47 protein-coding genes, 1 tRNA gene and 1 pseudogene are annotated in these 57,671 nt (G+C 41.5%); 4 read left to right on the top strand and 45 right to left on the bottom strand.

Annotated elements, in window-relative coordinates:
• Positions 1–214: 214 nt before the first annotated feature.
• Positions 215–1,408 carry a methionine adenosyltransferase gene (gene metK / locus ABPH35_RS01000; RefSeq protein WP_349988449.1) on the bottom strand — a complete coding sequence of 398 codons (1,194 nt, stop codon included), beginning with the start codon at positions 1,406–1,408 and terminating at the stop codon, positions 215–217.
• Positions 1,409–2,290: 882 nt separating this feature from the next.
• Positions 2,291–2,485 (bottom strand): LuxR C-terminal-related transcriptional regulator, encoded by a 195-nt coding sequence (locus ABPH35_RS00995; RefSeq protein WP_368849476.1) that lies wholly within the window; start codon positions 2,483–2,485, stop codon positions 2,291–2,293.
• 295 nt (positions 2,486–2,780) lie between these two features.
• Between ABPH35_RS00995 and ABPH35_RS10965 the strand changes: the two are divergent.
• Positions 2,781–2,870: pseudogene (locus ABPH35_RS10965) on the top strand (hypothetical protein); the annotation flags it as partial.
• A gap of 219 nt (positions 2,871–3,089) precedes the next feature.
• Here ABPH35_RS10965 and ABPH35_RS00990 read toward each other — a convergent pair.
• The 36 genes from ABPH35_RS00990 to ABPH35_RS00815 form a co-directional block, all read right to left on the bottom strand.
• Positions 3,090–4,307: an ABC transporter permease gene (locus ABPH35_RS00990; RefSeq protein WP_349988448.1), complete on the bottom strand. Its 1,218-nt coding sequence runs from the start codon at positions 4,305–4,307 to the stop codon at positions 3,090–3,092.
• The gene (locus tag ABPH35_RS00985) at positions 4,304–5,197 is read right to left on the bottom strand and encodes an ABC transporter ATP-binding protein (protein WP_349988447.1); all 894 of its coding nucleotides are present in this window, start codon (positions 5,195–5,197) and stop codon (positions 4,304–4,306) included. The genes ABPH35_RS00990 and ABPH35_RS00985 overlap by 4 nt, the downstream gene beginning before the upstream one ends.
• Before the next feature lie 134 nt (positions 5,198–5,331).
• Positions 5,332–5,799, bottom strand: a complete 468-nt coding sequence (locus tag ABPH35_RS00980; RefSeq protein ID WP_349988446.1) for a deoxycytidylate deaminase — start codon at positions 5,797–5,799, stop codon at positions 5,332–5,334.
• Between the two features lie 175 nt (positions 5,800–5,974).
• Positions 5,975–8,614, bottom strand: coding sequence for a DNA polymerase I (gene polA / locus ABPH35_RS00975; RefSeq protein WP_349988445.1), 2,640 nt, complete (start codon positions 8,612–8,614; stop codon positions 5,975–5,977).
• A 137-nt stretch (positions 8,615–8,751) separates the two neighbouring features.
• Positions 8,752–12,114 (bottom strand): FtsX-like permease family protein, encoded by a 3,363-nt coding sequence (locus tag ABPH35_RS00970; RefSeq protein ID WP_349988444.1) that lies wholly within the window; start codon positions 12,112–12,114, stop codon positions 8,752–8,754.
• Between the two features lie 18 nt (positions 12,115–12,132).
• Positions 12,133–12,834, bottom strand: coding sequence for an ABC transporter ATP-binding protein (locus ABPH35_RS00965; RefSeq protein ID WP_349988443.1), 702 nt, complete (start codon positions 12,832–12,834; stop codon positions 12,133–12,135).
• Between the two features lie 159 nt (positions 12,835–12,993).
• Complete coding sequence (gene tpx, locus ABPH35_RS00960) at positions 12,994–13,485, bottom strand: thiol peroxidase (protein ID WP_349988442.1); 492 nt, start codon at positions 13,483–13,485, stop codon at positions 12,994–12,996.
• 270 nt (positions 13,486–13,755) lie between these two features.
• Positions 13,756–16,206 carry a heavy metal translocating P-type ATPase gene (locus tag ABPH35_RS00955; protein WP_349988441.1) on the bottom strand — a complete coding sequence of 817 codons (2,451 nt, stop codon included), beginning with the start codon at positions 16,204–16,206 and terminating at the stop codon, positions 13,756–13,758.
• A gap of 152 nt (positions 16,207–16,358) precedes the next feature.
• Positions 16,359–17,219, bottom strand: coding sequence for an SAM-dependent methyltransferase TehB (gene tehB, locus ABPH35_RS00950; RefSeq protein ID WP_349988440.1), 861 nt, complete (start codon positions 17,217–17,219; stop codon positions 16,359–16,361).
• Between the two features lie 228 nt (positions 17,220–17,447).
• Positions 17,448–19,694 carry a glycoside hydrolase family 68 protein gene (locus ABPH35_RS00945; protein ID WP_349988439.1) on the bottom strand — a complete coding sequence of 749 codons (2,247 nt, stop codon included), beginning with the start codon at positions 19,692–19,694 and terminating at the stop codon, positions 17,448–17,450.
• Positions 19,695–19,887: 193 nt separating this feature from the next.
• Positions 19,888–20,355 (bottom strand): SsrA-binding protein SmpB, encoded by a 468-nt coding sequence (smpB, locus tag ABPH35_RS00940; protein WP_349988438.1) that lies wholly within the window; start codon positions 20,353–20,355, stop codon positions 19,888–19,890.
• Between the two features lie 2 nt (positions 20,356–20,357).
• Positions 20,358–22,691 carry a ribonuclease R gene (gene rnr / locus ABPH35_RS00935; protein ID WP_349988437.1) on the bottom strand — a complete coding sequence of 778 codons (2,334 nt, stop codon included), beginning with the start codon at positions 22,689–22,691 and terminating at the stop codon, positions 20,358–20,360.
• 122 nt (positions 22,692–22,813) lie between these two features.
• On the bottom strand, positions 22,814–23,047 hold the full coding sequence (secG, locus tag ABPH35_RS00930) for a preprotein translocase subunit SecG (RefSeq protein WP_067088520.1): 234 nt from the start codon (positions 23,045–23,047) through the stop codon (positions 22,814–22,816).
• A 45-nt stretch (positions 23,048–23,092) separates the two neighbouring features.
• Positions 23,093–23,242: a 50S ribosomal protein L33 gene (gene rpmG, locus ABPH35_RS00925; RefSeq protein ID WP_082815604.1), complete on the bottom strand. Its 150-nt coding sequence runs from the start codon at positions 23,240–23,242 to the stop codon at positions 23,093–23,095.
• The gene (locus ABPH35_RS00920) at positions 23,242–24,444 is read right to left on the bottom strand and encodes a multidrug efflux MFS transporter (RefSeq protein WP_349988455.1); all 1,203 of its coding nucleotides are present in this window, start codon (positions 24,442–24,444) and stop codon (positions 23,242–23,244) included. The genes rpmG and ABPH35_RS00920 overlap by 1 nt, the downstream gene beginning before the upstream one ends.
• A gap of 4 nt (positions 24,445–24,448) precedes the next feature.
• Complete coding sequence (gene coaE, locus ABPH35_RS00915; protein WP_349988436.1) at positions 24,449–25,045, bottom strand: dephospho-CoA kinase; 597 nt, start codon at positions 25,043–25,045, stop codon at positions 24,449–24,451.
• A complete protein-coding gene (mutM, locus tag ABPH35_RS00910; RefSeq protein WP_349988435.1) occupies positions 25,042–25,866 on the bottom strand; it encodes a DNA-formamidopyrimidine glycosylase in 825 nt (274 codons plus the stop codon). Before mutM ends, coaE begins: the two co-directional genes overlap by 4 nt.
• 21 nt (positions 25,867–25,887) lie before the next feature.
• Positions 25,888–26,394 (bottom strand): restriction endonuclease subunit S, encoded by a 507-nt coding sequence (locus ABPH35_RS00905; protein WP_368849475.1) that lies wholly within the window; start codon positions 26,392–26,394, stop codon positions 25,888–25,890.
• Positions 26,395–26,405: 11 nt separating this feature from the next.
• Positions 26,406–27,596 (bottom strand): restriction endonuclease subunit S, encoded by a 1,191-nt coding sequence (locus tag ABPH35_RS00900; protein WP_368849474.1) that lies wholly within the window; start codon positions 27,594–27,596, stop codon positions 26,406–26,408.
• Positions 27,584–29,665, bottom strand: a complete 2,082-nt coding sequence (locus ABPH35_RS00895) for an N-6 DNA methylase (protein WP_368849473.1) — start codon at positions 29,663–29,665, stop codon at positions 27,584–27,586. Before ABPH35_RS00895 ends, ABPH35_RS00900 begins: the two co-directional genes overlap by 13 nt.
• Before the next feature lie 208 nt (positions 29,666–29,873).
• Positions 29,874–30,773, bottom strand: coding sequence for a GTPase Era (gene era, locus ABPH35_RS00890; RefSeq protein ID WP_349989656.1), 900 nt, complete (start codon positions 30,771–30,773; stop codon positions 29,874–29,876).
• 8 nt (positions 30,774–30,781) lie between these two features.
• Positions 30,782–31,183: a diacylglycerol kinase family protein gene (locus ABPH35_RS00885; protein WP_349989657.1), complete on the bottom strand. Its 402-nt coding sequence runs from the start codon at positions 31,181–31,183 to the stop codon at positions 30,782–30,784.
• Positions 31,164–31,661, bottom strand: a complete 498-nt coding sequence (ybeY, locus tag ABPH35_RS00880) for an rRNA maturation RNase YbeY (RefSeq protein WP_368849472.1) — start codon at positions 31,659–31,661, stop codon at positions 31,164–31,166. Before ybeY ends, ABPH35_RS00885 begins: the two co-directional genes overlap by 20 nt.
• A gap of 60 nt (positions 31,662–31,721) precedes the next feature.
• Positions 31,722–32,312, bottom strand: coding sequence for a VanZ family protein (locus ABPH35_RS00875; protein WP_368849471.1), 591 nt, complete (start codon positions 32,310–32,312; stop codon positions 31,722–31,724).
• 37 nt (positions 32,313–32,349) lie between these two features.
• Positions 32,350–33,054, bottom strand: coding sequence for an HAD family hydrolase (locus tag ABPH35_RS00870; protein ID WP_349987987.1), 705 nt, complete (start codon positions 33,052–33,054; stop codon positions 32,350–32,352).
• 111 nt (positions 33,055–33,165) lie between these two features.
• Positions 33,166–34,509: a PTS transporter subunit EIIC gene (locus ABPH35_RS00865; RefSeq protein WP_368849470.1), complete on the bottom strand. Its 1,344-nt coding sequence runs from the start codon at positions 34,507–34,509 to the stop codon at positions 33,166–33,168.
• Positions 34,510–34,560: 51 nt separating this feature from the next.
• On the bottom strand, positions 34,561–36,591 hold the full coding sequence (locus ABPH35_RS00860; RefSeq protein ID WP_349987989.1) for a glycoside hydrolase family 16 protein: 2,031 nt from the start codon (positions 36,589–36,591) through the stop codon (positions 34,561–34,563).
• A 192-nt stretch (positions 36,592–36,783) separates the two neighbouring features.
• Entirely contained in the window at positions 36,784–37,122 is a 339-nt protein-coding gene (locus tag ABPH35_RS00855; protein ID WP_349987990.1) for a PTS lactose/cellobiose transporter subunit IIA, read from the bottom strand.
• Between the two features lie 6 nt (positions 37,123–37,128).
• On the bottom strand, positions 37,129–37,443 hold the full coding sequence (locus tag ABPH35_RS00850; RefSeq protein ID WP_349988022.1) for a PTS sugar transporter subunit IIB: 315 nt from the start codon (positions 37,441–37,443) through the stop codon (positions 37,129–37,131).
• A 10-nt stretch (positions 37,444–37,453) separates the two neighbouring features.
• Complete coding sequence (locus ABPH35_RS00845; protein WP_349987991.1) at positions 37,454–38,353, bottom strand: DUF7916 family protein; 900 nt, start codon at positions 38,351–38,353, stop codon at positions 37,454–37,456.
• A gap of 16 nt (positions 38,354–38,369) precedes the next feature.
• Positions 38,370–40,352 carry a PRD domain-containing protein gene (locus tag ABPH35_RS00840; protein WP_368849469.1) on the bottom strand — a complete coding sequence of 661 codons (1,983 nt, stop codon included), beginning with the start codon at positions 40,350–40,352 and terminating at the stop codon, positions 38,370–38,372.
• Between the two features lie 436 nt (positions 40,353–40,788).
• A complete protein-coding gene (locus ABPH35_RS00835; protein WP_368849468.1) occupies positions 40,789–41,883 on the bottom strand; it encodes a DUF871 domain-containing protein in 1,095 nt (364 codons plus the stop codon).
• A gap of 8 nt (positions 41,884–41,891) precedes the next feature.
• Positions 41,892–43,295, bottom strand: a complete 1,404-nt coding sequence (locus tag ABPH35_RS00830; protein ID WP_368849467.1) for a family 1 glycosylhydrolase — start codon at positions 43,293–43,295, stop codon at positions 41,892–41,894.
• A gap of 623 nt (positions 43,296–43,918) precedes the next feature.
• Entirely contained in the window at positions 43,919–45,646 is a 1,728-nt protein-coding gene (locus ABPH35_RS00825) for an ABC transporter ATP-binding protein (RefSeq protein WP_349987995.1), read from the bottom strand.
• Positions 45,643–47,373 carry an ABC transporter ATP-binding protein gene (locus ABPH35_RS00820; protein WP_349987996.1) on the bottom strand — a complete coding sequence of 577 codons (1,731 nt, stop codon included), beginning with the start codon at positions 47,371–47,373 and terminating at the stop codon, positions 45,643–45,645. Before ABPH35_RS00820 ends, ABPH35_RS00825 begins: the two co-directional genes overlap by 4 nt.
• Positions 47,374–47,921: 548 nt before the next feature.
• Positions 47,922–47,994: transfer RNA gene (locus tag ABPH35_RS00815), tRNA-Thr, on the bottom strand.
• Positions 47,995–48,183: 189 nt separating this feature from the next.
• Between ABPH35_RS00815 and ald the strand changes: the two genes are divergently transcribed.
• Positions 48,184–49,293, top strand: a complete 1,110-nt coding sequence (ald, locus tag ABPH35_RS00810) for an alanine dehydrogenase (RefSeq protein ID WP_349987997.1) — start codon at positions 48,184–48,186, stop codon at positions 49,291–49,293.
• 87 nt (positions 49,294–49,380) lie between these two features.
• Here ald and ABPH35_RS00805 read toward each other — a convergent pair whose 3' ends face one another.
• The 7 genes from ABPH35_RS00805 to ABPH35_RS00775 form a co-directional block, all read right to left on the bottom strand.
• A complete protein-coding gene (locus ABPH35_RS00805; RefSeq protein WP_349987998.1) occupies positions 49,381–50,346 on the bottom strand; it encodes a PhoH family protein in 966 nt (321 codons plus the stop codon).
• 129 nt (positions 50,347–50,475) lie between these two features.
• Entirely contained in the window at positions 50,476–50,691 is a 216-nt protein-coding gene (locus ABPH35_RS00800) for a YozE family protein (RefSeq protein WP_349987999.1), read from the bottom strand.
• 17 nt (positions 50,692–50,708) lie between these two features.
• A complete protein-coding gene (locus ABPH35_RS00795) occupies positions 50,709–52,064 on the bottom strand; it encodes a D-alanyl-D-alanine carboxypeptidase family protein (RefSeq protein WP_349988000.1) in 1,356 nt (451 codons plus the stop codon).
• 55 nt (positions 52,065–52,119) lie between these two features.
• Positions 52,120–52,974, bottom strand: a complete 855-nt coding sequence (locus ABPH35_RS00790; RefSeq protein ID WP_349988001.1) for a CvfB family protein — start codon at positions 52,972–52,974, stop codon at positions 52,120–52,122.
• Positions 52,975–53,273: 299 nt separating this feature from the next.
• Positions 53,274–53,831: a ribosome recycling factor gene (frr, locus tag ABPH35_RS00785; protein ID WP_349988002.1), complete on the bottom strand. Its 558-nt coding sequence runs from the start codon at positions 53,829–53,831 to the stop codon at positions 53,274–53,276.
• 10 nt (positions 53,832–53,841) lie between these two features.
• The gene (pyrH, locus tag ABPH35_RS00780; RefSeq protein WP_349988003.1) at positions 53,842–54,573 is read right to left on the bottom strand and encodes a UMP kinase; all 732 of its coding nucleotides are present in this window, start codon (positions 54,571–54,573) and stop codon (positions 53,842–53,844) included.
• Positions 54,574–54,676: 103 nt separating this feature from the next.
• The gene (locus ABPH35_RS00775) at positions 54,677–56,323 is read right to left on the bottom strand and encodes a putative polysaccharide biosynthesis protein (RefSeq protein ID WP_349988004.1); all 1,647 of its coding nucleotides are present in this window, start codon (positions 56,321–56,323) and stop codon (positions 54,677–54,679) included.
• A gap of 104 nt (positions 56,324–56,427) precedes the next feature.
• Between ABPH35_RS00775 and ABPH35_RS00770 the strand changes: the two genes are divergently transcribed.
• Together ABPH35_RS00770 and ABPH35_RS00765 are read left to right on the top strand one after the other, a co-directional pair.
• Positions 56,428–57,372: a beta-1,6-N-acetylglucosaminyltransferase gene (locus ABPH35_RS00770; RefSeq protein WP_349988005.1), complete on the top strand. Its 945-nt coding sequence runs from the start codon at positions 56,428–56,430 to the stop codon at positions 57,370–57,372.
• Positions 57,373–57,462: 90 nt separating this feature from the next.
• A partial coding sequence (locus ABPH35_RS00765) for a helix-turn-helix domain-containing protein (protein WP_368849466.1) occupies positions 57,463–57,671 on the top strand: 209 nt, incomplete at its 3' end.

Genomic DNA, 57,671 nt, shown 5'->3' with positions numbered 1-57,671 from the left:
AAATCACTTTCTCGTTTTCGCCAAAAAAGGGCATACAGTTTATTGTATCACATCTTCTGTAAAATAGCTAGTTTAACAATTAGACGTCTATCAACTAGTCAATCTGTTACGCTCCGATAGCTACTGCTATCTACTCTTTTCATCTATTTTTACCCGTTCACTGTGAATTAAGAAAGGAGTGAGCTTCGTCATAACCGTATCCCACTCCTCTTTGTTAATTTTCTACTAGTTGTTTCAGCGCTTCCACCTTGTCCAAACGTTCCCATGGCAAATCAATGTCTGTCCGTCCCATGTGACCATATGCCGCTGTTTGGCGATAAATTGGTCGTTTCAAATCCAACATTTGGATAATGCCTGCTGGACGAAGGTCAAACAATTCTCGCACAGCTGCTTCGATACGATTTTCAGCAACGGTACTGGTTCCAAAGGTATCAATCCGTACAGAGACAGGATGAGCGACTCCAATCGCATAAGCGAGCTGAACTTCAGCTTTCTTGGCCAAACCTGCTGCTACGATATTTTTAGCAATGTAGCGGGCTGCATAGGAAGCTGAACGATCGACTTTTGTCGCATCTTTTCCAGAAAACGCACCACCACCATGACGGGAATAGCCCCCATACGTATCTACGATAATCTTACGACCTGTTAATCCAGAATCCCCTTGCGGACCACCGATGACAAATCGACCTGTCGGATTGATGAAATATTTGGTCTCCTCATCCAAATAACGGGCTGGAATAACTGTTTGAATCACCTGCTCGATGATGTCTTTGCGAATCGTTGCCTGACTTACTTCTGGGTCATGCTGGGTTGAAATAACGACTGTATCCACACGAATTGGTTGATCTTCTTCGTCATATTCAACGGTCACCTGACTCTTGGCATCTGGACGCAGATAGGGAATCGTTCCTGCCTTACGTAAATCTGCTAATTTCTTTACCAATTGGTGACTAAGTGAAATGGGCAATGGCATCAATTCCGGCGTTTCATCTACTGCAAAACCAAACATCAGTCCTTGATCCCCAGCTCCAATCTGATCCAGCGGATCTTGCTCATCATTGCCACGAACTTCCAGGGCTTCATTGACCCCTTGAGCAATATCAGGTGATTGCTCAACCAAAGACGGATGCACACCTACTGTTTCAGCTGAAAAACCATATTCCGTATTGGTATAGCCAATCTCTGCAATGGTATCCCGTACAACACGGTTAATATCAACATAAGCAGTGGTTGAAATTTCTCCAAATACATGGACAGAACCTGTATAAACAGCTGTTTCAGCTGCTACATGGGCGTCCCTATCCTGCTCTAAAATCGCATCTAAAATCGCATCGGAAATCTGATCCGCAATCTTATCCGGATGCCCCTCAGATACCGATTCAGAAGTGAAAAGTTTACGTTCTGACATCTTCATGTCCCCCTTTAAATAAAATGATCCTAGAAAAACAACTACTCGATGACCAACTCCCTACAACTGCAAACAAACGATATTTTCGCTTATGAATAGCAAGTAAAGCACTTAGCTTCAAAAATCTACTAGACCTTTGAAGGTTGGAGATAGAACTAACACAGTTAGTATCCTTAGCATCATAGCAGCTGCCGTAGAAAAAGTGTAACATAGGAGCTATTTTTCTTAGTTCAGTTACGACGACTGGGAAAGGAATTCGTTACTAAAACCTTTCTCAGTCTAGTAAGTTGGCTAGCTTAAAAGGTCTAGTAGACCTTTTAAGTTCGGAAATAAGACTAACGAAGTTAGTTGACCTTACTGCCGTACAATGACGTATGACTTTACTACTGACACTATTATCAAGCTACGACGGTTTCCCCAAACGAACGATATTTTCGCTTGGGGAAAGCTAGTAAGTCGCTTAGCTTCAAAGGTATGGGAGACCTTTGAAGGTTGGAAATAAGACTAACCAGGTTAGTCTCCTCTATTCAAGTAGCGGCTACCGTAGAAAAAGGTACAACGAAGGAGCCGTTTTCTCTAGTTCAGTTACGAAGATTGGAAAAGGAATTCGTTACTAAGACCTTTCCCAGTCTAGTAAGTTGGCTAGGCAGACCGCCTAATAGCGACTGCCGTACAATGACGCGTAGCCTTGCTACCGACATTGTTGCCAAGTTAAAAGTTACAAAGCACCGATTGTTTTCTTTTTGAGTAAACAATCGCCTTTTCGGGACTCATAACCCTTTCATTATATCATGTTTTCATTGAAAATTCAGGTTTTTTTAAAATAGTTTTTCGACTTTTTCTGCGCCTCTATTTCCAATCCTTATCCTAAATCTGCAAGATTTATCCTGGAGAGAAATATCCTAAAAGCTCTGCTTTAGGGATTGCTTCCTGCCTATTAGTAACACTTAGCTTTGAAAATACATTTGCCAAATGATTGGAAACAGTCCGTTTACTAAAAAATAATGTTTCACAAATCTCATCAATCGTTAAGCCATTTCTGACAGACTCTAACACTTCTATCTCTCGTTCAGACAAGATGTCCACGATTTCTTCTACCGAAAAATACTTTTATCAATAAAGGCATAAGCTCCCATCTTCTGTGCTCGATATTCATATTTTTTCCTGTACCCTATTAAAATAACAATTCCCGCGTCGTAAAATGAAGTGCAACATAAAAGACATGTTTATCTGTTATACTAAACGTTGCAAAATCCAGTATAGAAAGATGATAAACATGTCCACTTCTGATTGTGCCACCAAACGTTCTTATAAGCACCTGACAGCTGGTCAGAGAGGAAAGATTGCTCTCTTCCTAAAATAAGGAACTTCTAAAGGCGAAATTGCTCGCCAGCCAGGTGTTCATCACTCAACCATAACTCGTGAAATCAAGCGTGGTAAGGTCCAACAGATGAAAAAGTGAATGGAAAAAAGGACAAGCCCCTAGGGGAGACAGTAGAGATCCTGTGCCCATTTATTAGCATTTTATCAAAAATAGAGAGAGACGCAATAAGTAATTCGCGCATTCCCATATCAGCTCTAAGAAATCCTTACATCTTGTTGAACAAAACCAAGCTTGTTCTAGCATTGTCATTTTTCTCCTTTCAAAATGAGTAAAGCTGGGACTTGAGCCCAGCTTCTCTTATTTATTTTTCAGCGCACGTTGAAAATTTTTCCACAAGCCTAAATCATCTGTTTGGAGGATGAGACTGGAGTAGATTTTTCCAATATACCAAATGCTAGCTGCTGTTGTCCCAAGTAAAATGAGTAAAGAAAGGAGACCTTCAAGATAGGAGGCTTCTTCATGAATGAGACGAATCGGCATAAAAAACGGGGAAAAGAAAGGAATGTAGGACCCAATGGTGAGTAAAATATGTTCACCTTTTACTCCCAAGCTGATACTCATCAGCATGGCAACAACAACCAGTAAAACAAGGGGTTGAACTGCCTTGTTGACATCTTCCACACGTGTCACCAAGGCACCGCAAGCTGCCGAAAGGACAATGTAGAAAATCAATCCTAGTAACATAAAGAAGATTGTATAAACAGTTGAAGGCCGGAACAATAGCACCACCATTTCTTGCGATTGCTCTAAGAACCTCTGGACAAGCGGGAACTGACCAGCGACAAAGTAGGCAAGAAGGAAACCAACTACATAGATGGAAATATGAGTCAACACAACTGCCATAATCCCTAACATGCGTCCATAGAAGTAATTAGAGGCACGGACACTAGAGAAGATGACCTCCATAATCTTGGTTCCTTTTTCATTCGCAATATCCTGAGCTGTTGTGCTTGCATACACAATAAGTAGCATATAAAGAGCAATGGAGAGAACAAAAACTAAACCTTGTTGAAGTGTCTGAGTCAATTCTGTATTTTTTTCAATCACTTCATCATAGCTAATCTCTTGGGATAAGATTTTTTCTTGCTCCCCAGTCAACTGAGCTGCTTTCTGGTTCAAATCTGCCTGAAGTTTTTTCAAATCATCCAAGATAGATTGCTTAGCAAACTGATTCATACTTTCCTTACCATGATAAGCAGCATGCACTCGATCTTCTGCGACACCTAGCACGAGGTAGCCATCAATTTCTCCATCGTCTACCGCTTTTTGGGCAGCCGTTTGATCCAAATAATCAAAATTGTACTTGTTCTTATCCTCTCCTAGCGCTTGCTGAATCTCAGGACTGGTCGAAACGATTGGGATTGGTTCGGAAGATAATTGGGACATGCCGGCAAGAACACCCATTCCGACAGAGAATCCTAAAAAGATAAAGGGACTCAAGACCATAAACAAGAAACTCCATGATTTCACATGACGGAAATAGGTTTCTTTCATCACAATAAACAGTTGTTTCATAGGGCTACTCCTGATTCTAACTTGAAGATTTCATCAATCGTTGGGGCTTGTTGGTCAAAGGTTGACACATACTGTCCCTGAGTGAGAATATCAAATAAGGCTGGGCCTGATGATTCATCATCCAAGACTAGCCGCCAAGTACCCTGTTTGGTCCGACTGACACTGATCACATGGGGCAGAGCTTCCAATTCTTCCTGTATACGTTCACTGGCAACGAATAGCCGGGTCTTCCCATAGCTATTTCGAACCTCTTCAATGGTCCCTGCAACAACTACTTTCCCATCACGAATCATCAAAATATCATCACAGATTTCTTGGACATTGGTCATAACGTGATCTGAAAAAATAATGGTCGCTCCACGCTTTTTCTCCTCTAGAATCACTTGTTTCAGCAATTCTGTATTGACCGGATCAAGACCACTAAAAGGCTCGTCCAGAATAATCAAATCTGGTTGGTGCATCAGGGTAATCATCAACTGGATTTTCTGTTGATTTCCCTTTGATAGGCTTTTAATTTTATCGGTTGGATTTCCCTTGACCTGTAATTTTGCCATCCAAAGCGGCAATTGTTCCTTGATATAAGAAGTCGACAAGCCTTTCAAACTGGCCAAATAATGAACTTGATTGTAAACTGTTAATTTTGGCATGAGACTCCGCTCTTCTGGCAGATAACCAATTTTCTCATACGTTGCTTGTGAAATAGCTTGCCCATCAAAGCGAATCTGTCCTTCATAGTCTAAAAATTGCAAAATACTGTGAAAAATGGTTGTTTTTCCTGCACCATTTTTTCCAACAAGACCGACAATCCGTCCTTTTTCTGCTTGAAAATCGATCCCATGTAAAACAGCCTTGTCACCAAAACTTTTTCTCAATCCTACTACTTCTAACATCGAAACCTCCTTTTTGTATCACGATGCTCTGTAAGCATTTCCAAAATAATAACAACCTCATTATACTCCTATTCGATGCAAAATTCAACCAAAATTTGCTTTTTTTTTTTAGTTTAATTGAAAAATTGAGCTTTTTAGATCCAATCTGTCTGTGAAATCGCCTCTTTCACTTTATCAATTGACAGATGAACGAGTTCACATTCTTTTTCTTGATAGAGATAGGTGGCATAATCGTCTATGCGGTATTCGTTGATATAAACCACTCGTTTGCAGCCGACTTGAAGAAGCTGTTTGGAACAATTTAGACAGGGGAAATGCGTGACATAGGCTGTAAAACCTCTGGGAATCCCTCGCTCTGCCCCTTGTAAAATCGCATTGACCTCGGCATGCAAGGTTCGCACGCAATGTCCATCCACCACCAGACACTCCTGCTCTAAACAGTGCTCAGTTCCAGAAACAGAGCCGTTGTAGCCTGTTGCCACAACCTTATTCTCCTTGACCAAGACCGCGCCCACCTTTGCCCGTTTACAGGTTGCTCGATTGGCAATCAAGAGAGCTTGCGCCGCAAAATATTCATCCCATGCTAAGCGTTTTTCTGACATCTTCTAGCCTCCTCAGATATATTTTCCTTATTATACCATGTTTTTCAAAAAGGAGAGAGCTCAAAAAGCGAATAACAACAATCGACTCCCGATAGTACATCAAGCATCAAATCTCAGCTTTGGGGAACAAAAAAAAAGAATGAGCCTCTTACAGCCCATCCTCTGCTTTGTTCTATTATTTGGCCTCATACCATGTTTTGCCTGCATTTTCATCAGCAAGCAATGGAACGGAGAGGGAAATCGCTGATTCCATGACATCTTTCACCATAGAACGAATGATAGCCAATTCATCATTTGGCACTTCAAGAACAATCTCATCATGCACTTGTAAGAGCATGCGAGTGCGTAAACCAGCTTCTGTCATGGCCCTATCTAGGTTAATCATAGCCACTTTTAGTACATCCGCAGCTGAACCTTGAATCGGTGAATTGATAGCAGTTCGTTCGGCAAAGTTTCGCACATTAAAATTGCGAGAATTGATTTCAGGAATTTCACGACGGCGGTGGTAAATCGTCTCAACATAGCCCTTATCACGCGCCTCACGAACAATACGTTCCATATAGTTCTTAATGCCCGGGAAACGTTCAAAATAGGTATCAATATAGTTTTTCGCTTCCTTGCGGCTAATACCCAGATTATTGGACAGACCAAAGTCTGAAATGCCATAGACTACGCCAAAGTTGACAGCCTTAGCGTTTCGGCGATCATTTGCTGTCACATCTTCAGGCTTTTCAATGCCAAATACCCGCATGGCAGTCGAAGTATGAATATCAGCTCCTTGGCGAAAGGCTTCAATCAAATGTTCATCCTGCGAAATATGCGCCAAAATCCGTAATTCAATCTGGGAGTAATCCGAGCTCAGTAGGACACTATCTTCCCATTCTGGCACAAAGGCCTTGCGAATCAAGCGACCTTGCTCAAGTCGAACAGGGATATTTTGCAAGTTGGGGTCTGTACTAGAAAGGCGACCTGTCTGGGTCAAATCTTGCACATAGCGGGTACGGATTTTCCCGTCTTCCATAATGGATTCTTGAAGACCAATCACGTAAGTTGATTGCAACTTGGTAATCTGACGGTACTCGAGAATTTTTGACACAATCGGAGCAATCGGAGCCAGTCGTTCTAGCACATCTACTGCTGTGGAATAACCTGTCTTGGTCTTTTTGGTAAATTCAAGTGGCAATCCCATTTTTTCAAAGAGAATGACACCTAGTTGCTTAGGAGAGTTGATATTGAACTCCTCACCAGCCAAGTCATAAATGTCTTTTGTCAACTCTTCAATCAAGAGATCATTTTCAGCCTGCATGACTTTCAGAGTCTCAGCTTCGACCTTAATCCCTGTCATTTCCATCTTAGCAAGGACATTTGCAAGGGGCAACTCCATATCAAAGAGGAGGTCTGACTGCTGGTTTTCAGCCAATTTAGCCCGCATAATGGCTTCGGTCTCAACGAGAACGGCTAGTTTGTTAGCCAAGTGTTGATAGAGTCTTTCTAACTCAGGCATGGATCGTTTGGCACCTCTGCCATAGACAACTTCATCTGCATCTAAACTGTTCTGACCGTATAACTTAGCAATAGTTGCAATCTCATTGTCTTCTACCGTCGTGAGCAGATATTTAGCTAAACGACTATCAAAAGCTGCTAGTCCTAGGTCAATCCCATAATGGGAAAGCAAGACCTTGCTCCGTTTGAAATCGTAAGTTTTAATGGCTGTTCTTGTCAGAAAATCACGCAAGATATCTTGTGACAGGAGCTCTGCTCCTCCGACATAAATAGCCTGTTTATCTCCCCAAGCAAGACCGATAATGGGGTCTTTATGGTAATTGTCCCCAAAAATTTCAAAGTGGAAAAACTGGTCTTCATGAAGCATGTCTGTAGCAACCTGTTCAACTACTACAAAGTCGTTCTTGATAGCTGTCGGTGCTGTTGCCTCACCTCCTAGTTGGGAACGGAGCAATTTGAATCCCATATCCTCATAGAAGCGCGCCAATTGCTCAACATCTGCACCTTGATAAACAATATCTTCAAGACCAATGGTAATGGGCGCTTTCGTATCAATGGTCGCAAGTGTCCGTGATAGAAAGGCCTGCTCCTTATCCTGAATCAGATTGTCCTTCATCTTAGACTGCTTCATGCTGTCAATATGCTCGTAAATACCGTCTAATGATCCATATTCGGCCAAGAGTTTGAGTCCTGTTTTTTCACCAATCTTGGTCACACCAGGGATATTATCTGATTTATCTCCCATGAGTGCTTTTAAGTCGATAAACTGAGTCGGGGTGATGCCCATTTTTTCCATGAGATAGGCTGGGGTAAATTCCTCGAATTCGGCAACTCCTTTTTTGGAGATTTCAACAATGGTGTTTTCATCCGTTAATTGGATCAAGTCCTTATCACCACTGACAATGGTCACATCAAACGGTTCGCTACTTCCTTCTGCTAACTTATCCAAAGTCCCAATGATGTCATCTGCTTCATAGCGTTCCAAATCATAATGGCGAATACCCATGACCTCAAGCATTTGGCGAATGAAGGGAAACTGCTCTCGAAATTCATCCGGTGTTTTAGCACGTCCCGCCTTATAGGCCTCATACATCTCTGTACGGAAGGTTGTTTTCCCCGCATCAAAAGCGACCAATACATGAGTTGGCTGGATCCGCTTCATCATATGGTCCAGCATGAGATGAAAGCCGTAAATGGCATTGGTATGAAGGCCAGTCGGACTCTTAAACCGATCAATTTGATTGTAGAGTGCAAAAAAGGCACGAAAGGCTACAGATGAGCCGTCTATTAGTAATAATCTATTTTTTTTCATGTTTTTATTATATCATGTTCTTCCAGCCAAGAATAGAAAAAGGGAGTAGAATAATCTGCCAGATTATCTCACTCCTTTTTAATTTTATAGTTTGACGTTATATATTAACAGTCTAGTGGACTGTTGGCACCCTCCGATTACTCTCCAGACTTGAGGGCTTCAAGCATATCTAATTGACTCAACTGGCGGTGAACTAACCAGCCTAACAGGGTGAGTATTCCTAGCACGGCGACAATTGGAACAATATAGACATCAATGGATACAGTTGGAGCAAATAGGATAGCTGGGGAAGCAATGACAACCAGAAGCAGGCGATGTAAGAAGAATCCTGCACATAGACCTAAGACAATCCCCAAGGTTGATAGAATCATGGTTTCACGATAGATATAAAAGGTCACTTCACGGTCATAAAATCCCAAGACTTTAATGGTTGATAATTCCCGAATCCGCTCTGCCATATTGATGGTCGTCAAATTATAGAGAATGACAATTCCCAGTAAAATAGATAAGACAATCAAAATCAGCATGACAGATTGTAGGGACTGAACAATCGTTTCTAGTAAGGTAATTAGGGAGAGATTCTGCACGACCGCAACAACCCCTTTCATAGCTAGAAAATCACGTGCTACCTTCTCAACCGTCTTCTTATCTGACTTGTCTAAAATAACCAAATCTGCATTTGCATGATAAGCTTTTCCGCTTGCCCGCTGATAGGCAGCGTCCGACAAATAAATAAAGTGACCAGCATACATCTCAGTAATTCCAGCTACCTTCAGTGTCAGCTGTTCTTGCTGAACCTTCACCGTCAACCTATCTCCTACATCAACCTGATACAACTGAGCCAACTTCTGAGAGATAATTGCCCCTTCATCTGATAAGACTAGTCCTTGACCATTCTTAGAATCTCGTAAGGTAACAAAGGAAGACAGATCTTTTTCTGGACTGATAAAAAGGCTAATGGCAAGGGCGTCATCCTGACCTTCTATTGTTTCTGTTAAACCGTAGTAAGCAATCGGTAGGGTCTTTTGAATGGAAGGTGACCGCAACGCCTTTTCAAGCTCGACGTTATCTTCTTGACTGGCTCGACTTTGCTTGACAAGCACCAATTGATAATGCAAAAGTTCTTGAAATTGACGATCGATGACCCGCGAAATAGAAGAACGAATCCCTAAGCCAGCAAATAAGAGAGCGACTGAGCCTGCTACACCAATAATAGTCATGAGCATCCGTTTTTTATAACGTAGAATATTGCGAGCTGTCACTTTTTGAGTGAAACTCAAACGCTGCCAAACCATTGGAACATATTCCAAGAAAATCTTGGCTCCTGAAACAGGAGGCTTGGCGTGTAAGAGCTGAGCTGGGTTGTCTTTTAACTCCCTGCGTGCAACCCAATAGGTTGGCAACACAGAAGCAAGAAGAGAAAATAGGATTGCTAGAAGGTACCATTTCGGATAGAGAGAAAGACTGCTCTTCCCAATCACCGTCGTATCGGTAATAATTCGACTAATCATTGGAGCGAGGAAGAAATTCCCTAAGACAATCCCAACAATGGCTCCTGATAAACCAGAGGATAGACCATACACAAGAAATTTGATGATAATCTGTCGATTAGTGTAACCAAGGGCCTTAAAAATCCCGAGATTAGAGCGCTCTTCATCAACAAAACGCGTCATGGTCATAAAGGTTACAAGAGAAGCGACTAGATAAAGCACGACCGGAAAAATTGTCCCGACCGCAGAAATGCTCTTGGTACTACTATCATAATTGGCATAACCATTTCCACCAGGTAGGCTAGCTCGAGTATAGGTGCGGTATTCTGGTGTATCAAACCGAGCTAAGTCAGCCTGTGCAGTCTGTAATTCTCTACGCGATTGTAGCAACTCTTGCTCAATTTCCAAACGCCTCCGCTCAAAGGCACTTCTTGCTTCTTGGAGCGTCTTTTCTCCTCTCTCTAATTCTCCTTCTTTTTCTCTAAGATTTGCTCGGGCAGCAGCTAATTGATCTTGTCCTGATTCGTAGGCGATACGATTCGCCTCGTATTCAGCCAGACCAGTTTGATAGGTCGCTTCTCCTTCTTGATAGTTTGCCTGTCCTTCTTGATACTGACCCAGAGCGGCTTCGTATTGCTTTTTCCCCTCCTGATAGCGAGCCAATTCTTCTTCATATTGGATTTTTCCTAATTTATAAGCTGCCAATCCTTGTTGATAAACTTGTTGAGCAGCAGCAATATCACTTTCTAGCTGTTGCAAGTGTTGCTGAGCTGCTACCAGTTCAGGTAGTTCTGCTGGATTGTCTCCTGCGGCTATCGCAAAAGTGATTTGGTCTTGAATGGCTTGGGTTGCTCGTTCAAATTCTCCTTGGGCTGTTGCAATTTGAGCCGCTGCTTGATCCAATTCAGCACCTTTTGCGCTCAAACCAGCTCGCGCCTCACTCAGTTGCGTTTCGGCCTGTATCAGCCCTTTCCGATTCTCCTCTAAAGCCTTTCGACTAATTTCAAGCGGTCGTTGCGCAGCAGCTAACTGAGCGCGACTGTTGTCCAATTCTTCCTTAGCTTGGTCGAGTTGAGCTTTGGCTAATTCTAGTTCATCTGCCCGCAGTCCTAATTCCTCTTGTCCCTGCTCTAATTGAACCCGACCCTTGTTCAGTTCCTCTTCCTTTATGCCAAAGGTTTGCTGAGCTTCTCGGAGTCGCTGCTCAGCCTCCGTTATTTTTTGTTTCCCATCAGCAATCTTTGCCTGACCAGTTTTACGAATACTAGCCAGTCGCTCTTCCCCATTGTCCGCTAATATGCGATTCAATTCTTCTTGGTGAGACGTGATGTGTTGTTTATAGGCTGCTTGGTAATAGGGAACAGCTACCAAATCATCATAACGAATACGTGCCATCATGTACACTTCCGAATCAAAGGCCGCCTCATCCACAAAAGCATAGGCAGCTAACTGACCTGTTCCTGTACTAGCCGGTCCAAGATTGATTGTCCCCCAGATTTCTGCCGAATCCGCAAAACCTGTCACAATAAATTCTGTCTCTTTTAAAACCCTAGCCTGTTTATTGCCTTCTTGGACAGTAATGCGATCCCCAATCTGATATGTTCCTTTGAGATTGGTTGACAATAGCATTTCCTTGGCTGATTTAGGGGGCTTCCCCTCTTTTAGTTGGTAGCGTGAAATGGTTTTAGGAGTTGAAAACAAACGGATTGCTTCCTCCCCAGCCCCAATGGTCACATCCTTAAAGTAGGCATACTCAATCTGGGCACCTCTAATGCGATCTAGTTCTTTTTTGTCTGCTTGACTGATTCCTAAGTCTGACATCACAGCCAAATCCATCATCTGTCCTTGTTCAATATAGCGTTGCGCCGTTTTTTCCATATTCGGCGCTGCGACTTTCAAGCCAATAAAGGCCATGGACCCAATCAGCATTAAATTAAAAATCGAAAAGAATCGCCCCTTGGAAGACAGCAAGGATTGGCGAATCGTTTTCCAATAGATTTTCTTATTCATCTAGCTTTCCTTGTTTTCTTAATATTCCAAGGTTCGAATGTCTTGCGGCTGCGGATTGACCTGAATCGAATGGACACTCGCATCGCGCATCTGAATGACCTTGTCTGCAATTGGAGCCAGAGCTGCATTATGAGTCACAATCACCACCGTTGCCCCTTCCTGTTTCGACATGTCTTGTAAGATATGTAAGACCTGCTTACCTGTCTGGTAGTCCAAGGCTCCTGTCGGCTCATCGCACAAGAGCATCTTAGGGCGCTTAGCAACTGCTCGTGCAATCGCAACTCGCTGTTGCTCGCCGCCTGATAATTGAGCCGGGAAATTATCCAAACGATCTCCCAAGCCAACTTTGGTCAACACATCTTTCGCATCCATGGCGTCACGAACAATTTCTGAGGCCAATTCGACATTTTCTTTCGCTGTTAGATTGGCTACTAAATTATAAAACTGAAAAACAAAGCCAACATCTTCACGGCGATACTTAGTCAATTGCTTACTATTTAGTTGAGCAATGTCCACTCCATCAATCTTAATCACGCCCTCATCGCTTGTATCCATACCACCTAAGATATTGAGCAAGGTTGATTTTCCTGCACCAGATGAACCGAGAATGATAACCAACTCTCCCTTTTCAATATCAAACGAAATATCCTTGTTTGCCACAATGCGATTGTTGCCCATGATGTAAGATTTAGAACTATTGCGTACTTCAATATATGCCATATCTACCTCTTTTCTTCCTCTATTATACCATGTTTTCGCTTTCATATCGAACTTTCTTCCTTATGAAACAAGTCGACATAGCAAGTACAAGCTCTGTGTTTCCAACTAATACAATCACAAGCAAAAACGAGCAAGATTTTCTTACCCGTTTTAAGTTTGTTACAAATTTTTAGCGGCTGCTAAAGCTGCATCATAATCTGGATGCTCATTCACATTGTCCAAATATTCTACATAGACAATCTCATTATTTTCGTTGAGGACAAAGACGGCACGCGCTAGTAAATTCCATTCACGCATTAACAAGCCGTAGGTCTTCCCAAATGCATGGTCATAGTAATCGGATAGGGTGATAACGCCTTCGAGCCCTGCTGCTCCACACCAACGAGCCTGTGCGAATGGTAAGTCTGCTGAAACAGTAATGACAACTAGATTGCCTGTCCCTGCAAGCTCTTCATTAAAGCGACGTGTTTGCGTGTCACAAATTCCTGTATCAATCGACGGAATGACACTAATGACCTTGCACTTTTTGCCAAAATCATTGAGACTCTTCAAGGTCAAATCATTTGCCATAAGGACAAAATCAGGGGCTTGATCTCCTACGCGCAATTGAGGTCCAACAAGCGTAACTGGTTTTCCGATAAATGTTGTCATAGTAGGCTCCTTTTTTCTAAGAACCTGTATTCATAAGCGAAGTCATTCTAATCAGGAGTTTATTTTACGATAATCAAGGCATTTTTTGAAGGAATACTGACTGTATTTCGAAAAAAAGCAACAATGAGTAACGAAAAATAAGGCCTAAATAGTGTTGCTGAGCTGTGAATACAGGTTCTAATACCTCTATTGTAAGCGTTTTGACTCAAAAATGCTAGTATTTTGTTTGCCATTTCCCATTCTTTTTTCCAAGAATCCGTCACTTGCCTATTACAGGCGAGTTTTCTTCAGGCGTAAGGCATTGGCTAGAACAGAAACGGAGCTGAGAGACATGGCTGCTCCTGCCAACATGGGATTAAGTAAGGGACCGCCAAATAGGTGTAAAACGCCCATGGCAACTGGAATTCCAATGACATTGTAGGCAAAGGCCCAGAAGAGATTTTGTTTAATGACCCGCATAGTCGCCTGACTCAGCTGAATCGTCCGAGCGACATCCACCAAATCACTGCGTACCAAAACAATATCAGCTGATTCAATGGCCACATCAGTTCCGGAACCAATGGCAATACCGACATCTGCTTGAGCAAGGGCTGGGGCATCATTAATCCCATCTCCCACCATGGCAACTACTTTCCCTTTTTCTTGCCATTCTTTGACAACAGCTGCCTTATCTTCTGGCAGAACTTGGCTGATAACTGTTTGAATGCCCGCTTGAGCTGCAATAGCTTGAGCCGTTGCTGGTGTATCTCCAGTTAGCATGACAACTTCTAGTCCCATTTGCTGCAAGCGTTTCATCGCTTGTGGGCTTGTTGTCTTTATCTTATCTGCCACACCAATCACTGCTACTAACTGCTTATCCAGAGCTAAAAAGACTGGTGTTTTTCCATTTTGAGAAAGAAGGTGGCTGTCGGATGCTGCCTGTTCAATAGCAACACCCTGTTCAGTCATTAGAGAGAGATTTCCCAAAAGTATTTCTTGTCCATTGATCACACCCATAATCCCTTTTCCAGAAACAGATTGAAAAGTAGCGACATTCTGTAAAACTAGTCCTTTTTCCTTAGCAGAAGACAGAATCGCCTCACCTAAGGGATGTTCTGAGTAATACTCCAGACTAGCTGCTAGCTGCAAGATTTCCTCCTCAGACCTGCCCTGATAAGACACGATATCCGTTACTTGTGGATGACCTTCTGTTAGTGTTCCTGTTTTATCAAACAGAATCGTATCTAGTTTTTGTGCACGTTCTAGCACTTCACCTGACTTGATTAACAAGCCCTGCTCTGCCCCCTTTCCTGTACCAACCATGATAGCCGTTGGCGTAGCAAGCCCCAAAGCGCAGGGACAAGCAATGATGAGTACGGCAATGACAATCGATAAGGAAAAGGTCACTGACTCGCCAGCTATTAACCAGAACAGACCCGCTCCCAAAGCCAAGACCATGACAATAGGAACAAAGACTGCTGCCACCTGATCGGCTAATTGGGCAATAGGGGCCTTTGACCCTTGCGCTTCTTCCACCAGACGAATAATCTGTGCAAGTGCCGTATCTTTTCCAACTCTTGTAGCCGTCATTTGAAAGGCGCCATTTTTATTAATTGAGCCACCAAATACGCTATCTCCAACTGTTTTTGATACTGGAAGACTTTCTCCTGTTAGCATAGCTTCATCTACTGTGGATTGCCCCTCACTAATTTCTCCATCAACAGGAATTTTCTCGCCCGGTCGAACCAACAATTGCTCTCCTACCATGACTAGTTCAAGTGGAACATCTGATTCCTGTCCATTTCGAAGAACACGGGCAGTTGGAGGGGTTAAGGACAGCAAATGCTGAATGGCTTCCGAGGTTCGACTTTTAGATACCGTTTCTAAATACTTACCAAGCGTAATCAAGGTGAGAATAACTGCAACTGATTCAAGGTATAATTCGGCATGTTCGCCATGTCCAATCTCAACCTTCCCCAACCACAAAAGAGCTGTCATGACTAGACCTTGCAGTAAGGCAGCTCCGGTGCCAATCGCAATCAAGGAGTCCATATTAGGATGTCCTTTCAACAGGGTTTTGAGACCTTTTTGATAAAAGCTGCGTCCAATATACACGATTGGTAAGACTAAGATGAGTTGAATGAGCGCAGCAACTGGAGCATGATGGACTATTTCAGGTACCAAAGCTCTTCCAAATGGTAGCATCGGAGCCATAGCAAGATACACTAAGGGGAGGGCAAACATCGCTGACCAGACGAAACGCTGCCACAGCTTCTTCGCCTGCTCTGCCTGTTCTACAACCCTGTCTACCTGCTGACTTGTCTCCGCTAGTAGCACTTCGTATCCTGCTTCCCTTACTGCTGCTTGGATGCTTGAGGGGGACTGAAGACTGGCATCGTAACGAATAGTAAGGTTTTCTGTTGCCAAATTAACCGTAGCTTCTTCAACGCCACTAAGTTGTCCAACACTCCGTTCTACTGCCATGGCACAGGAGGCGCAGCTCATTCCCTTAATTTGATAGGTTTCCTCCTTGGTATGTGAAATCAATTGATAACCAGTTTTTGCCACCGTTGCTATTAGCTTTTCTTCTGTTATGGTTTCTTCCTCGTAGCAAATACTTACTTGCTCAGCCGCTAGATTCACACTAGCTTCTGAGACACCCGCTAAGGTCTGAAGAGTCTTTTCAACAGTCATAGCACAGGAGGCACAAGTCATGCCCTTTACAACATAGGTTTTCTTCATCCAATCTCCTTTCTTTGTCTACAAATGTAATCTCTATATAACTAGTATACCTTTTTCGACTACACTTGTAAACAATATTATCTAAAAAAGCAGAGCAGAAGGAACATTCCATCCTGCTTTCACAGAAATCGACTCCTCCCACTCTCAGTTCCTTATAGCTTTTGTGCCAACATGGTCGCAAAGCGAAAACGTAAGAAATTACCATTTTCATCCCGACGATGAAGCTGACCAAAATCCTCATTGTATTTAATCAACTTCCAATCCTTGTAATAATCCTTTAACTCATTGTGGGAAAATGTGAAGGAAAAGGGCATCGGACATGGTGCGTCATCCGTACTCATAGCAGCAACAATCAGATTATAACCACCACTCTTGGTCTGCTCCTGCATATTTTCAATAATAGCTGGAATACGCTCTCGCTCTAAGAACATCAAGACAACGGTTGAAACAATCCAGTCGTATGTCTGCGTAAGGCAAGCCTGATTGATGTCGTACTGACCGACCTGCAAGTCCAAATCCTCAGCATCCATGACGGTTAACAAGGTTTCAAGACTAGGCAAATGATAATCGACAGCCGTTACCTCAAAGCCTTTTTGGGCTAGATAAAGGGCATTTCGCCCCTGACCACACCCCAAATCTAAGACCTTGCACGGCTCAGTAATCGTTTCCAAGGCTTCAACGACTTCCGAATGCGTACGGGTGAAGCCGTATTTCTTGGCAAAATAGTCCTCTGGCTGACAGAAAAACTCGACAAAAAAGCTGGTATCGTCTGTCATCAAGCTCACCCGATGCCACGCTTGAGGTTCAACCATGGGAATATCGTCTGTCGCTCGGTAATGGTGGGTGGCAGTAATCTCATTATCGTTTGAAATGGCTTCATACTTGATTTCGCCCGTCAATACCTTGATTTTTCCCCATGTTCCATCCTTGGTATTGTTCTTATGGGTAATCTCTGTCGGAACGGTTTCTTTGGTCCATATCGGCATCCGTTTATAGGCTACTAACTCTTGCATCGAAATCTCCTTTTTTCTACTATTTTAAAAAAAAAACTGCTTGCATTGCAACTAATCATCAGTTTTAAAAAGAAAAATGCCTAGAAATCTCATATCTGTCAGAACCGACAAGAGTACCAAAAAGAGAGGAGAGCCATACGGCCTCCTCTCTCCAATCTAACCATCCATCTCACTACAATAGCTGATGAAAGAGTGGAAAAACTTAAACTATCACACTAAAATATCTTCTTAGTTTTCTTCTTTTCGCTTAGGAAGCATTGCCAAACCAGCTAAACCTAGGGCAGTTGCTATATAAACAAATCCACTTTGGTCGCTTGCAACACCTGTTTTTGGAAGTGTTCTACCTTCGCCAATTGATACAGGAGTCGGAGTCACTGGTTTAGAAACAACTGGAGTTGATACAGGGGCCTGAGGAACTTCTCTCACTGGCACTTCAGGAGTTACATTCGGAGTGCTTGGCGTTGGCCTATATGGTGTTGGAGTTGGGGTATTTGGTGCTGGAATATGAGCTGTATGGTGTTTCAAGTTATACCCACCAATAACATTCCAATCAATGTAGCCATCATCTTCTCCTGGAAGATGCGCTGTATCTTTTGTTCCAACCGTGATTTGAGTTTCACTGCTCTCATCCCAAATCCAGTCACCTTGTTGTGTCATCTTAGCCAAGACACGTGTGGTATTATCTGGAAGAATCTGAATAAGGAAACTTGGTGCCCAAGTAGAATTTTTACCTTTTCCGGCAACTTCATTACGGTTTGTCATATAAGACGTAACGAGTAGGGTATCGGATGAGCCTTCTACAGGTACTGCATAATAAGAGTAGGTAGCTGTACGCCAATCAGCTGGCACAGACGCTGTCAAGACAACACCACTCATGTTCAGTGGTTGATAGCCTTTTGTCAAGGAATCAGAAACATAGCCTAGCATGACAACGTTATCACCAACATTATAGTTAGCATTCACCCAAGCATCATTATTACTTCCATGATTCAAACGAGATGCTGCAAATAGATAGTATTTGTCGCCTAGTCGAACAACATTTGGACGTTCGATCTCATCACTTACCATTGGAGAACTTACAAGTGGCGTATAGTAACGCTCAATTTCTGGTGTTTTCTCATCGCCTGTTAATTTCAAAATACCAATCGCAGCATTTGCCCAACTTGCACGATCATACATGTCAGCATTTTCTAACAAACGGAAAAGGCTCTTGACATTGTACTGAGCATCCCCACCATAGTTTGACCAGCGATAAATTTGATGTTCCCCTTGGTAATCCTGTGTTCCTGTACTTGCCTCGAATACAAGATAACGACTGCCATCCGTATCTTCAATCACGTGTGGATCACGCATCGCAATATTGTCAGCTCCTGTAAAGGTCTTACGCCATTGCTTATAGCTTTGATAGAAGTAACCATCTCCACCTTCAGGTGTCAATACTCTATCATTCTCAACTGACTTGATTTTAACCTCTCCGTTTTCAAGAACAAGATTCAAGGTTGCAGTAGCAAGTTGTTGGTTATTGCTATTTTGGTCTGTCGTATCAACATGCGTGTAGTACAATTGGATAGAGTTGTCTGAGTTGACAACAGCAGAACCAGACCATTGTTGGATTGCAGGCGTTTGAGTATAACCAAAGATGGAACCAGCATTCTTCCAATTATCAAAATTATTGTCCCCATACTGGTTATAAAGGAGGTAAAGATGGTTGTCGTTCGTATTTGGAATCCCCATCATGGCTACAACAAGTTGATACCCATTCCAATTAGAAACCACTCCTGTCCGAATATCTTGTACTGGCCATGAATCCCAGACATCTAAATCAGCAACTTCGCCAGTCTGCGCATCTTTTGTTGTTGCCGCTGGCATATTTTTAATCACTTCTGCATTGAAATACGGAATCGCATACTTAGGATCTTGTTCTACCAAGGCATTTGCAATATCTTCAAACTGCTTGTAAGTCATTCGATTCCCAGATTCAGCCGTATCAACTAACACAATTTTATTAAGGGCTTCTTTTTGCTTTTCCGTTAAGGTTGCAACATCGATTTGCGCTTCAGAGGCAATTTTCTCCGCATCACTTGTTAGTCCAGTTGCAGGATTGATTGGAAGAGCTGGGCTATTTAAACGTGATAACGTTTCATCCTCCTCTTCTTCATTTTTCACTGTCTCATTAGTAGACTGTTCCTGTCCCGCTTCTTTCTTTGGAGCCCCTTCTGAAGCAGGATTAGGAGCTACAGTCGCATCATTTGAAGTGGCAGAGTTAGTTGTCTCAGCTGATGCTCCTGTACTTGTTTTTTCTGGTGTTGTTGTTTCAGATGGTGTTGTTGTTTCAGATGGTGTTTGAATTTGGTCTTTTTCAGTAGGATTTTGTGCTGGCTGTGTATCCGCCTTTACATTCACTGATGTAAGACTAGCTGCTAACGAAGCGCTCGCTACACCAAGAGCGATTAATTTCTTCTTTGATTGTTGCATACTATACTCCTATATTTTAATTTATTACTAGATATTCTACAGATTTTTAGAGGATATGTCAAACGTTTGGCATATTTTCTGTGTATATTCATGAAACTTTCTTTTATAATTTCAAAAAAGTAGAATCTTTTCTAGCTCTTGCTTTATTACGATATTCAACAATCAGAGAACGTCGGTGTCAAAAATAATCATCCTATCTCGCATTGATGGCTTTCATGGTGCGGGCAATGTCACGATTTTGTTCACGGCGTTTGATTGACTCACGCTTGTCATAATCGTGTTTTCCTTTGGCAAGTCCAATCAAAACCTTGGCAAAACCGTCTTTTAGGTACACTTTGAGGGGAACAAGGGTCATACCTGTTCCTTTTACCTCATTTTCCAGACTAGCAATCTGCTTCTTGCGCAAGAGTAATTTCCGCGTGCGAGTCGGATCTTGGTTCCAGATATTTCCCTCATCATAGGGGGCAATATGCACATTATTAAGCCAGGCTTCGCCCTTACGAATCTGGGCAAAACCATCTTTCAGATTGATACGTCCTGCTCGGATGGACTTAATTTCTGTCCCAGTCAAGACGAGACCTGCTTCAATGGTATCGACAAGCGTATAATCATGACGGGCTTTCTTGTTCTGTGCTAAGACTTTTCCTTCACCCTTTGCCATTTCTATCTCCTTTTCTTCCGTTTTGGTTTAGCCACTTCTTTGTAAAATAGCTTCTTTTTCTTCTCTTTAGCCTTTTTGCTGGAACGATGAGCTACTTCCTCTTGTTTATGCCCCTTGCCTTTTCCACGGCCAGTCCGGTCTGAACGATCGCGATTGGCATGGCTCTTGGTCTTACGGGTCGCCTTGAGCGGTGGCTCAAGGACATCAAGATCAGACGGTACATGAGCAAAATCAATCTCACCTGTCAGCTTGTCAGCCCGCATCAGCTTAATCCGAATGCTTTGACCAACTCGGAAGACTCGTCCTGATTTTTCTCCTTTGAGTGTCAAAGACCGTTCATTGTAGTGGTAAAATTCAGGCAGATTTTGAATATGAATCAAGCCCTCAACGGTATTTGGTAATTCCACAAAAAGACCAAACTTGACAATACTAGACACCACACCGTCAAATTCTTGCCCGACAAATTCCTGCATGTATTCCGCCTTTTTCATGGCTTCCACTTCACGCTCTGCATCAATCGCGCGACGTTCTAAACTAGACGTCTGCTTGGCAATGGCAGGAATGGCTGCTTCAAAATGCACCAGCTTTTCTGGTGTCACGGTGCTGTATTCCCGCACCATGCGATGCACCAAAAGGTCAGGATAGCGCCGAATCGGACTGGTAAAATGCGTGTAATAGTCCGCACCTAGTCCATAGTGACCATGATTATGCTCTGAATACCTGGCCTGTTGCATGGAACGAAGCAGCATCATATTTAGAACATCTGCATATGGCTCCTCCGCCACACGCGACATGAGGTCTTGCAAGGCTTCTGAGCTAATAGAGCTTGCAACCCCTGCAATTCCAAGACCAAAACTACTCGCATAGTCGATGAATTTCTGTAATTTATCAGCTTTTGGCTCCTCGTGAATTCGATAGATAAAAGGCAGTTCTAACCTGGTAAAATGCTCCGCAACCGTTTCATTTGCGACCAGCATAAAGGACTCAATCATCCGCTCAGCAATCCCACGCTGACGCAGTTGAATATCAACAGGCAGACCATCTTTATTGACGATAATCTTAGCTTCACTGGTATCAAAATTGAGGGCTCCGCGCTTGAGTCGCATAGTTTCTAACGTTTCGTGGAGCAGGACCATTTTCTCTACACTTGGTACAATTTTGGAAAACTCTTCCAACTTGGCCTTGTCCCCTGCAATCATCCGATTGACATCTGCGTAGGTCATGCGGTAGGTCGTCTTAATCACGGTCTGCCCAATCCAGTGCTTGACCACGCGCCCCTTGCGGTCAATCTCCATGATTGTCGACTGAGTCAAGCGGTCCACATTGGGATTTAAGGAACAAATGCCATTTGACAAGCGTTCCGGTAGCATCGGCACTACACGGTCCGTCACGTAGACGGATGTCCCACGATTGAGTGCTTCTTGATCAAGCGCAGATCCTTCTGTCACATAATGGGAAACATCTGCGATATGGACCCCCAACTCCAGATTGCCGTTTTTGAGTTGCTTGATATGCACCGCATCGTCCAAATCTTTGGCATCTGCCCCGTCAATCGTAAAGATGATTTCCTGACGCAAATCCAAGCGACCTTCATAGTCTTTTTCAGTAGGCTGGTCTGGAATTTGATTGGCTTCTGCCAATACCTCATCGGGAAATTCGGATATGATGTCCATGGACTCTAGCACCTCTAAGACATCGATACCAACATCGTCCTTGTGTCCGATGACATCTCGAATGGTCGCCACGAAATAATCCCGTTTTTTATTCGGGTATTGCTCGATATCCACCTTGACAATTTCTGTTCCGTCTAAGACCAAAGCTGATTTTTTCAGATAAATTGGCTGGCTAATCTTTTGATTTTTCGACTTGATGTAGCCTGCAAATTCTGTTTGATTCTCATCAAAGACAAGCTGTCCAACAGCTGTCTTTAGACTATGCTCTAAGATGTCAATGACTTCTGCTTCTGCTACCGTCCCCTTGAGGCGATCTGCGACCTTCTTAATAACAACTTCAACCCGATCGCCTTCAATGGCATAGTTGACATCATTTCGGCTGACAAAAAGATCATCTTCTGCTTCATCAACGGTAACAAAGCCAAAGCCGTTCTTATTGGCTCGAAAAATCCCAGTCAGGGTCACACGGTTCTTTTTCTTCTTTTCTGGTAAGGCAATTCGACCTTGATCATCAAAACTCAATTGGCGGCGTCCCTCCATCTGGGATACCTGCTTGACCAAATCCGTAAACTCTTTGGCAGACCGCGCTTGAAAATGGTCTGCCAGCTGAGCCATGGTAACAGGACCTACTGTTTCAATATATGCAATAATTTCTTTTTTCATTTTTCTCTTTTCGTTTGTTTATAGGCCACACACAATACCGGTATCACTATTCTTGTGATAGTTTCTCTCTACTCTGCTATAGCACATGACAAAAAAGAGACCAAGAACAAGTCCCAGTCTTTTTACTTACTTGAAATAATTACCAAGGCCAGCGCAATCAACATCCAGCAAAAGACGAGAATAGCGGTTAATCGCTGCATAACAGCCTCAAAACCACGCGCCTTTGTCCGTTCAAAGAGAGCTCCTGAACTCGCATCAAATACATTACTTGATTGATTTTTAGCTGGTTGCATAAAGATTGCGATAATGATAATAGCAGATAAAATTAAAAGAATGGTTAATAAAACGTTATACATAATTTTTCTCTTTCTTTAATAACTCCCAACAGTATACCACAAAATCTACTTGGTTTCAACATGTAGTGTCACTTTTCTCTCTTTGGGACAATATTTCAAGACTTCAATCTTTTGTGGGTGGGTCTTGCTATTTTTACTGGTCAGATAATTTTTACTACCGCATTCTGAACATTGTAAATTGATTTTAATTCTCACTAAATTTCCCTGACTTTCAAGTAATTTCTAAAACTATAAAGCGACCAGATGAGATTGAGCAGAACTAAACTACAGGTCACATAGAAAACCCAACGATAGCCTAGATACGTTGCCACACCTGACCCCAGCATTGGTCCCAAAACAGACCCCATGTACATAAAGGTTTGATTGAAGGAAAAAATCCGTGAAATCCCTTCTTTGGGGGTTAATTTCGCCAGCAAGGAATTGACAGACGGCAAAAGTGCCCCTGTTCCAAAACCATAGAAAAAGCGGAACACTCCTAATTGCAAGGGAGTTGTCGCATGGGCATTGAGCCAATTCATGATAAAACTATATAACAAGGCCATGAGCAACAAGCGGTGATTTCCAATCTTATCGCCCAATTTTCCGAGCTGCGGTGAGCTAACCATCGAAGAAACACCCAGTACCGAAATAATCAATCCTGATACAAATAAGAGGTTTTCAGTTTGGCCCAAATACCGAATGTACAACGTCAAGATTGGTACAACCGACTGGGCAGCCATTTGAATAATCATACTGGTAACAAATAAGCTCAGCACAATCTGCTTGTCCCTAATCTGATGAAAGACTTCGCCTAAGCTCATCTCCTCGCCAGACTTAATCGGTGTAAAATCTTCCTTGATATAGAAATAAGTCACAATCGTCACGAGAAAGAGTAAGAAACCGACAATCAGAAAGACCAAGCGCATGCCGACTACTTCTGCTAGGAAGCCACCGAGCATTGGACCAATTAAGGTTCCTGCCACCAAACCTGTTGACAAGGTACCAAGAGCATAACCTGTCTTTTCTTTAGGGACTTGACTGGCAATCAAGGCAGTTGAATTAGGCACATAGCCTGCAAACATTCCTGTTAGTATTCGCAGGAGAATAAGCCAAAATACATTGTTAATAAAGGCCAAACCTCCCATGCTAATTACCATGACGGCACTAGCTCGGACCATCATTGGTTTGCGTCCATATCGGTCAGCCAGACTGCCCCAAATCGGAGACATGATTGCCGAGGCTAGGGCCGTGGTCGATACGGCTAGCCCTGCATAAAACTCTACTTGATTTTTCGGAACTCCCAATTCTTCGACAAATACGGAAATAAAGGGCATAACCATCGAAATACTGGATCCAACAAAAAAATTTCCTACCCAAGCAATTTTTAGATTTTGCTTCCAAACATCCTGACTTAAAATAAAATCATCTTCTTTCTATACGCTGTAAAAGCTGGTCAACTTGTGCATAAGTTGCAAGCCTTTCTCCACCATTATCAATTTGATACGGTGTCCGCTTTTTCTTTTCTTCAAGAGGCATTTGGGCTGCTAAACGCTCCTTTGCTGCCATTAGACTAAGCTGATTTCTCTCCATTAACCGTTCCAATTGTAGCTCTGATGTCAGTACGACAAGCCAAACCTCGTCAACCACTTCTTCATAGCCCAATTCAAAAAGCAAGGGAATGTCCATGAACAGCACATTCGTCCTTTTAGCTAATCGATTGCGCTCTTTCATCAGCTCCTGTCGAATAACTCCATCTTGCAACTGAGAAAGTCGTTCTCTGACTTTTTTTTGCCCAAAAACCAGCTCTCCTAATCGCTCTCGGTTAAGTTCGCCATCGGCTGCTACAATGCCTGTTCCAAATTCTTCGACCAAAACCTGATAGAGTCTGCCATCCTTTTGTTGCAACTGGTGAACCACATCATCCGAATCGATGACCTCATAGCCTTTTTTTCTCAAATAGGCTGTCACCGTGGATTTTCCCGAAGCAATCCCACCTGTTAATCCAATTACTCTGGTCATGGCGCCACCTGACACTGTGGACAAATATGCGTTCCACGGCCAGATAACTGGAACTTAACCAACTCTGTTTGGCAACGTGGGCAAACCTGTCCCTGCTTTCCATAAACTTGTAGATAATCCTGCATGGTCCCATCCATACCGAGCGCATTTTTATAGGTCCGAATGGTCGAGCCACCCTTTTCAACACCTAGTTGCAAGACTGCAATAATCGCTTGGTGCAGGGCCTTGCTTTCCTTAGTTGAGAGACTTTGGCTAAGCCTTGCGGGATGAATACCTGCTTGAAACAAAGCCTCATCCACATAGATATTGCCCAGCCCCACCACCAAGGTCTGGTCTAACAAGTGTGCCTTAATCGGCTTTTTCGATTTAGCGAGCTGGATGGTAAAACGCTCATAGTCAAAATCTTCTACGGTCGGCTCTGGTCCTAATTTTTTAGAGAGAAAATAATCTTCCACCTGTTCTTTGCCCAGCAATTCCAAAGTGCCAAATTTCCGCACATCTTGGTAGACCATGTGGCTCCCATCTGTGAAGGTGAAAAAGACATGAAAATGCTTATTTTCTGGCACTTGATCAGGAAAATAATGGTACTTTCCTTCCATCCGCAAATGGGAAATAAGCACAAAATCTGTCAAGTAGAGCAAGAGGTATTTCCCACGGCGCTTGACCTCGCAAATCTCTTGTCCAACCAAGACTTCACGCAGAATGTCTGCCCCCGTCAGCACCATGCGTGGATAGGTAATTTCTACGTTTTCAATTCTTTTTCCAACGACCAGTTTTTCGAGTCCCTTACGGACCGTTTCAACCTCTGGTAATTCAGGCATAGGGCTCCTTTCTAAGCTAATTTAATGAGTTTCAACCCCTAAAAACTCATCAACCTTTTTCGATAGTTCTTCTTTAATAAAATCTAACTTTTGAGATTTTTCTCGAACAATTTTCTGAATATCCTTATCTATTTGACCAAATTGATTAAAAGGTATAGGAATTGGTGTATCTAAAATAGCTTGACGGTCGATTTTAGTATACTCGTTTTTACCATCTACTCCACAACGTCCTTTGACTTGCTTCCTCAATAAAGGTTCTAGGATATAAGCAAGATAATCAATGTCTATATCTTCTATTTTAGGTATCAGAACTACTCTGTCTGCATTTACTGAAAAGCGACTATCTAATAGGGTTATTTTCCCAGCAATTCCATTCACAGAAATTGTTGCATAACGTCCATCATAATCAAACGTCTCACAGTAAGCCAAAGGGGAACTATTATTAGCAGAATAAACAGGATATTCTCCTGCATTATCCAAACAATACTTTTTAGTATATTTACTCATTCCACGTTTTAGAGCAAACAACTCACCTACCGTTATATATATATATATATATATGGAGATCCATCTGAATTAAACTTCAAATTAGACTGAATAAATTTATAACCTTGACGTTCAATAGCCTCTTTCATAGTAGCTATAGTTTCTGCGTTTGCTACAATCTCTTTTTGCTTCTCTACGTCAATTTGACCAGTTGAATCAAGCGGAAGAGAAATTTCTAAATCTTTTATCATAGCTGTGTTGAGTTTTGTGTACTCATTTTTACCATTCTCACCTTTTCTTCCTTTAACATTAGCTCGGAAAATAGGTTCTAGAACACGTTTAAGATATATAGGATTTACAAAATTTTTATATTTCTCTTTCACAACCAGAGGTCTCACTTTTTCACTTAAAGTGAAACGCCCCTCATGATAAAAAACATAACCAGCCAAGCCATCAATATTGTATGTTAAGCAATCTTCAAAATACTTCACAGGTGTTTCACGTCCACTCTCTTTTTCGACGATGACAGCATTATCTTTAACATAACCATAGCTCGGATTATCATCACTACTGGCTCCATAAACAGGAATATTTCCTGAATGTTCTTTTACAAATGTTTTAGTAAATTTTGAAGAATTAGTTGATACAGTTAAATCAAATAAATCCGATAGTTTGATTGGTACACTTTGACCTATTTCACCAGACAATATATCAACTTCCACTGTTTTAATTTGTTCAATTTTGTCAGCTAATTCTGCCTTACGAGATTCAATCAATTCAAATTTGCGAACAATTTCTTCTTGGATGGTAAGATCAAAATCTCCATTTATATCAACAGGAATATCAATCAATATATCTAATAGTTTATATAATGATGCCTTACTTGTCCACGAAAAATTTTGCATTTCCGGATTAGATTTGATGGCATAATATAAAAATTTTACAGAAGTTGAATCTTGAAATTCTTTTTTCAATAAATAAATCCTAGTCGCTGGTCCAACTGAAAATTTTGATTTATCTCTATATATAACAGTACCCGCTTTTGCTCCATCCGAAGTAATTTGTAGACACTCAACATCATAGTCATAGGTATCGATATAGCCCTTTGTCATATCTCCTGTTGTTTTAGCAGAATAAACAGGATAGTCCCCTGGATGCTCTGAAATGTACTTCAAAGAATATTTGGAATTGCCACCAATCGTCGTAAAGAGCTCACCAATAGTTTTCTGAACTACTTCAACCATTCCAACTCCTCCTTGAAATCCTGCATCAGAGAAATCATATCATCAAGCATACCTTGAAACTCATCTATAGAAACAGTTTGTCTTTCTTTTTTGAGTCCAATTGCAATCTTTTCTTCCTCAGACCACCAGTTTTCAATAATCCAGCTCTTATTACTATCCAATTCATCTATAGTAAGCAACTTCAACCTCGAATCATCTAGCAGAAATGATTTTATCGGCTCTTGCAAATTATTTCTATCAACTGATTTACGGTAATAATTATATTTGATAACAGCCTGTTTCAAATCATTATCTTCTGTATCAAAGCGGTAAACATCGAGTGTTTCTCCAATGCTTCCAGCAATATAAGTGAAAACAGGATAATCTTGAATAACATTATTTTCAATTTCAGCTTCTGTTTTCTTGCGAATCGTTAAAATATAGGTTTTCTTAGGTGTATTAAAGAAAGCATTGACTGGCAGAGATATGATAGTTTCAATATAGAAATATTTTTTTAATTTCTCCTTTAATTTTCTATTAGCATTATTGGAAAAAATACCATCTGGCAAAACAATATTGGCTACTCCACCATATTTCACAGAGCGCATAATCCATTCTAGAAAGAGAGCCTCTACACCACTACCACCCCATTTATAGAGTTTAGTCGCTTTTGCCAAATCAGACATTTCTTTACTTTGGTAGTAAGGAGGATTAGCTAAAATCAAATCATATTTATCTTCTTCAATATTGCTCAATGTCCCAAGCATACTTTTATGCAAGTAAAAAGAGTTATTCAACAAAGACTTCGCAATGGTCTGAACATCAGAAAAGCTATTGTTTTGTTGAAATAATTCAGAAAAATAAATGAGTGTGTTTGCCTTGGCAAGAATGACCGTAATGTCGTCTTTTTCTGACATCATCTTATCATAACCATAAAACGTAATCTTAGAAGACAGCTTACCATTTTTATAAGAATAACTATCCCCAATCCGCTTCTCTACAGCTTCAAGTAAGAATTTCCCAACACCGCAAGCAGGGTCACAAATAGACATTCCTTCTGAAATGTCAACCATAGATACCATTTCATCAACAATTTTAAGAGGGGTAAAGAATTGTCCCATATCACTCTTATCATCGCTACTTTTCATAAATGTTTCAAAGAGCTTTGATTTAAAATCCTTACTAATTGAAATAAATTTACCGTTTTCTTTATCATATTTTGCAAATTCTAAAATAACAGCTTTGAAAACCTTATCCGTGTTGTCCTCACTAACATACTCATTTTGTCCATCTTTATCAATGTGAAAGACTTTCCCATTAATAATACTCGTCCCATCAGTACCGCTTGGAAATAATTTTACCATAGTCTCACGTGCACCATCCAAATATTTCCCCAAAACAGTAGCAGTTGAATAGGCACTATCTTCATAAAGTGAAACAATATAGGAAAAAGAATTTTCACCTTTTAGTACCCCAATATCAGATAAATACTTAAATAAAAAGAGTTCAACAAAAGTATATAATGACATTTTTGCAGAAGCAAAAGTCAAATTTTTAAGAATACGGTTAATTTTTTGAGCTAAATCAGTAGGATCTAAATATTCTTTCCTTAAAACTTGATTGTTTGTATGAGAGATAGATAAAGAAATATCATTAATTAACTTAGCAACCTGTTTCCCATTTTTTTTAGGATTAATTTGTAAATTAATTTCATTTCCTTTTTCGTCTAAGATTTTTTCTCCAGTTTTAGGATTAATCCATATATAAGAATCACCATCACTAGCGACAAAAATTAAAGAGTCAATAGCTTTAGCAACATCAATCTCTTGTTTAATAGCAGCGGCTATATCTTTTTCTGACTTAAATTTATCCGGCTGCTTCTGTTCAACATAGATAATGACATTTTTATTATCATCCAAAATAAGAACATCCGGCTTCTTATTCACAATGCCTCTTTTTAAGTTAAAATTCTTAATAACTTTGTGTTTTATAAGATTATTAACTGTTGTTGCTCCAATACTATAACACTCATATTTATCAAAAATTACTGGCTCAGAATAAAGACTATTTTGAGTTAGCTGCTCTGACATCACTTCTCCTTGTTCTATACAATAAAGAGGCTGGAACAACAGTCCCTTACCTCGTTACGTTTCATAGTTTTAACAGTTTGGCACAGTAGTTGTCTGGTTTGTAAAATGTTGATTTATCAACATTTTACAAACCAGACAACCTTGTGGGGGTAGGACTATAAAATCGATTTCTACGAAATCACAATTTTTGTCCTACTCCCATCTTACCTTAATATTCCTTTTGATTATAGCCAAAGTCCGCAAGGTCTAGCTTTTTATCCCGCCAATTTTTCTTGACCTTGACCCAGGTTTCTAAGAAGACCTTATCGCCCAACATTAACTCGATGTCCCGGCGGGCCATAGAGCCAATTTTCTTGAGCATAGCACCGCCTTTTCCGATGACAATGCCTTTTTGGCTATCACGCTCCACCATAATCGTTGCACGAATATGAATCTTGTCCGTATCTTCATCTCGCTTCATGCTGTCAATGACAACGGCTACCGAATGCGGAATCTCTTCACGGGTCAAATGAAGTACCTTCTCCCGAATCATCTCAGACACTAAGAAACGTTCTGGATGATCCGTAATCTGGTCAGCTGGGAAATATTGGAAACCTTCATCTAGGTTGTCTTTCAAGATTTCCATGAGACGGTTGACGTTATTTCCTTGCGTAGCAGAAATCGGGACAATTTCCTTAAAGTCCATTTGTGTCCGAAAATCATCAATCTGCTCCAAAAGCTGATCCGGATGTACCTTGTCAATCTTGTTGACCACCAAAATCACAGGCACTTTAGCAGATTTGAGACGCTCCATAATCATATCATCGCCCTTACCACGTGGCTCATCTGCTGGCACCATAAAGAGAACCGTATCCACCTCGCGCAAGGTGCTATAAGCAGAATCCACCATGAAATCTCCTAAAGCTGTCTTTGGCTTATGGATTCCCGGTGTATCGATAAAGACAATCTGCTCGGTCTCTGTCGTGTAAATGCCCATAATCTTATTGCGCGTTGTCTGCGCCTTGTCACTCATAATGGCAATTTTTTGTCCCATTACATAGTTGAGAAAGGTTGATTTTCCAACGTTTGGACGTCCTAGAATGGCTACAAAGCCTGATTTAAATGTCATACATACCTCTAAAATATTACATTCCAAATTTTTGGAAGAAAAATGATGAGCCCTGTCAAGAGGGCAAATCCCGATACAAACAAAACGGCTCCTGCTGCCATGTCTTTAGCATTTTTAGCCAGCATGGAGAAGTGATAGCCTGATGCCAAATCAACAACATTTTCAATCGCTGAATTGACGATTTCAAAAGCGATGACCAAGCTGATACTCAAGAGTAAAAAGAGCCATTCGGTCATCGAGACCTGAAAAATAAATCCCGCAATCACGACTAGAATCGCTGACACGAGATGCTTACGCATATTGCGCTCTTCCTTAAAAGCCGTAAAAAGACCTGTCACCGCAAATTCAAGACTGGCAACCAGATCTCTATTTTTCCATTTTTTTTGTGGATTATTCTCGTGTAAGTCCATAAGCTGTTAGTATTTCTTCTTGTAAACCAAACATTTCTGCTTCTTCTTCAAGCGTATAGTGATCATAGCCGTTAATATGCAGAAAACCATGCACAGCTAAAAAGCCCATTTCCCGCTCAAAACTATGGCCATATTCTTTTGCTTGCTCATGTGCCTTATCAATGGAAATATACAACTCACCGATGTAAGCATCAAAATCCGCTAGCATCTCGCTCAACTCTGGATTGTCAAGTAAATCTTCCTCATCAAAGACAATCTCTGTTTCGGGCTTATACTCTAGGCTGACCACATCTGTCGGGCGGTCAATTCCTCGGTACTCCAAGTTCACCTCATGCACACGCGCATTGTCAACAAAGGTCACGGCCATTTCTTTTTGCTTTTTGCCAATCTTTTGAGCCGCAAACTCTAGCAAGTCTCGAATCTGCTTTTGCATTTCCTCTGTCACTTGCTGGGTCTCATCCACCATTTCAATATACATGTTTCACCACAATCTTTCTTGATTTTATTATATCACAAACTAGGAGGAAAGGAAAAAGTGCTAGCCTATCTTCTCTAAGAAGAATTTTAGTAAGCCTATCTGTCTGATTGCTATTCCGGTAAAGATACCAAGTATATTCAGGATAATATCTCCAGTATCACAAATTCCAAAGCTAAAGAAATACTGGACGATTTCAACTCCTATCACGCCAAAAACTGCGACTAAAATTTGTTTTTTCCTTGTAATGAGTGTCCCTAGAGGGATAAACATGACAAGATTCATCAAAGGAACGAAGACATTTCCAGATTGCATATCTTGTAGTGTTTCCATCGGATTCAAGACAAGTCCCCTAATCCCCATACTTTTGAACACCAGTAGGAAAGCTAAACAAGCAAAATAAATGGCATACAGCACTAGAATCATTTTCCTGTCTACGTGCTTCCGATAGAAAAAACTCAGCAAAACAACTACACTATAAGTCATGATTAGAATCACGCTCAAGGGTCCAAGCAAATCTCGCTCAGGCACAGAAAAAGTTACAATGGTAGCATAATAGTAATAATAGAGATAATGCATAAAGACAAAGCGACATACCAGAAAAGAGACCATCACATTAACACTATCGAAAAAGAAATAGACTTTTTTATTCATTATCGTTCTCCCAACTTCAAGTGTACCGTTTGAAAACTCAGCTGCTGATAACCTTCTCAATCGCACCCAGCAAGTCTTCGCGCTGTTCAATCACCGCATCTGCTCGATAGGGACTTTGGGGCAGTTGCCGCTTTCTATGATTGAGCCAAATGGCTTGCCAACCTGCTCTTTTTGCACCGACAACATCATTTTCAAAGGAATCGCCAAGATACCACATCTCTTCAGGTGAGAGCTGCATTTTCTTTACCATCAGGTCAAAAATCTCCTTGGAAGGCTTGGTTACTCCCACTTGACCAGAGATGATAGTCACATACTCTGAAATCCAATTGGTCATTTCCAGAGACTGCAACTTGCGCAGCTGATGTAGGTGCGGACCGTTGGTAATAATGCCTAGACGAATCTTGTTCTTACGGCAAACCTCAAAAATTGCTGGAAATTCTGGACTAAGAATAAGCTTACCTTGGTTTTCTTGATAGTCTTTTTGAATAATCAGAGCCAGTTCATCTGACACCCCATGTCCAAAGTCTGCCAAGGCTCGTTTCATACGGTAAATATGACTGGCTTCAAGCGTCATCTCCCCTGTCGTTGCTGCCTCAAATACTTCATCGGCATAGAAGCGAAAAGCAATATACAAAGCTCCCATTTCTTCATCCTGAACAGGTAGATACGCTTGAATCGCTCGCTTAAAGGGCTCTTCCTGATCATACAAGGTATCGTCCAAATCAAAAATCAATGCTTTCATACTACTATTCTAGCATAAAACAGCTCCCAATGGAGAGCTGTTTGATAAAAATATAGAATCGTAACGTAACTATCTGATAAAAACTAGTATATATTATTGTGTTCTTGCAATTTATTTATCTGCCATTTTAACAAACGGAAGGTAGATCAATGTTGCAAGTCCAAGATTTACTAACGATAAGACAATAGCTCTCCAATCAAATCCAGTAGAAAAGAAACCATACAAAACTGGTGGCATTACCCATGTCACATTCTGTGTAACAGGCGATACTAATCCTGTTGCGGTAGCTAGATAGGCCACACCTGACAAAACAGCTGGACAAAGCAAGAATGGAATAAATAACAATGGATTTAGAACAGTAGGTAGTCCATACATAACTGGCTCACCAATATTAAACAACACAGGTGCTAATCCAAGTTTCGCTACTTCACGATAATGTTCATTATGCGATTTCCAAAAAATAGCAATTAACAAGCCCAATGTCGCATACCAAACAAAAGCTCCATAAGATACACTTGTCCAAAGGTATGGGATAGCTTCATGTTTCTGAAATGCTTCCAAATTTGCCAGAAGAGCTACACCAAAAACTCCTTCCATAATTGGCGCCATGACATTCCCACCATGAATACCAAAAAACCAAAATAGTTGCGTTAAAACAGCCACTATAATAACAGCCACTATATTTTGAGATAGATTTAGTAATGGCAGTTGCAATACTTTATAAACCCAATCTGTCAGGAGTTCTCCAGTCACACTATTGAATATCGTTGTAAATATCGCTACCACATATAAGGCAATAAAGCCTGGAATAATAGACATAAATGGTTTTGCAATCGCCGGTGGAACACTGTCTGGTAATTTAATCGTCCAATTCTTATTCATTAATTTACAAAAGATGATAGATGATAGGAAGCCGATTAAAATAGCTGTAAAATATCCACTTGAATTAATCTGATTTCCAGGTAAAAGTCCCTTTACCGTAACAATTAACTCATTGCCCACAAGCTGTACACCATCAACCGCACTTAATGAATGCTTTAACTGTTCACTCACATCTGCTAAGGGGACACTCTTGCTTAAACTATTTCCAATCGAAATAACAAACAATGATAGGGCTACGATTCCAGATGATAGAGTATCTGTTTTATAAATTTTAGCGATATTCACACCCAAACAAAAGATAAATAACAAAGCTACAATGGATATACTGCCACGAAAAACTAAGTTATTAATGTTTACTAGCCATTGAAAAGACGATGTGATACCTTGTAATCCAAATTGATCAGGTATGTCCACTAAAAATGCATTAATTAGTAATGCGATAGAACCTGTCATAACAACTGGCATTGTACCGATAAAAGAATTTCTCAAGGCAATCAGAAATTTCTGATTTCCAATCTTTGTCGCCACAGGAAATATTGTTTCCTGAATTTTATCCATTAATTTACTGTTCATTTCATGAACCTCCGTATTTTATTACACCACTTTTTAGTGTGCTATTAAATTTTACTTATTAATTGATATGTATTTCCCAGCTATAGTTGCTAATACTTGTCTGCCGTTGAGAGTTATATATCTATACACATAGTCAGGCTCACGGTCTATCTTCTGAGTCGGATCAACCCATTGTAAATTTGATGGTAGAGCAACCGTTGAAAGATCACCACCTCTTTCACCTACTAATCCCTCTTTAGGTAAGACAGTTAGTAACGCGACTTTGCGAGCAATTTTAGCTTCAGGTGTAACATCTGCTCCCAAACGACTATCTTTAGGTACTGCGCTATAGTAGATATTATAAAGTCCTGGGGCCAAATTAGATAGAGCTTCTAAATCATTTTTTCCAGATACTTGTAAATCTACATTTGTGTTACCACCTATATTAGAGAACATATATTCATTTTCAATGGAGAAATCCACATCGTAATTGCTCGTACTTGTTGTAACCCCATTAGTCAAATCTGGACTTTCCCCTTCTCGCATCGTTATATTCCTCACACCACTTAACGATGGAGCAGTATGATAATATGCTTCAGATGCCGCTTTCTGCTCTGCATCTTGATAGTAACGTACGTAGTCTACTAGTAATTCTGTCGAATCTTTTGCCAGATAGTTTCCTGCATTTCGAGCCCAATTCCCACCTGTAGCAAGATTAAATTGAATATATTGTGGTTTATTAAAGCATGAAGCTGCTGCTTCTAAACGTTCATTTCCTTTCAAATACATCGTATTATAGACCACTCCGTCCACATACCATTCAATCCTGTCAGGATACCAATTCATACCAAAAATATGATACTTATCAGAGAAGTCATCTACTAATGACAAATTACCTCCAAGTGCTACTGGGCTATAGCTTCCATCTTTATCGACATCCCCATTTACATAATAGAAGTGTGGAGTGCCATAAATCATTTTATTGCTCTGAGTACCTTCTGCTTTTTCATCCGTATGCTCACCTGTTGGTGCGCCAATTAATTCAAAGATATCTAACTCGCCTGTACTGGGCCATCCATATCCTTGATGCGAAGTTATATCACCATCTAAGATAAAATCAGAGCCAAGTGTCCAAAATGCAGGAAAAGCTCCTTTGCCCTTAGGTAATTTTACTCTTGCTTCAATTCGCCCATATAAAAACTCTTGTTTTCCAACCGTTCTGATACTTCCCGAATCATAAATAACTTGACGAGCGTTATTTTTACCTCGAGGATTCAGGTAACGATCTTCTTCCTTGCGATCTGTTACTCTCAGCACTAAATTCCCATCTTGTACGTAAACATTGTCAGGGCTATCTGTATAATGTTGCTGCTCGTTCCCGCGAACACTACCTAGCTCATATCCCCAGTTGTTTTGATTTAGGTTATCGCCACTGAAATCATCCTCCCAGATGAGCTGATACTCATTTTCTTCAGTTACTACAACATTATCCATACTTGCTGAAATAGCTACATTCTCTTTTGAAAATTGTGGCACCCATTTCACTAGCCCGACAAACGTTTCTGGAGTTGTTGCTGTAAATGAGAAATGTACCTGTGACCATCCATTCTTTTTCCCAGCTACTTCCACTTGTTTCAAGACAGGACCTTGCCCATTATTAATGACTTCCTTGGTTGTTACATACATTCCACCAGAAATCTCCTCTGATTCAATGCGAACCGCTGCCTCTAACGTGTAAGTTTTCCCTACAACGGTAGGAATTTTTTGTAATATGTGTTCATCTAGTGTTCCAGCTAAGATAGTACCATATGTTTCCCCATTGTTGGTAATAGTTTTAGAGTAGCCTCCACTTTTATATTGCCAATTTATTTTATTGGAACAATAATCCCTATCAAAATGACCGTTTGAAATTTTATTCAAATTGGAAACGAATGATTCCTCAGAATTAGACGAGCCAATAGAACCGCGTCCCAACTCAACCTCTTCAGAATAAACCGATATGGGACAGAACAGGCACAAAGTAGCTACAATCATAGACATTGCTGTTTTTCTAGTAAACATACCCAGCTTGGTTACTCTGTTATATGCACTTCGCTTAATCATCTTAACCTACATCCTCCTTATATTTTAGTGCAGTCCACTACTGCCAGAGCTCAAGTGTTACACTTGACATAACCACGATAGATTAGGGTGTTTGCGTAATCTCTTGAAATTATTATATGAGAAGGATTATTACATCTTTACTTAACTCAAGTGTTAAAAATTTAGCCTTCTCCATTCTATTTTTATCAAATGCTAGTCGCATCCAGTTTTATTACCATATTTTAACTGTTCATAAAGACTAACAATTTCCTTTGCTAAATCAACAAAGGTGATACTGGTCATCAGGTGATCTTGACCATGGACTAATAATAAACTGAACGGAATCTTCTGCCCTTGGGCCTCTTTAGTCAACATCCCCGACTGCGCATGGTGCGTGTGAATCAGTTCTTCGTCTGCTATCCTCAATTTCTCTTTAGCAGCAGCAAAGTTTCCTTCTTTCGCTAAGGCAATGGCCTCTACCGCATGAGATTTAGCCGTTCCCCCATGCATAATTAATCCCATAATACTCTCTAATTGCTCATTTTGTTCCATCACGCTCTACCTCATCAACCCCTCTGCAAGTGCTATCACATTGTTCCCGTTCATCATCCCATAATCAACCATAGGAATGACAGCAACTGGAATTTTCTCAGCAAATAATTCTTCCAAATATTTTAATTGATACGCTACTTGAGGCCCCAATAAAATAAGATCTACCGAATGATGTTTAACATATTCTTCTGCCTCTGTTACAGGTAAGGCTAAAATATCTACCTCTAATTTTTTTTCCTCAGCAGCCTGCCTCATTTTTAGAACTAATAAACTAGTGCTCATTCCTGCTGCACATGCTAGCATAATTTGCTTTTTCATAATACTTCTCCTTCTATCTAAGAATCGATCTAGCCATCCTAGTAATGGTATGCCGTCTTCCACGAATAGTGTCACTTAGAGTGTAGATATTCTCTACAGGTGCAACACCGCTATAGCCTGCATCTCCAATATGATGAATATCTACTCCACATATTTTATTTTTTAATGCAATTTCACGGATAAGCGATCTATCTGCACCTTCTTGGCTTGTTCCTATAGCTGACATGACCAACCCCCCTTGCGCGTGGACTTCTTTTGCAATAACAGATAAGTCACTTTCAGAAAAATCTGGGATAGTCCCAACAGCTGGCACTAAAAGAACATCTGCTCCTGCTTCCATAAAATCTCTAGCTGTTGTTAAACTTATGATTTCTTCTGCTGAACCCGAGCTATGCATTTTTCCTGCAATAATCATTCCTGAGAAGAATCGTTTTGCTAAAGATACTGTTTCTACTATCTGCTTGTTACTAACTCCAGTCCCAGGATTTCCAGTTAAACAGACAAAATCAAATCCTAACTTCTCAATTTCCTGAAACGTTCTAGAATTAGCCCTGCGCCCTTCAACTAGTTCCTGTCGACTTTCTCTCATGCTCATCGTTAAGTCTACAGGTTCTAAATTAACTCCGATGGGTCGACCAACTAAACGCCGTAATTCATATATTGGATGTTGCGATACAGGTAGTCCAGCAATATCTGGATGAAAAACATCCATTCCATTTAACAAAATTAAATCTGCGCCAAATGCTGCTGCAATTTCTGAATTGGTAATTTCATCTCCTGTCCATGTTGCTCTTGAAGCAACATTTTCACTCAAGACTGTCCGTCCTTCGCTAGATTTTATAGCTTGTTTGAGCTCTGTCGCAGAAAAAGCTAATATTTCTGAACTTGTAGCACTTAATAAACGTAGGGGCATTCCATTTCCTCCTCCCCTATAGTAAAGGGATAAATAATTCTCTAAATTGTTGGACAGTTGGATTGTCCTGTAGTTTTTCCTGTAAATCAGGCGCGTGTACAAAGGCTGCGAGGGCTGGAGTGACCAGCTTCATCCGCTCATTTTTCCCTGTTGAGGGAGATAACAGAAAGACAAACCGCACCTGGTCATGTTCCTTATCCCAGTAAATCGGATAACGGCAAACAGCTATCACTACCTGTTCTTTTTGAGTCAGTGCCTTTGGCGGATGCGGAAAGGCGAGAACTTCCTCATAGACAACGGAGCTAAGATTTTCCCGAATGGCAATCTGCTTGCGGAAATCCTGTCGAAATTGTAGGTCGTCCCCCTCTTCCAAGCAGTGAATCATCTGGGATAAGACCGTCTCCTTGTCCACCTGCTGATCCAAATACAAGAATTGTGCTTCTTGAAATAATTGAGCTACATCTTCTAACAGATCCCCCTTCTTTTCTACGCTCCTTGTGGTCGCAGTTGGCCCTTCTCTCGTCCAGACCCTCTTGGTCATATGGCTACGAATACGGATAATGTCTTGTTGTTGCAACAAAACACTGACCTTGACCACCGGAACGAGAAAGACTACACTGCTCAAGTCCACCGAGGAGATGATAAAGTCAATGCCTGTCAAGTCTTGCTCAGTTAAATCAAGATAACTCGCAACCTCTACGATGTCTAATTCTGCTGGAAATTCATTTTCCAGTCGATGTTTCAACATCCTAGCACTCCCGTAACCACTAGCACAAACGACTAGGACGCGGTAGCGGACCTGTCCGCTCATTTTCTCCAAAGAAGCCAAGACATGCAAACTAATATAGGCATATTCATCGTCTGTAATGGCTTGACCTTGTAATTCAGGCATAGAAGAGAACACTTCCTTGACTGCCGTAAGAACCTCGGGATACTGGGCTACAATCTCTTCTGTCAAGGGATTGACTAGCTGGATGCCATTGTGAATCCGATGCAGGAAGGGAATAAAATGCACCTTCAATGAATCAAGCAGATGCACATCCAGCTCTAACGGAGTAGCTAGCTGCCGACCCAGTCTTTCCAAGCGTTCTCGTAGGTGTCTTGTCACGCTATCTGCTGCTTGATTGCTACCTGTTTCTTCTTTTCCTCCATGCAAGTGAATGGAAATATACGCTGCTTCGTTCTCCGGAAATTCGATGGAAAAGCGTTCTGCTAAACGTCCTAAAATCCTTGTTGCCACTTGGTATTCTGGACTCTTTTTATCCTCCTGATGGGAAACCAGCTGGACTGGATTGCCCAGCCGAATCCTACTCATCATCAAAGCTAGGTGAACAACTAGATTGTGCAAGACAAAGTCAGGCAATTGCAACTGACCGTTTCGGCATTCATCAATGACAATCATGATAATATCCGAAAAATGACTTTCTTCAAGAACATCGTGCTGGAGTAGAGAGAAAACGGAATTTTGGAAGCTATCCATAAAGAAATAGTCTTTGATAAAATGGCGGATAGCAGGCTCGCTTCCTACGATCTGAATGCCTTTTCTGCTAATCTGAATCTCAAGTCCATAGGGGCGAACTAAGTCCTTAATTTCTGTCAACAGCTGAGACACACTGGTCTTACTCAGGTATAACTCCTGAGATAGGTCCAAAATGGTCGGACTACCTGCCTCCAAAAAAAGTTTATGAATAATGTAGTGACGCCTGTCTGTCGCTTCCTCCAGTTGGCTTACGTCCTTGACCAGCTTATCCGACTGCTGCCATTCCTGCCAGTAGAGCTGAAACTGCTCCTCATCTTGAAAGGACAACTGGTAGCCATAACCTGATTTTGAAATCAGCTCTGCCCCTCTGTTGGCAATTTTATCCTCGATGCTTTGCAGATACTTTCGGACGGTTCGATCGCTCATCCCAATTGCTGCTGCCATCTTTTGACTGGAAATATAATTTCCTTCCTGCCGCAGCAATACCTGCATAATTGCCGCTTCTTTTTTCGTTAGCATTTCTCACCTCCGATCTTCTTGTAAGCCTTTTCTTACTTTCTATTGTACCAAATATTCATCCAGTCTTCACACTGCTTTTTTCCGCAATACTGATGAATTTAACCTTGCAAAGAAAAAAGGAAAGACCCTGCATGGTGATAGCTCGTCCAATCCCAAGCAAGAACCTGTATTTATAAGCGAAGTCATTCTAATCGGGAGCTTCTACTCGTCAAAAATCAAAGTCTGACGTCGTTAGTTGGAAATAAGGACTATGTCATACTCCTCAACTAGTGAGGAGGTTGCTTGCGTTCGCACTATCTAATAAAATGTCGAAAAAGGCTAATATAGAGAGTAATAGAGTATGAGATCCTAGAGAAAATAGTGTCAAGGAAAAACTAGTTGGCTTGCTCTAGACAGAGAAAAAGCTAGGCGCACGGCCTAGCTTCTCAAGTATTTATCACATCGCTGTTTCTTTCAAGGTAAAGTTCTGCCACGGTTGCAGATAATCCAAAATCAGCAAGCTCCACGGTGTGAGTCGGGCGACAACATTGGCTTTCTCGCTGACGGTAAAGGATTTGAGGGCAATCTGCAATTCCCCCTTGTAGCGCAGGTAAGCATCGTTATCAATCACAATCGTCCCTCTACTGACCTCTTTGGACTGTGTGCGCAGTGGAATGCTCTCTTTTTCATACCGTACCCGAGGTTCTGTTGAGCGGATAACGAAATCAGACACATCTCCCCGATACCGATGCGGAAAATCAAGAACAGCCTGTTCTACAGCAGTCAACTTCACCAAAGGCTCATAGGTGAGCCCGATACTGTCTTCCTCCAATACCTTGACGAGACCTGCCAATTCGCTTTCTGCGATAAATTGATTGGAAATCAAAACCGTATCAAACAGGCCTGTCGCTTTCATCACTTCAGTCTGAACCGTCAAAGGTGCATGGCGGATTTCTTCCAAGGTCGGAAGACCTTCTGTCACTGGCCAAGGGCCTTCTGTTGCGGTCGTTGCACTCAGAAAGAGCGCTGTCTCAATCTCTCTTTCGTGATAGAAAGCGGACATGTCTAGGAAATGCTTACGCGAAAGCCCTGTAAATTCATGGGGATAAAAATTGTGGCAGGCAATGATATTCTCCACATTTCCCCCTGCTGCTAGTAACTCTGTCAGCAAGTGCGTATCCGTACTCATATTGAGTTCGATTTTAAGACCATCCGTATTCTGCGTCAAGAGTACCATCTCAGCTAGTGGCAACGCCTCATCCAGTCTGATACCTGCTAGACCAAATTCCTGACATTTTTCCACCAAACAATCTTGCCAACCATTTGCTTCCAAAAAAGCTGGGCTAACATCCGCAATGACCCGAATCCCCTGTTGATTTGCATAGGCAATAATGGATTGATAAAGCTGACCATAATCGCCCATTCCATCTGACAATTGCAGAAGACTCATAAAGAGGCGCTTAGCTCCATACTTGGCAAGTAAATCGATATAAACCAAGGACTGCTTGAGGTCGTATTTCTCAGGATAAAGCGAAAATCCAAGTGCTAGCACAGCGCCTCCTATCTCTCAAAACCGTTGTTTTGACTCAGTTCTTTAAACCAATGACCCGACTTTTTAATCATCCGCTCTTGGGTCTCTAGATTCAGTTCAATTAGACCATAGCGATTCTTATAGGCATTGAGCCAAGACCAGCAATCGATAAAAGTCCAGAGCATATAGCCCTTACAGTTAGCCCCAGCTTCTATCACCTTGTGGAGCTCCACCAAATGGTCGGCGATAAAGTCGATTCGATAGTCATCTTGGATGGCTCCATTTTCGCGGAATTTGTCCTCTCCTTCGACCCCCATACCATTTTCGGTGACAAGCCATTCGATATTACCATACTGCTCTTTGAGATTGATACCAATATCGTAAATGCCTTTCTCATAGATTTCCCAGCCACGGTGCGGATTGATTTTCTTACCAGGCATATCGTAGGGCTCGTAGTAATAATGCGGTGTCAAAGGCTCGTCTTCACTTGGCTGAGTGCTTCTAGCTTGCACGCGTAGAGGTTGATAGTAGTTGACTCCTAGGAAATCAACTGTGTTTTCCTTGATAATGGTCAATTCTTCTTGCGTTGCTAACGGTAGGATGTCATGTTTCTTTAAGATATCCACCAATTCAGGCGGATAAACACCTAGAACAGATGGGTCTAGGAAACTCTTGGTTTGGAACAATTCAGCAATCCGTGCGGCATCTTGGTCTTCTTTGCTATCACTGCGTGGATAGGCTGGAGTCAGATTCAAGACAATGCAAATCCTGTGATCTGGATGTGCTTCATGACAAGCCTTAACCGCTAAGGAACTTGCCAACTGCGTATGATAGGCCACCAAGGCAGCCGCCTTGGCATCGACCACACCAGGCAGATGAAAATCTCCCAAATACCCACATTCGACAGGAACAATCGGCTCATTAAAGGTAATCCAAGTGTCTACGATATCACCAAACAAGCCAAAACAGGTTCTGGCATAGCGCTCGTAAGCATAGACAGTTTCCTTATTTTCCCAGCCTCCCTTTTCTTGTAAGGCATAGGGCAAATCAAAATGATAGAGATTGACAATCAGCTTGATTCCCTCACCCACAATGTCTTGAAATACCTGACGGTAGAAGGCAACTGCCTGCTCATTGACCTCGCCTGTCCCGTCTGCAAGCAAACGTGACCACTGAATGGAGGTACGAAAGACCGTATGCCCCGTTTCTTTCAAAAGTTTGATATCCTCTTTGTAATGCTGGTAGAAGGTAGAGGTATTTTCAGGACCTACCTGATCAAAAAAGCGTTCTGGCTCTCTCTCATACCAAGCGTCCCAGTTGCTTTTGGTCTTACCGTCTCCTGCTACAATCCCCTCACTCTGAGGGCCTGAGGTGGAGCTTCCCCATAGGAAACCTTCTGGAAAACGGTAAATTGTTTTTGCTGTATCTGACATAGTTTCTCCTTTTATAGCCTTTTAGTTTTATTTATACTCAATTAAAATGAACATTTTTTGATACTTTCTTAAGTAGTACGGACGCAAGCAACCTCCTCCAAAGTCGGAGTTTTATTGCTAATTTTCGAGCTTATATCTCGAAAATTTCGTTACTACAAAAGTATCGTCTTTAACACACTGCGTTCGCTCTATTCTCTAACAATAGATGAATTTTAGTGAGTATGGCTACTATACTAGGCAATGCATCGCAAACAAGGCGAATGATAAACCTACTATATCAAAACTGAAAGACTATTCTTGTTTTTAATTCTAGTATAATCCCAGCAGGTTTTATTGTAAATGCTTTCAAACAAGATGTTTTTCCACATTCTTAAGGAAAATCTAAAAAAAGAGTGGGAACAAAAGTCGAAATGCCTACTCTCGACTGTCCCCACTCTTTTTATTTTTTCTAAGAACCTGTATTCATAAGCGAAGCAATTCTAATTGGGAGCTTATTTTACAATAATCAAGGCACTTTTTAAAGGAATACTGACTGTATTTCGAAAAAAAGCAACGATGAGTAGCGCCTGAATAGAGTTGCTAAGCTTTGAATACAGGTTCTAAGATTGGGTATCAACTCGCTGCTAAATGGCCTGCATTTGCGCATAAATCCCCCCACGCGCAATGAGTTCTTCATGGTTGCCTCGCTCTACAATTTCTCCCTTATCAAGTACCAAAATCTGATTGGCATTTTGAATGGTAGACAAGCGGTGGGCAATAATAAAGGTTGTCCTTCCCTCTTTCACAACTTCCATGGCATGCTGAATAATTTCTTCGGTTTCTGTATCAATGTGCGAAGTTGCTTCATCCAAAATCAAAATCTTCGGATCTGAGTAGAGGGTACGGGCAAAGGCAATCAACTGCCGCTCCCCACTGGAAAACGCAGCTCCTTTTTCCACCACAGGCTCATCAATTCCTTTCTCCAGACGACACAACAAATTCTTTGCACCGACCTTCTCCAAGGATTCCAATACCTTCTGTCGATCCATCTCCTCGTCGTTCATGCTGACATTGCTGGCAATGGTTCCTGTAAAGAGGTAGGGGTCTTGCAGGACAATGCCCATGTAACTGCGGACACTTTCTCGTCGATAGTCTCTGATATCTTGCCCGTCAATCTGGACACTTCCTTGTTGCGGATCATAAAAGCGATAGAGCAGGTTCATAATGGAGGTCTTGCCCGATCCGGTATGACCGACAAGGGCACTGGTCTCACCCTTTTCCACCTCAAAGGAAATATCCTTCAAAATGGGCTTCCCTTCTTCATAGGCAAATTGGACTTGGTCAAAGACCACACGACCATCTGTCACGATAAGACTTTCTTCATTATCGTCTTCAACGGGCTCTTCCAATAAGGCTAACAAGCGTTTCCCTGTTTCTAAAGAACGCAGCATATTAGGAAACAGCTGTACCATGCGCCCCATCGCATCAAAAATATTGGAAACATAGTTGATATACACGAAGAGCAAGCCGGCTGTCAAGTACCAATGTCCCTCTAAAAATTGCTGACCGATAATCGTTAAAACCAGGGTAATGACCAAATATTTGACCAATTCCGTCATATTCCATGATGCAATGGATTGGGCCCAGATGACTCGATTTTCTGCCTGTTTCATCTTAGTAGCCGTCTCTTCAAAATCCTCCATAATGGCGTCTTCCTGACCATAAAGCTGAATCAAACTTGCACCATTCATTGCTTCATTGACCTTGGTATTGATGTCACTTCTGGCATCGTAAAAATCTTTCATCGGTTGGTCTGTCAAGCGTTTGTATAAAAGCTGCAAACCATAAAATACCGGCAATAAAGCTAATAGAACCAGTCCCAGATGGACATTCATATAAAAAATAATCCCGTAGGTAAAGGCCAAATGGACAGCATTATTAAAGATATAAACTAAGGTTGCATAGAATTGATTGCGCAGGGTCTCCGTATCGTTTACAATCCGTGTCGCAATTTTTCCTGCTGGTTTGTCATCAAAGTAAGAAATCGGTAAACGTTGCATACGGTCGTAAGCACGATTGCGCAAGATTTCCGCAATCCGATTGGCACAGTGCATCAGAATACGTGTCGATAGATAAAAGAACAACGCACCCACAATATTAAAACCTATATAGACAGCTAATTGCCAGAGAAAATCTGCTTGTTCAAAGGGCAATCCCTTGCTCAAGTCTGTAATCGGTCCATCGATGATTCGTTGCAAAAGGATTGGCGATAGACGCACAAAGATTGAGGCGCCAAGATAGATAAGAATCCCGAGACCAAATAGGCCTTTGACATGGCGAACTTCTTTTAATAAAGTCATCATTACTCTCATGCTCCTCCTCCTTCCTGACTTTGCTGACGTTGGTATTGCTCATAATACCAACCTTTGTTTGCTAATAGTTGTTCTGGCCTTCCTTCTTCGACAACGCGACCGTCTTCTAGCACCAAAATCCAATCCGCATGTTGGACCGCAGACAAACGATGGGTCACAATGATATTGGTTTTACCCTCACGCTCCCTTTGGATATTTTCAATAATTTGGCGTTCCGTTCTCGCATCCACCGCAGATAATGAATCATCTAAAATGAGCAATTCTGGATTTCTCAAAAAGGCACGAGCAATCGAAATCCGCTGTTTTTGTCCACCTGAAATCGATACCCCACGCTCACCAATCATGGTGTCCATTCCCTCAGACATACGCTCTAAGTCCTTGGTGAAATCTGCCGTTTCAATCGCCTGAGCAATTTCCTCTATCTGACTACCGACCTTACCAAGAGCGATATTTTCTCGTACCGTCTTGGAAAACAAAATATGCTCCTGTGGCACATAACCAATCTTACTTTCAATCGAAGCCCGCTGGAAATCCAGTACAGATTGACCGTTGATAGTAAACTCTTGTGTTCCAATAGGATATTGGCGCAAGAACTGACGAACTAAGGTTGTTTTTCCTGAACCAGTTTTTCCGACAATCCCAACTGTCTGACCGGCTTTCAAGGTCCATGAAATTCCTGTTAAACTATTGCGTTCCGCCTGAGGATACCGAAAATCATAATTCCTAAAGGCTACTTCCTGCAGACTTACAAGTAGGTCCTTGCCATCTTCTTCCATATCATCACCAGTTTCCACCAGCTCCTGCAATTTGGCAAAAGAAGTTTTTCCGGTCTGATAGACCAAAATAAAGTCTGACAACATCCAGAACGGCTCCAACAACGTCACTGTATACAGTTGCAGAGCAATCACCTGACCAAGCGATACCTGATCCCGCTCCAAGAAAACCGCTCCCATACTAAGAATCGCTATGGTCGCAAGTCCTAATAAAATGGTTACTAAGGGATTGTACAAGGATTGAAAGACCATAATATTGTCCCCTCCTTGGGCTAACTTACGCGTGCGTTCTTGGAATTTACGCTCTTGTCGTTCTTTCTTACTGTAGGCTCTTGTTACACGAATCCCTTCAACAACTTCCAAGACTTCATCATTGAGACCAGCTACTGCTTCACGATTAGCCTCAACAGCCTTATCCTGCTGCTGACCGATAATATAGATTGCCGCAACCAATATCCCCATTGGAACCAAGGCAACAAGGCTAATCTGCCAAGAGATGACTAACATGGTCGGAATGATAAAAGCGATCATCCCACCTGCATAGACCACAATCATCAGACCATAACCCACCATGTCCATCAAGCCTTCCACATCAGTTGAAAAGCGAGTCATTACATCGCCTGAGCGAAATTTTTCATAAAAGGGAGTCCGCATCACAACCAGTTTCCAAAAAGAACGTTGCTGCATCTCAAACTTAAACCGCACAGATGACTGGAATAACTTCACATGCCAAATATAGCCTGTAATATAGCTTAAAATTGTTACCCCTAGTAGAATCAACATATCCTGTATCAAACTGGCTTCTGTCAAGGTCTGCTGACTAATCTTATCCACCAACCCTTGAATAATCTTGGTTGGCACTAACAAACTAACATCATATATAATCAAGGTAATGGCAACCAGTAAATACAACCACTTGTGCTGTCTTACATAGCGCATAATAAATCCTATCATTTTCTCCTCCTTAAAATCTCATCATCTTTCAGTTTTGCTTTCATACTGGGCAAGACAAGTTCACCTTGTAGTAATGAAAGTCGAAAGACTAGAAAGCACACAAAAAACCCGAGATAGAATTGCTCCATCCCGAGTCCCTCAAGTCCACAAAAAGACACTAAGGTCGATACTTAGAAAGGAGTCCATTCTGAAAAACATAACTGTTCATTACTGCATTGTTGTTCATTTTTATTCTCCTTTCATTTATTATATATTCATCATTGTAACAGAATATAGTAAGAAGTCAAGAATTGACTGGCTTTTTTTCGAAAATAGTTTCACATTTTAAATGAAACACCCTACTTGTACATAAAAATGAGTATACAGCCTCCTATCGTTCATTTGCTATTTGTTATACTGTTATCAAGCACTGTTTACTCACGACTAATCCAATCACCTATCACTGTCAAAAGTATTTGATTTCAACCTACTGTATCCATCTCGTCATTTTAGCAAAATTTTAAATAACAAAAAAACCTTATTTTACAAAGGTTTTTCGCACTATAGTATGCTAGTTGCCGGGATTGAACCGGCGACCTCATCCTTACCATGGATGCGCTCTACCGACTGAGCTAAACCAGCAATACTCCAATAGTATACCAAGAACACATCTATTTGTCAATCGGTCTAGCAACATTTTTTTGCTCTTAGCTACGACCTATTCTTATAATTGCACTTTATCATGCAACCCTCTCACCACCTTATTTTACTTGCACTTGATTTTCCGAGTCTTTTCATATACACTAAAGATATAGAAAAAGGAGGCTAACGATGCTTATTGGTATTCCAAAAGAAATTAAAAACAACGAAAACCGTGTGGCTCTGACACCTGCCGGAGTCCAAAGTCTAGTTGCACAAGGACACAGGGTCGTCATCGAGAGAGGAGCTGGACTTGGTTCTGGCTTTACAGATGCAGATTATGAAGCACAAGGGGCAAAAATTCTCTCTACGCCAGCAGAAGTCTGGGCGAGCGAGTTGGTTGTCAAAGTCAAGGAACCACTCACTCAAGAATACGGCTTCCTCCGCAACGATTTAGTCCTTTTCACCTATCTTCACATGGCTGCAGCACCCGATTTAGCAAAAGCTATGCTCACTAGTAAAACGACTGGTATTGCTTACGAAACTGTAACAGACAATGGACAATTACCGCTTCTCACCCCTATGAGTGAAGTTGCTGGTCGTATGGCTGTTCAAATCGGAGCGCATTTCCTAACCAAACAAGCAGGTGGATCTGGAGTCCTTTTAGGCGGTGTACCTGGTGTACCTAAAGGGAAAGTAACCATTATCGGTGGCGGTATCGTCGGAACTCATGCAGCCCGTATCGCGCTAGGGCTTGGCGCTCAAGTAAGCATTTTAGACATCAGCGCCAAACGCCTCTCTGTTTTGGAAGAAGTCTTTGGCAATCAAATCCAAACCTTGATGTCTAACCCATTTAATATTGAAGCAAGCGTAAAAGATGCAGATGTTGTCATTGGAGCAGTCTTACTTCCCGGAGCCAAAGCACCAAAATTAGTCACAGAAAACATGGTCAAACAAATGCGTCCTGGCTCTGTCATTGTCGATGTAGCCGTTGACCAAGGGGGAGTTGTTGAAACTGCTGATCGTGTAACAACTCATGATGAACCAGTATATGAAAAATACGGTGTTCTCCACTATGCAGTGGCTAACATTCCAGGAGCTGTTGCTCGTACTTCTACCATTGCCTTAACAAATGTCACCTTGCCTTATATTATCAAACTGGCTAACAAAGGCTTCAAACAAGCTATTTTAGACGATGCTGGTTTCAAACAGGGTGTCACGACCTATCAAGGCCTCATTACTAATGCTGCCGTTGCTGCTGGCCTCAATCAAGACTACACAAGTATTGATGAACTGATTTAAACATTTATAACCAAACTTATAGAATAAAAGCGAACAAGATTTCTGTTTTGATAAACAGAAATCTTGTTCGCTTTTATAGTAGTTTACTCATCTTTGTTGCTCTTCTTCTGGCTCATAAGCTCTGATAATTTCCGCAACAACAGGGTGGCGGACAACATCTTTGGCTGAAAAATGCACGAAATCGATCTGCGGAATCTTCTTTAGCTTCTCCGTCGCGTCAATCAACCCAGACTTGACATTGCGCGGCAGGTCAATCTGACTGCTATCGCCATTCACAATCATCTTGGAGTGAAAACCAAGTCGGGTCAAAAACATTTTCATCTGCATAATGGTCGTATTTTGCGCTTCATCCAAGATGACAAAAGCATCTTCCAAGGTCCGACCACGCATATAGGCTAGGGGCGCAATCTCGATAATCTCACGCTCCATCAAGCGCGTCGTCTGATCCTTCCCTAAAATCTGATATAGGGCATCATAAACAGGACGAAGATAGGGATCGACCTTTTCTTTCAAGTCCCCCGGTAAAAATCCAAGGCTCTCTCCTGCTTCTACCGCAGGACGGGTGAGGATAATCCGCTTGACTTGTCCACGCTTTAGGGCAGTCACGGCAAGTGTCACCGCAAGAAAGGTCTTTCCTGTCCCTGCTGGCCCAATTCCAAAGACAATGTCATGGTCCTTGATACTGTCCACATACAGTTTTTGCCCCAAGGTCTTGACCCGAATAGGCTTACCATAGTGGTCTTTGATAATTTCTTCTTCATACAAGGCTACAAATTTCTCAATCTCATCATTTTTAGCCATGGAAATAGCCGTTACCACATCTGGTAGTTGAATGGTCAAGCCACGATGAATTAAAACGAGTAAGGACTGAATAACCAACCGTGTCAACTCAACATCAGTTAGCTCTCCAATCACCTGTACCACTTCTGTACGCGCATGAATCACCACGTTCAATTCTTGCTCCATAAGACGCAAATGACGTTCATTTGACCCAAATAAGCTCAGCATATCATCTGGGTGAGACAGGGAAATATCAATTGAATATTCTTGCAATAGCGTGCTCCTTTACCGATCTTTTTTCTATTATACCAAAAAAACGTCCAAGGGGACGTTTTTTATAGGTCAGAAATGACTAATCTTTTACATTTGGTCACGGGTAGACAATACAATGTGCCATAAGAGTCAATGAGCTAGATAGTCTTCCCATATTCGATCAAAGTCTGACATGAAAAAGCTAAAACTTGCCCGCTCTTCCAAAAAACGACTCACTTCATCAAAATGATCTGATTGCTTTGGAAAATCTGCTTCTTCAAAGGCCAAATCAGCTAAAATAGCAACTGGTTCATGACTTTTAGGATTGCGCTGGGTCATCAGCCAACTATAAAAACTTTTTCTCATGACTGCTCACTTTCCGCTTATTTTCTTCTACGACGACTGCGCCTTGGACGATAGCCAGTCTCATCTCTCATCAGACGCTGATTCTGTTCCTTATGGCTGATACTCAAAATCCATACTAACAAAGTAGCTACCAATAAGAACACTCCTACTCCCCATATCCATGGTTTTTTAAGTAGCTCTCCCAACGTAACTTTTTCGTTTAATTGTTTCTGCGCCATTTTTATCCCAGATACATCTTCTACAGTCATGCCGTCTGAAATCATTGGGCTAACAGTCTCTAAGCCATTATCAACGCGTAATTGGTCGTTTTCAATCGTATAAGTTGGTGTTTGTCCCTTACGAATTGTCGCATAAAAATCTGAAGCTAGTTCATAATTTTTTCCATTGATGAGCTGCTTGCCTGCATCTAACACCTTACGGTATTCATAATCTGCATAGGCTTTTTCCAACAAGGCATTGCCAAACGGATGACGATAGTATTCCCCATCTTGATCAGACCAGTCACCAACTCCCATAATAAGACTGATCAATCGTTGGTCTCCACGCTTCGCCGTTGCAATATAGTTAAAAGCTCCTCGCGGACTAGAACCTGTTTTCAATCCATCGACCCCTTCAATGCCATATCGAGCACCTGGCAAGGAATAGTTATAGGTTTCAAAGGTTTCTTCATAAGGAGTTCCTGCTTTCACCGTCACCACAGGATGCTTAGTATGCTCCAAAATCCCTGGGTAATTCTTTAAGAAATGGTAAACCAGAATGGATAAATCTCTCGCCGTTGTCTGGTTAGCGGCATCATGGTCATACCGTGTTGGATTATAATACCCCTGAAAAGAGCTAGCTGAAGCGCCACTTGCATTATACCAATATGTATTTTTCATCCCTAACTCTTGAGCTTTCGCATTCATCATATCAAGAAAAAGATCTGGATCATTATTTGATAGATAATTGGCCAGCATGACCGTTGCTGCATTAGAAGACGGGACAGCCGTCATCGTTATCAATTCCTCGACGGTATAATCAACTCCCGCAATAATCTTATTATTTGAAATTTCATAGATACCCGCAATGGCCTGATCAGTTTCTGTCGCCGTGATGACCGTATCTTCAGTCAATTTCCCTTGACCAATCGCCTCATAAACGAGGTAAAGTGTCATCACCTTACTCATACTGGCAGGGTCACGAACTTTATCAGGATTATCCTGCCAAAGAACAGCCCCCGTATTTCCATCTATAATGATTGAAGATTTAGGTCGGTTGACTTCACTGACCTCATAACCTGCCGCCCGTGTAATATCCATCAGTTCATCAGCCCAAACAGGAACCGAAACGGTAGACAACAACAGCACTAAACACCATGCTAAAACTTTCTTCACTCTCAATCTCCTTTCTTTTAATGATTGAACGAATACCATGTACAAATGGTGGCAACTAGATCAATTCTGTCCCTAATTCGTCCTGCTTAATTTTCCCAGCCTTCATCAAGCCTCCGAGAGCTTTTTTAAATTGACCTTTTGAAATCCCAAATGTAGTCTTAATCTCGTCTGGAGATGATTTGTCATTTAAAGTCATAAAACCACCATTGCTCTCCAAATAGGTCAAGACCATCTGCGCATCATTTTCGAGCATCTCAAAGGAACGTGGCTTAACAGACAAGTTTAAGGTTCGATCTACCTGTCGATAACCGATAACCCGCACCTGCAATTCCTCTCCTAAACGCGGCTCTGTATAGCGCTCGCTTGGGTGAATAAAACCTAACATATTGTTATCTGGTAGGTAGACAAAGGTCCCACTCAACTTCAGACGATAGACAATAGCGCGTAGGTTTTGGTTTTGCATATTGTCATAGGCATAGCCAGCCAAACGCTGGAAATCTTCTTGGAAGGCTGGAAGCGCCCAAATGCGGTCTCTTTTATCCACATCATATCGGACATACAATTTGTCACCTTTTTTGGGCCATAGTTCTTTGATTTCTGGCAACACATCTAGTGACACAACCACTTGCTTATCCGGTAAACCAGTGTCCAAAAAGACACCTAAATCACGGCGAACTTCTGTCACCTCTCCCCAGCCAAAATTGGTACGGGTCGCAGTTACCTCTTTGGTCGTTAAACGGAGTTTTTGCTTCATATCTGTGTAAACAAAGCCTTTCACAGACTCACCTAGTTGGTGTTCGCCCTCCTCTTTTGCAAGTGCAAAGGTCAAGCCTTCCTTTTGGACAAAGTAATATTCCTTGTTCTCATCTGTCACAAGACCTGTGATAACCGTTGCTAATAATTGATTCATTTTTTATTTCCTATTTCTACTATAAGGGAGTTCTTCAACCATCGGTATACAAACTAGAACTCGCTCATTCATTCTGATGATAAATGCCCCTATAACGCTAAAAGGGCTAAGGGTTTCAGCCTCGCCCATAGATTTTTCTTAGAACCTGTATTCATAAGCGAAGTCATTCTAATCGGGAGCTTATTTTACGATAATCAAGGCGCTTTTTTGAAGGAATACTGACCATATTTCGAAAAAAGCAACGATGAGTAGCGTAAAATAAGTCCTGAATAATGTTGCTGAGCTGTGAATACAGGTTTTTATACTTCTAAGAGTTCTTTTTCCTTCTCAGCCGTCATTTGATCAATTTTCTTAATGGCATCATCGGTCACTTTTTGAATATCTTTTTCAAGTGTTTTCAAATCATCTTCTGTAATTTCTTTGGCTTTTTCCGCTTTCTTTGCTTCATCCATGGCATCACGACGAATGTTGCGGATAGCTACTTTAGAATTTTCTCCAACCTTCTTCACATCTTTTGCTAAGTTTTTACGTGTTTCTTCTGTCAAGGCTGGAATGACCAAGCGAATAACTGTACCGTCAGATTGCGGTGTTAAACCAAGGTCAGAAGCGTTAATCGCACGCTCAATATCTTTCAAGATAGACTTATCAAATGGCGTAATCAATAGAACACGCGCTTCTGGCACCGTAATCCCTGCCAACTGGTTAAGTGGGGTGTCTGCCCCATAGTATTCAACTGAAATACGGTCTAGTAAACTGGCATTGGCACGGCCTGCACGAATATGGCTAAACTCACGTGCCAAACTTTGGTGCGAATGTGCCATGCGCTCTTGCGCTTTTGAAATAATTTCTTTTGTCATAAAATCTCCTTTATTTTGCTTCTTTGTTATTTGAAACCGTTGTTCCAATTGGCTCGCCAAAGACCACTCGCTTGATATTGCCTGGCTCATTCATATTAAAGACAACAAGGTCAATGTCATTGTCCATCGATAAGGTAGAGGCTGTTGCATCCATGATTTTCAAGCCACGGCTAATCACTTCTCGGTGAGTCAACTCGTTAAATTTCACAGCATTGGCATCCTTTTTCGGATCCGCATTATAGACACCGTCTACCCCATTTTTCGCCATCAAAATCGCATCCGCCTGAATCTCAGCTGCACGAAGGGCTGCTGTTGTATCCGTTGAAAAATACGGAGACCCAATTCCTGCACCAAAAATCACAATTCTGCCTTTTTCCAAATGGCGCAAGGCACGTCCACGAATATAGGGCTCAGCGACTGATTGCATAGCAATGGCTGTCTGTACACGAGTGTCAACACCAAATTGTTGTAATGCATCTGCCATAACCAAAGCATTCATCACTGTTCCAAGCATACCAGTATAGTCTGCCTGAACACGATCCATACCAGCTTCTGCGGCTGGCTCGCCACGCCAAAGATTTCCACCACCAATTACCAAAGCAATCTGAACACCTGAAGCAGCCACTTCTTGAATTTCTTGCGCCATTTTTTGAACAGTTGGAATATCAATTCCGACACCACGTTCACCAGCCAGGGCTTCTCCAGATAATTTTATAAGAATACGTTCATATTTTGGTTTCATCGTCCTACTCCTCTATTCTATCTTTATCATTTTATCATAAAATTTTCATTTTATGTAGTCTGATGAGCAGATAAAAAAGAAAAATCTCACGAAGGAGACTTTTCTATGAAATATGTAATTTTTCTCGCAAAGCAACGGCTCGATTGCCAAGCAAGCTATCCAGTTGACGGGTCTTCAGGGTTAAGATTCCGAAAATCAGAATTCCAGCAAATCCTGCAATTCCCACATGAATCGCACTGGACACATAGCCTGTTGGTGGGAGTATGCGACTCACCCCCCATTCTACCAAGAAGACGACCAGTGCCATCGCCAGAGTAACTACCGAAATAGTTACAAAATCTTTCTTAATCCTTTTCTCTTCCAATGGAATGACGCGATTAATTCGACGATAGAAGAAATACGTCGTTACTGCTAGACCAGCTGCCGATGATAAAAGTGGACCATACACCCGGAAAAGGAAAATGAAGGGAAGCTGCAAGAGAATTTTCACCACAAGTCCCAGTGTAAAGAAGAAGATAGCCCAACGATTTTCAAAAATCGCCTGAATGACAACTCCTAAAACAGCGTACAGACCTTGTAACAAAATCAAGAACAAATTCCCTACAAATAATGCAATCGCTAGGTGTTCTGATTGACCATAAAAAACAGTGTAAAGCGGATACGCAATGAGCACTGCTCCAACAACCGCAGGAATGACCAGGATAAAGAGCATTTGCAGATTATCTGTAATTAAACGCGCCGTCCCCTTGTAATCCTTTTCGATAAACCTAGCTGTAATCAGAGGAATTGCCACACTTCCGATAGAACCTGCAACACCAATAATCAGCATGGTAATCTTGCTGGGATTTGCCGTCATATATGTATACCAAACCAGCAACTCCTTTACTGACTCTCCGGTAAGAAAGTGCATAAATTTGACAAAAGTAATCTGATCGATAAACTGAAAAATCTGGAAGGCACAGCCGATTACAATTAGCGGAATCGCTTCTTTCACTGTCTCAATAACCAACGGCTTGAGCTGAATTTCCGAAGCAACAGACTTACTATGGTAAATCTTGGAAATCAAGCCACGTCGGTGCATAATGTAAAGCAGTACACCAATGCTGGCAAGCATTCCGATAAAGGCACCAAATGTTGATTGAATAACTGCTTCATGATAATTTCCAGACCCTAACTTCATGATATAGAAGGTCATCAAGAGAATCCAGATGACCCGAACCACCTGCTCCGCAATCTGACTAAGCGCATATGACTTCAAATCATTGATCCCTTGGAAGAAACCACGCACAATGCTCATCGCCGGAAAGATAAAGAGAGGAGGTACTAAACTGTGCATAATAGGAATCAAGAGAACCTTTGACCCTGATAAGTCTGCCAATAATGGAGACGACAAATACATAATTCCAGCAAATACTGCGCCTAATACCAGCATGAGTTTAAAAATTTCTCGAACAAGATAGTAAGAAATGTCCTCACGTCCCAGAGTATTGTACTTGGCAATCTGCTTTGCCACTGCAGTTGGTAGGCCAACTGTCGAAATCAAAAGAAAATTAGCATATACTTGATAACCCATATTAAAAAGGGCATTCGCAACAGCCTTGTCTTGCCCCAGCCACATATACCAAGGAATTACATAAATCACTCCTAGTAGACGACTGATAAAATTACCAGCTGTCAACCAGGTCATCCCTCTGACCAGCGTTTCCTGCTGTGTCTGCCTTGTTTGTTCTAACATAATGCTCTCTTTCATAATTTACTAACCTGAGTCCTTATTATAAACTTTTCCTTGTAACTTGTAAAACAGGAACATTTAAGATATAATAAAATGAGTCTTAAGAAGGAAAAAATGAATGAATGAACAAACATGCTTATTTAATAATTTCCTACGATAAATTTGAACAACTTGCCTTTCAAATTTCTCTCCTCGATGATCCACGAAATGATATTTTTATCCATATGGACCAGCGGACTGCTTTCACCAAAGCAGACCAAGAGAAATTGATTGCTGTTGCAAAACACTCCACTGTCTATTTTACATCCCGTATTGCCGTCCACTGGGGACATTTTTCATTGGTCGAATGCGAGCTAATCCTCTATAAAGCTGCTGCTGAAAAAGGCCCCTATGCCATGTACCACTTGATGTCTGGTGCAGATATGCCTCTCCAATCACAAGATAGGATTCATGACTTTTTCTCAGATAAACTAGACAAGATTTTCATCACCCGTTACAACCAAGAAGAGGCGAAAACATTAAAGTTTCATAAGTTAGTCGAGCACTATCACCTCTTTAGAAAAATCGATCCTAGACAGCTCGCTCCACTTCCAAGGAAACTGCTTCGAGCCTATCAGATTGCCGAAAACAAAATTCAGACCGCTCTTCACATCGACCGCCTACATGGCAAACGAGAAGAAATGGGATTCGACGGCTTTTCCGAGTGGAAATCAATAGGACACGATGTTCTACTCGCAACTCTTGCCAATGAAGATTGGATTCGCAAGCAATTTCGCTTTACTTTTTGTTCAGACGAATACTTCTTCTCCATGCTCTTAAAACGGGTAGGAAGGCTAAATTATATCTACCATTATGAACCCGTAAATGATATCCCCGACGAATTGCAAGGCAATCTTCGCTACATCAACTGGTGGGATGGACATCCTTATGAATGGACAGACTCCGAAACTGACTTAGCTCAGCTTGACAAGGGGATTGCCCTCGGCCACCTCTTTTCACGTAAATTTAATCTAGAAAAATATCCTGCTTTAAAGGAATATATTTTAGATAAAGTAACAAAATCGTAACCAAAAATCACACAAGCCTATGATATACTCCCCATATAGTAGACAGTGAAAAAACCAAAATTCACTAGACACTATAAGGGGAGTTTTCACATGTCCAAAAGAAGTCCAAAATCAGTAGAAGAAAAGTTAGAAATTGTTTGCTTATTACTTCACCAAGAACAGTCGCTTACCCAACTTAGTAAACACTATCAGGTCGATCATCAAACAATCCAGTCTTGGAAAATGAAATATGAGGAGTTCGGTATAGACGGTCTTAAGGAGAGTCGAACTTGGAAACACTATTCGTCTGAGTTAAAAGA

It is taken from the genome of Streptococcus handemini, assembly GCF_040984445.1.
In the GTDB taxonomy this organism is placed as follows: Bacteria; Bacillota; Bacilli; order Lactobacillales; family Streptococcaceae; genus Streptococcus; species Streptococcus handemini.
Note: the sequence above shows the minus strand (reverse complement) of the source record. Positions and strands in the feature narration are given on the sequence as shown.

Coding starts and splice junctions, on each gene's coding strand:
- metK (WP_349988449.1), bottom strand. CDS start 1,408: ATGTCAGAACGTAAACTTTTCACTTCTGAATCGGTATCTGAGGGGCAT.
- ABPH35_RS00990 (WP_349988448.1), bottom strand. CDS start 4,307: ATGAAACAACTGTTTATTGTGATGAAAGAAACCTATTTCCGTCATGTG.
- ABPH35_RS00985 (WP_349988447.1), bottom strand. CDS start 5,197: ATGTTAGAAGTAGTAGGATTGAGAAAAAGTTTTGGTGACAAGGCTGTT.
- ABPH35_RS00980 (WP_349988446.1), bottom strand. CDS start 5,799: ATGTCAGAAAAACGCTTAGCATGGGATGAATATTTTGCGGCGCAAGCT.
- polA (WP_349988445.1), bottom strand. CDS start 8,614: ATGAAAAAAAATAGATTATTACTAATAGACGGCTCATCTGTAGCCTTT.
- ABPH35_RS00970 (WP_349988444.1), bottom strand. CDS start 12,114: ATGAATAAGAAAATCTATTGGAAAACGATTCGCCAATCCTTGCTGTCT.
- ABPH35_RS00965 (WP_349988443.1), bottom strand. CDS start 12,834: ATGGCATATATTGAAGTACGCAATAGTTCTAAATCTTACATCATGGGC.
- tpx (WP_349988442.1), bottom strand. CDS start 13,485: ATGACAACATTTATCGGAAAACCAGTTACGCTTGTTGGACCTCAATTG.
- ABPH35_RS00955 (WP_349988441.1), bottom strand. CDS start 16,206: ATGAAGAAAACCTATGTTGTAAAGGGCATGACTTGTGCCTCCTGTGCT.
- tehB (WP_349988440.1), bottom strand. CDS start 17,219: ATGCAAGAGTTAGTAGCCTATAAACGGATGCCGATATGGACCAAAGAA.
- ABPH35_RS00945 (WP_349988439.1), bottom strand. CDS start 19,694: ATGCAACAATCAAAGAAGAAATTAATCGCTCTTGGTGTAGCGAGCGCT.
- smpB (WP_349988438.1), bottom strand. CDS start 20,355: ATGGCAAAGGGTGAAGGAAAAGTCTTAGCACAGAACAAGAAAGCCCGT.
- rnr (WP_349988437.1), bottom strand. CDS start 22,691: ATGAAAAAAGAAATTATTGCATATATTGAAACAGTAGGTCCTGTTACC.
- secG (WP_067088520.1), bottom strand. CDS start 23,047: ATGTATAACGTTTTATTAACCATTCTTTTAATTTTATCTGCTATTATC.
- coaE (WP_349988436.1), bottom strand. CDS start 25,045: ATGACCAGAGTAATTGGATTAACAGGTGGGATTGCTTCGGGAAAATCC.
- mutM (WP_349988435.1), bottom strand. CDS start 25,866: ATGCCTGAATTACCAGAGGTTGAAACGGTCCGTAAGGGACTCGAAAAA.
- ABPH35_RS00900 (WP_368849474.1), bottom strand. CDS start 27,596: ATGGTTGAAGTAGTTCAGAAAACTATTGGTGAGCTCTTTACGACGATT.
- ABPH35_RS00895 (WP_368849473.1), bottom strand. CDS start 29,665: ATGTCAGAGCAGCTAACTCAAAATAGTCTTTATTCTGAGCCAGTAATT.
- era (WP_349989656.1), bottom strand. CDS start 30,773: ATGACATTTAAATCAGGCTTTGTAGCCATTCTAGGACGTCCAAACGTT.
- ABPH35_RS00885 (WP_349989657.1), bottom strand. CDS start 31,183: ATGGACTTACACGAGAATAATCCACAAAAAAAATGGAAAAATAGAGAT.
- ybeY (WP_368849472.1), bottom strand. CDS start 31,661: ATGTATATTGAAATGGTGGATGAGACCCAGCAAGTGACAGAGGAAATG.
- ABPH35_RS00875 (WP_368849471.1), bottom strand. CDS start 32,312: ATGAATAAAAAAGTCTATTTCTTTTTCGATAGTGTTAATGTGATGGTC.
- ABPH35_RS00870 (WP_349987987.1), bottom strand. CDS start 33,054: ATGAAAGCATTGATTTTTGATTTGGACGATACCTTGTATGATCAGGAA.
- ABPH35_RS00865 (WP_368849470.1), bottom strand. CDS start 34,509: ATGAACAGTAAATTAATGGATAAAATTCAGGAAACAATATTTCCTGTG.
- ABPH35_RS00860 (WP_349987989.1), bottom strand. CDS start 36,591: ATGATTAAGCGAAGTGCATATAACAGAGTAACCAAGCTGGGTATGTTT.
- ABPH35_RS00855 (WP_349987990.1), bottom strand. CDS start 37,122: ATGGAACAAAATGAGCAATTAGAGAGTATTATGGGATTAATTATGCAT.
- ABPH35_RS00845 (WP_349987991.1), bottom strand. CDS start 38,353: ATGCCCCTACGTTTATTAAGTGCTACAAGTTCAGAAATATTAGCTTTT.
- ABPH35_RS00840 (WP_368849469.1), bottom strand. CDS start 40,352: ATGCTAACGAAAAAAGAAGCGGCAATTATGCAGGTATTGCTGCGGCAG.
- ABPH35_RS00830 (WP_368849467.1), bottom strand. CDS start 43,295: ATGTCAGATACAGCAAAAACAATTTACCGTTTTCCAGAAGGTTTCCTA.
- ABPH35_RS00825 (WP_349987995.1), bottom strand. CDS start 45,646: ATGAGAGTAATGATGACTTTATTAAAAGAAGTTCGCCATGTCAAAGGC.
- ABPH35_RS00820 (WP_349987996.1), bottom strand. CDS start 47,373: ATGATAGGATTTATTATGCGCTATGTAAGACAGCACAAGTGGTTGTAT.
- ald (WP_349987997.1), top strand. CDS start 48,184: ATGCTTATTGGTATTCCAAAAGAAATTAAAAACAACGAAAACCGTGTG.
- ABPH35_RS00800 (WP_349987999.1), bottom strand. CDS start 50,691: ATGAGAAAAAGTTTTTATAGTTGGCTGATGACCCAGCGCAATCCTAAA.
- ABPH35_RS00790 (WP_349988001.1), bottom strand. CDS start 52,974: ATGAATCAATTATTAGCAACGGTTATCACAGGTCTTGTGACAGATGAG.
- frr (WP_349988002.1), bottom strand. CDS start 53,831: ATGACAAAAGAAATTATTTCAAAAGCGCAAGAGCGCATGGCACATTCG.
- pyrH (WP_349988003.1), bottom strand. CDS start 54,573: ATGAAACCAAAATATGAACGTATTCTTATAAAATTATCTGGAGAAGCC.
- ABPH35_RS00775 (WP_349988004.1), bottom strand. CDS start 56,323: ATGAAAGAGAGCATTATGTTAGAACAAACAAGGCAGACACAGCAGGAA.
- ABPH35_RS00770 (WP_349988005.1), top strand. CDS start 56,428: ATGAACAAACATGCTTATTTAATAATTTCCTACGATAAATTTGAACAA.